Raw genomic sequence first — 57671 nt, 5'->3', positions numbered from 1 at the left:
TTAACTATTTTTTCATATTTCCATAACGAGCTTAAGAACTGTTTTTGACTCAGACTTAAGACCGAGTTACATTCAGCCTTTTGCAAACAAACATACATATAACCACCTCACCAAAATGATAAACACATATTTTCACAAAATAAAAAGCCGTTCAGAGAATATTCTCTGAACGGCTTCAGTTGCTAATAATAAAATTCATATTCGATTACGCTGTTTTATGATACTCTTTTTTCTTCGCTACCTTTGAAAATCTTGGAAATCCAATCAGAATCGAAATAATACCACATACCCCAACTAAAATTGGATAGAATGCATACGGTAACAATTCGACCGGAGATAACGCAGCAAATCCTGCTGCTGTTAACATTTGAGCACCATATGGGATTAACCCTTGTATACAGCAAGAGAAAAGATCCAGTACACTCGCTGATTTACGGGGATCAATTTCATACTGATCCGCAATATTTTTCGCAAGCGGACCTGTAAAAATGATAGAGATTGTATTGTTTGCTGTACACACATTCGTCATACTCACTAAGCCAGCAATACCAAACTCTGCTCCTTTTTTCGAACGAATGTTACGTGTTAATACATTCATTAAATATTGAATACCACCATTATACTGAATGAGTTCAACCATTCCACCGATCAAAATCGCTAATAATACTAATTCCATCATGCCACCAATTCCAGTCGTTACACTTTTAAAGAAACTCGCTAATGTATAACTTCCATCTATTAAGCCAATTACGCCAGATAGTACAGTTCCACCCGTTAATACGATCAGTACATTCCAGCCAAGTAACGCTGTAATAAGTACACCTGCGTACGGTAAAATTTTCACCCAATCAAACGTGTGAGCTTTAATTTCTGTATGATTTCCTAATGTAAGAACTACTAATAGTACAATTGTAATAATTGCAGCTGGCAATACAATTAAAAAATTCGTTTTAAACTTATCTTTCATTTCTGTTCCTTGCGAACGAACAGCTGCAATTGTCGTATCAGAAATAAATGATAAATTGTCACCAAACATCGCTCCACCAACAACAGTAGCCATCGTTAGTGCAATTGAGATATCAGTTTGTCCACTAATACCTACAGCAATTGGCGCTAATGCGGCAATTGTTCCCATTGAAGTACCCATCGCTAATGAAATAAATGCCCCTATAACAAAAATTCCAGCAACGATAAATCCTTGGGGTAAAATAGATAACGCTAAGTTAACTGTAGAATCAACCCCGCCCATCCCTTTTGCTGTTTCAGAAAACGCACCTGCAAGTACAAAGATTAATACCATAATCATAATATCTGGATTTCCTGCACCTTTTGCAAATCGTTCCACTTTCACATTAAAGCTTTCTTTACGATTCATCGCTAAAGCAATTCCTACAGCAATAATAATCGCTACGAGTATCGGCAATTTATAGAAATCACCTGTAATAATCCCTGAACCAATAAATAGCGCCAAAAATATTCCAAGTGGTAATAAAGCTAAACCATTTCCTCTCGTTTCTTTCAAAGTATCATCTCTCCCTAGTTTTAAACCTTTTCTAACGAACAACAAAAGACCTCTTCCGACGAGAAGAGGTCTTATACATCTATAAGAAACACTCTTCTCATTTTTCAAGCACACGCTTGCTGGATTTGGCACAGCACTCTGAAATCGAGTCCGCTGCCGAGGCATCGTAGGGCCAGTCCCTCCGCCTCTCTTTATAAGAAGGTTTCATATTTATTTTTTAATAATAATTTCTTTCCTAACTTTACTCGCTTACAAAACAAAAGTCAATTATTTTTTGTATAGATTTTTTTGGTAATTATACAAAAATATGAATAAACCAATCATTTTAACTTTTCGATTTCTTTATCTAATATTGAGATCCAATAAAATTTTCTATTTTTTATAGTCGCTTTAATCCATTTTGTTGTATTCCATGCTAACTCATATTCTTCTTTTGTAACATCACCAATTTTATAAGCATCTTCTAACTCGTCTTCATCCAGTACATAGATCTCACCATTCGGTAACAATACTACATCTAAATATAAATCATCAAAATAAGGTAAACCACGATCGTCTATTTTAAATTCTTTCGTCACATCGATATAATATTGCACTAATTGTTTTTGATTGTCTAACATAGCTGTAATTGCAAAGTTTTTCCCGTTTATAAAATATTGCATCCATGTATACCCATCACCTGCAATGCAAAGTTCTTTACTATTGTATTCTTTATAACTAGGCTCTCTCACCTTTTTTATATCCAATATTCCTAACATACCTGCTTCAGCTTGTTTTACTGTGTATGTCTTCTCTATTAATCGCTTCCACGTAGAACCATCACCGTACTTACGTTTCATAACTTTTTCTCTCCTCTTCTACATACAGAAAAGCTCTCACATAATATGTGAGAGCTTTACAAATCATAATTAAGCCGCTTGACCCTTTTCAGATATCTCTTTTAAATAGGCTTGTCCTTTTTCAGCGTCATATTGACCTTCCCACTTAGACATAACTACAGCCGCTAAAGAGTTACCTACTACGTTAACTGCTGTACGAGCCATATCTAGAATACGGTCAATACCTGCAATAAACGCTAAACCTTCAGCTGGAATACCTACTGTACCAAGTGTTGCTAATAATACAACGAATGATACGCCCGGTACACCCGCGATACCTTTTGATGTAACCATTAATACAAGTAATAATGTAATTTGTTCTGTAATGGATAAATCAATACCGTACATTTGTGCTAAGAAAATTGCCGCAATTGCTTGATATAAAGTTGATCCATCTAAGTTAAATGAATAACCTGTTGGAATAACGAAAGATGTAATCGCTTTCGGACAACCGAATTTTTCCATTTTCTCCATAATTTTCGGTAAAACTGTTTCTGAGCTTGCAGTAGAATACGCTAAAATAAGCTCGTCTTTTAAAATTTTAAAGAATTGGAAAATGTTAATACCGAATATTTTCGCTGTAAGTCCTAATACAACTACAACGAAGAAGATCATTGCTCCGTATACTACAATGAGTAATTTCCCTAATGGAATTAATGAAGATAAACCGAATGTAGAAACTGTAACACCAATTAATGCGAATACACCAAACGGTGCAAATTTCATAACTTGGTTAGTCACGTAAAACATTGCGTCAGCTACACCTTGGAAAAATTGAAGAACCGGTCTTCCTCTTTCACCAATCGCCGCAACTCCTAAACCAAATAGTACAGAGAAGAAGATAATCGCAAGCATATCACCCTCAGCTAATGATTTCATAATATTCGTTGGAACGATATTCACAAATGTATCTGCAAACGAATGACTTTGTACTTGAGCTGTTGTTTCTGCATATTTAGAAATATCAGTCTTCGTCAATTGATCCATATTCACGCCTTTTCCAGGTTGGAAAATGTTCGCTATTAATAGACCAACAACAATTGCAATCGTTGTAATAATTTCAAAGTAAAGAATTGTTTTTCCGCCTAGTCGGCCTAACTTCTTAACATCACCAACACCAGCAACACCAACAACGATACTTGCTACAACAATTGGTACAACGATCATCTTAATTAATCGGATGAAAATATCACCAATTGGTTTTAAATAATCAACCACTGCCGGATTGCCAAAGAAAATCGCTCCAACTGCAATACCAAGCGCAAGTCCTATTAAAATTTGCCATGCAAGTCCTATTCTTTTCATACTTGTGGTAACCCCCTCTTCGATGTGTCACTCTATCTCTCATTCTATCTCTATAAAACATGAAATTAAGAGTATTACATATTATTCGACAATTCACTACATTTTGTCCCTGTTAAAAATCATAAATCAAAATTTTAAATCTGACAACAAAATAAGTTTGCCCGAACGCAAATAATTTTCTTGACAAAAACAAAACTCATGTCAGAAAACCTCACATGAGAACGATTCCTCACTAGTGATTTATAGGTTTTTAAAGTAATGTTTCATCATGGAAAACTCCATCATTTCCCATGATTTTTTTAGAAAAAATCGAAATTGATACCTTTTTCTATACATTCAAGAATTTTAACTTTATGACAAACACTACGAAAAGATGCTAAATTCCGACAAAACTTAGCATTATTATAAAGTTTTCTTTACATTATGATTACAACAATAGACACCCTTCTTCTTCTTATGATATATACATTCATAGGGAAGGGAGTCAGACAACCATGAAGAAATTTGCAGCTTTCAGCGTTTTAGCCGCAGGAACTATTTTTGTTTCACCGTTGCTTTCACCAGTACACGCCGAAACAAGTCAAGATAAATTATCTACAATTGAATCAGAATTAGAGGGAAAACAAAACGACTTACAAAATAAATCAGCTGAGAAAGAACAAATAGAAAAAGAAATCCAGGAATTACAAAAGAAAATCGACGAATTAACTACTTCTATTAATAAAAACGAAGCTGAATTAAACGATACAAAAAAAGAAATTAGCAAAACGCAGCAAGCAATTACTGAAAAAAAGAAACATATAGAGCAATTACAAACGAACATAGATACACGGCAGGAAGTTATTAAACAACGACTACAATCTATGCAAGAAAAGCCTCGTACGAGTATCATTACAGAAGTACTAACAAGCTCTGCAAATATTGCCGATCTTGTTGATAATATGTACTCTGTAAGTTTAATTTTAAATAACGATACCGATATTGTGAAAAAGCAAACAGATGATCAACATGCTGTAACGACAGAAAAAGAGGCTGTTGAGAAAATAGAGCAACAACTGAAAGAATCTGAACAAAAATTAGAACAAAAACAACAAGAGTTACAAAGTAATCAACAACAGCAACAAACTCTTATTAAAGATCTACATACGAAAGTATCAAAAGTAGATTCCGAGATTGAAGGATTAGAAGAGTCACAAGGTATTTTAGAAAACCAGCGTCAAGCTGTTCAAAAAGCAATTGAAGAAGAAAAACGTGCGGAAGAAGCTCGGAAAGCTGAAGAGGCACGCAAGGCTGAGGAAGCAAAAAAACAAGCCGCAGCTTCTGCTAAAGAAGGCACACAATCCGCACCAACACCGCAAGATACGAACAAAGGTGGATTTATTAAACCAGCGGCTGGATCAAAAACTTCTGGATTCGGCGCACGTTCTTTAGATAACCATAAAGGAATCGATATCGCAGCTTCGGGAACAGTTCCAATTATTGCCGCTGCAGATGGCGTTGTTATCCGTTCAGAATTATCATCTAGTTACGGAAACGTTGTTTACTTATCTCACCGTGTTAACGGAAAAACATATACGACAGTGTATGCACATATGAGTAGCCGCTCTGTATCTAATGGACAAACTGTAAAACAAGGCGACCAACTTGGCTTTATGGGAAATACCGGTCAATCTTACGGACAACATTTACACTTCGAACTTCATATTGGAGAATGGAATGTTGGTAAGACAAACGCAGTTGATCCGTCTCCTTATATCGGATTATAAAAAACTCGGTGCATACCGAGTTTTTTTTACTACCATTTCACACTTTTTAGGCGTTTTACATAAACTACAACTAAATGCCTATATTTTGCGGGGTGGTAAATATGAATACACAATTGCAAGAAGAAATAGAAGAAGCTAGAGAAACATACATCGGCCGATTATTTACATTCGGCGGCTCAGCGTTATTTTTAATTGGATCATTTATCGCCGTTGTCACAGCTTATAAAACATATAATCGCTTATTAAATACTTCTACAACATAATAAAAAGACGGAGAAATCTCCGTCTTTTTATTATGCAAACATTTTAAATACGCCTATCGCATTTAAAAATACGATAATTACAGTTACCGGAATAACATAACGAAGTAAGAAGAACCAAATGTTAAATAATGTTTTCCCTTTCGTTTCCGTAACTTCTAATTCTTTCATTAATAGCTCTTTACTCATTTTATTTGGTACGAATAGCGAAATGGCTAGTACTCCGAGTGGCAGTAATACATTACTTACCGAAAAATCAACGAAATCAAAGAATGTCTTCCCAAATATTTTCACATCACTCATAATTCCAAACGATAACGCTGATGGAATTCCAACTGCAAAAATAAGAATACCAATTAATAACGAAGCTGACGGACGCTTCTTCTCATTATCTTTCGCAACAGATGCTACTACAATTTCAAGCATTGAAATCGCAGATGTTAAAGTCGCAAAGAAGAATAAAACTAAAAACATAATGAAGAAAAATTGTCCAAATGGAATTTTCGCAAAGACAGCAGGAAGAACGATAAACAGTAGTCCTGGTCCTTCTGTCGGTTTAACTCCTAATGCGAAAATCGCCGGGAAAATCGCTAATCCTGCAAGTACTGTAATAAATACAGTTAAACTTACAATAGATGTTGCTGATTTAGCTAAATGCTCTTCTTTCTTTAAATACGAACTATACGTTACCATTACCGAGGCACCTACCGTTAGTGAGAAGAAAGATTGTCCCATCGCATATAAAATCGTATCTGCTGTAAGCTTTGAAAAATCTGGTTTTAAGAAGAACTCTACCCCAGCCATAGCACCATCAAGTGTTAACGCACGAATAATGATAGCAATAAATAAAATGAATAATAGCGGCATCATGTACTTACTTGCTTTTTCTATGCCTTTTTCCACACCTTTACTAACAACAAAAATGGTACAAAGCATAAAGATGAATTGTGCTCCAATCGCACTTACTGGATTTGAAATTGTTTCACCAAACAATTGCCCATAATCGACTACACCGTTCCAGAAACTACCTGTGACACTATAGTATAAATAAAGTAAAATCCATCCGCCTACAACACTATAGAAAGATAGTACGCTAAAACAGGTAACAACTCCCATACGACCAATCCAAGGATATAACTTACTATTTGGCACTAATACTTTATATGCTGTAACAGCCTCTTTTTGGGTACTACGTCCGATAACAAATTCAGCTATAAGAAGAGGCATACCAATAAATACAGTTAATAGTAAGAATACAAGGAAGAATGCGCCTCCCCCGCCATTACCTGCAACATATGGAAATTTCCATATTGCACCAAGACCTACTGCGGCTCCGGCTGCTGCGAGTACAAAGCCAATTTTCGACGTCCATTGCTGTGTTTCTTTCATTATAATTTCTCCTTTTCTGAATATTTAAACTTTTACTAATTATACACTTTCATTTCATACTCGCACACCTCCTTTAGAAAATAAAAAAGTCCCCTACACGCAAATATGCATGTAGAGGACGATATATGTAATATAAATACCGTGGTACCACCTCAATTGGATTGATAAATCCCACTTGTTCAAGTACAGGAAAATTCCGATACTCTATCCTTTTAACGGCGGAACCCGGGTTGCCTACTGCAATGTTCAGCATACCTCTCGCAAGCCCATTCTGTATATTTTATCGTACCGGGCTCACACCTTATCCCAGCTCTCTGAACGCCTCAAATATACGTACTCTTCTTGCTCATCGATTTCATTTATTGAAGTTACTTGTGATTATAAATTATATTTTTATATTTGTAAAGCACAATTAACTCACTATCCTATATGAATTTCCCTTTCTAATTCTTGTAAAAAAAGCTCTCTTTTTTGTTCATTTTGAACATATATCGACTTTAATACTTCTTGCAACAATATATTTCTTTGCCTTTTCTCTACTTGTAATCCTTTCACTTTTATTCTAACTTCATATAAAAAATCAAGATACGATTCATACGTCTCATCATATTTATTTGCAATATCATCACGAATTTTTTTTGCAAGTTTTGGACTAGCCCCTCCAGTAGAAACAGCTACATTAAGCAATCCACGATGAATTGCCGCCGGAAAATGAACATTTCCACTTTCCGGATTCGTAATAACATTTACCAATTGATTTACCGAAGCATCTTCAGCAATTTGTTCATTTAGTGCCGAATCGCTAGTCGCTGCAACTACTAAAAAAGCATCGTCGATATCATTTTTCTCATACTCCCTTTGATACCAACGAATTTGCTTTTTTTCTACAAGTTTTACTAAATTCGCATCTAATTCTGTACTTATCACAATTATATCCGCACCTTGTTTTAGCAAGGGAACAATTTTAAAACCTGCTACTTTCCCTCCACCAATGACAACCACACGTTTCTTATCAACTCGCACTGTAAGTGGATACATATTGTTCTCCCTTCAATATTTCCTCTGTTTTCTGAATTAACATATCTTGAAACGCTTCATTCTTCCCTAAATATGGACTTATTTTTATCTCTTCCAACTCATACTGACGCACTTCTTTCTCAACATGTTTCATAAGTAAGCCTGTAAATAATAAATAAGGTAGTACAACAATGCTCTTTTCTTTTCGTTCTACAACTTCCCTCAACTTCTCCTCAAACTTCGGCTCCGCAGCTGCTAAATAACAAACTTCCATCTCTTTAATGTTCTCTTCTTTTTGAAATAAAGAAGAAATCCACTTTATGTCTTGTAAAGTTTCCGGATCACTACTCCCTCTTGCAACGAGCAAAAGTGTTACTTCTTCTTTAGAATCTTGAATGCCACTTCCGTTATATACCGCTTTTACAAGCACTTCTGATACACCAAATGGATTACCATACACTATTTTGATATTCGGATATTCCTCGTTTAATTTTCGCAATTCAAGCGGAATATCTTTCTTTACATGTCCTGCCGCTAATAAAAAAACAGGAATAGCGACAATCTCTGTAGCACCACGCTTCACACATGTACGAAATCCTTCTTCAATAGAAGGACTCGATAACTCTAAAAAACAAACTTCTTGAATATTTGCCTCTACACGGTTCATACATGACGTAATAAATGCAACTGCTTCTTCTTTTGCTGCTTTCAAACGACTTCCATGACATATATATAAGACAGCCTTCATTTTACAATACTCCGCTTACTGGATATGCATTTTCTGCTTGTTTCTCAAACCAGTGTATCTTTTCTCTAAAACGGACAACTTCTCCAATAACAATCATACTCGGATTTTGAATTTGTTCTTTTTTAGCAACATCTACAATTGTTCCTAACGTCGCTGTAACAGTACGCTGCATAGATGTCGTTCCCCACTCAATAATAGCGGCAGGTGTACTTTGATCTTTTCCATGTTTTATTAGTTGTTCACATATGTAAGGTAAATTACTAACCCCCATATAGACCGCTAATGTATCTACACCTTTCGCTAAACTTTCCCACTTCACTTCCTCTTTAGCCCCTTCTTTCCGGTGCCCTGTCACAACAGCAAAACTTGCACTTGCATCGCGATGCGTTACTGGAATTCCAGCATAAGCAGGAGCAGCTATACCAGCTGAAATACCAGGAATAATTTCAAATGGGATACTTTGCTTCGCTAACGCTTCAGCTTCTTCTCCACCTCTTCCAAATACAAATGGATCTCCGCCCTTAAGCCTCGTTACAACTTTTCCTTTTTTCGCATATTTAATAAGAAATGTGTTAATTGTCTCTTGCTTAATTGTGTGATAATTCGGAAGTTTCCCACAATAAATTAAATCTGCTTCTGGCTTTGCATAAGAAAGTAACTCTTTATTCACAAGACGGTCATACAAAATAACGTCCGACTTTTCGATACATTTCAACCCTTTAACAGTAATTAAATCTGGATCACCAGGACCCGCCCCAACGATATAAACCTTCCCCATCATCTCTCCTCATTTCTACTATAAAATGAAACTTCCACTCTTCATCACGAATGGAAGTTACTATTATTTCGTATTACACTACTCCTTACTCATGAATAACAAATGCCGCGCCTTTTCGAATCTTCTTTTTTTCATATAAAGAGAGTTCTTTCACTTCTGGTAGCGGTAAAAAGTATTTTTCAAGTTCTATCTCCGCAAGCTTAAATGCTTGTTCTTCACTTTGAGCAACAACGACTATTGGAACAACACTATTCGCTAATACAGCTTCAAATCGATATAAATCCATATTGTCCCTCCTAAGACGCTATTACTTCTTCTAATACATGATTTAGTACAATTTGTAATTCTTCCACTCCAACACGTCCTACGAAATCATAAAACGTTTCGGCTAGTAATTTATTCTTTTGGAAATAACTTAAAAAGGACACGAGAACATCCGGTAAGTCTTCTCCATCTATTTTTCCTTTTAATTTTTCGTTATATGCTCCTCCGTCTAATAGCGTTCCGCCCACATATATTTCAAACGCCTCAACGATTCCCTTTTCCTTCGTTTTCAGTTTTATCCCTTGCAAACCAATATCAGCAATTTGACGTTGACCACAGGAGTTCGGGCATCCTACCATATGAATTCGAATCGGAACATCAAGTGCAATTTGTGTATCTAAGTACTCTGCGATTTTGTGTAATCTTTCTTTCGTTTCTACTAACGCAAGATTGCAATACTCAATACCAGTACATGAAACCGCATGACCAATAAATGATTTCGGATTTGCAGAAATTACTTCAAACAACGGTTCACTTAATAATCCTGCAACATTTTCTGGCGGAACATTCGGAACGATGAAGTTTTGTGAGTTACAAGTACGAATTTGTCCGTTTCCATATTTCTTTGCAATTCTTGCAATCTCAAACATTTCCTCTGCATGTAAACGTCCTACCGGCACATTAAAACCGACATATTTTAATCCCTCTTGTTTTTGATCCTGGGCGCCATAAAAGTATCCTGCATTCCAGCCTTTGAGAGCACTTTCCCCTTTACTTTGCAATGGGCCTGTGTATTCTACTAGTTTCTCTTTAAATTTCTCAGCGCCCCAGTCAGCGACAAGAAATTTCAAACGTGCTAAGTGGCGTTTTTCACGATATCCAAAATCACGGAATATAGTAGCAATTGCAATCGATACTGCCTTCACTTCGTCTGGTAAAACGAATACATCTAATTCTTCTGCTAAGTATGGACGAGCTGATAAGCCTCCGCCTACTTTTATATGAAAACCAACTTTTTTCTCACCATCTATTTCTTTCGTAGCAGGTGTAAATGCCACACAGTTAATCTCTGCATTTGCTGAATTATAAATGTTAGAACTAATAGACATTTTAAATTTACGTGGTAGATTAGAAAACTCTTCATTATGTTGGAAGTAATCGTATATTTCTTTAACAATCGATGTTGTATCAAATAGTTCATTCGCATCAATTCCAGCAAGTGGATTACCTGTAATATTACGCGTAATATCACCACATGCCCCTGCTGAAGATAAACCAACTCTCGCTAATCTTTTAAAAATATCCGGAATTTGCCCAATTTCTAACCAATGAAACTGAATCGCCTGTCTTGTCGTAATATCTAACACATCACGCCCATAATCTTCAGCGATAGAAGCTAGCACCTCTGCCTGCGCATTTGTAATAATCCCAGAAGGAATATTGACACGCATCATAAAATAGCCCGCTTCTTTCGGTCGTTGCAAATACAATCCCGCCCATTTAAAGGCATCCCACTCTTCTTTCGGAATAGATTCAAATCCATTCTCCGCATAGTAAGGAATATCATTAAAGATTTCTAATCCGTCTTTCTCTAATTTCTTTTTCTCTGTTTGATTTAATTTTTCATTATTAGCCCACACTTTTTCATAACTCATCTTTTATCCCCCTATATGAAACTACGCTCTTGTAAGTACGTCACAATTTGTTCTGCACATTCTTCAATAGAATGCTTGTGCGTTTCTACAATTAATTCAACTCGTTCTGGTTCCTCATACGGTGAATCAATGCCCGTAAACTGTTTAATATCACCTTGTCTTGCCTTTTTATAAAGTCCTTTCGGATCACGTTTCTCACATTCTTCAATCGGACACTTCACAAAGACTTCAATAAATTCATTTGCTGCCAAAAGGTCTCTAACTTGTTTACGATCTACTCGATATGGTGAAATAAACGCTGTAAGGACAACTGTTCCTTCATCTACAAACAACTTCGCCACTTCACCAATGCGCCTTATATTTTCCATACGTTCACTTTCAGAAAAACCTAAATCCTTATTTAAACCGTGACGAATGTTATCCCCATCTAATACATAGTTTCCGATATTGCTTTCAAATAGTTTCCGAGCCACCGCATTTGCTACTGTTGATTTACCCGAAGCTGATAAGCCTGTAAACCAAATTACAAAACTATGATGACCATTCTTAACTCGTCTCTCACTCTTTGAAACAGACGCTGTATGCCAAGTAATATTCGTATCCATCTCGTTCTCTCCCTATTCTGTTACTACTTCTTTCTTCAAACCTTTAATTAACACTTCTACTACTTCTTTACGGCTAAATGTACTTGGTGGAATCTCTCCATTTCGTAACATTTCTCTTACTTTCGTACCTGACAAAATAACATGGTCCTCTTTCCCGTGCGGGCACGTTTTTGTCGAAGCCATCGCCTCACATTTAACGCAGTAAAAACTATGTTCAAAAAATAGCGGTGTAATTCCTAACTCTTCCACCGTAAAGTCAGTAAAGATTTCCTGCGCTTCATATGTTCCGTAATAATTTCCCACTCCAGCGTGATCCCGCCCTACAATAAAGTGTGTACAGCCGAAATTTTTTCTTACAAGCGCATGAAATATCGCTTCACGTGGTCCTGCATAACGCATCGCTGCGGGAAATACCCCTAAAAAAACGCGATTTGGCGGATAATAATTTTGCAGTAATACTTCATAACTTTCCATCCTTACATCAGCTGGAATATCATCTGATTTCGTTTCCCCAACGAGCGGGTTTAAAAAGAGACCATCTACAATTTCAAGTGCAGATTTTTGAATATATTCATGTGCACGATGTACAGGATTGCGTGTTTGGAAACCAACTACTGTTTTCCATCCCCGTTTTTTAAATTCTTCTCTTGTTTCGATCGGATCTAAATAATAAGAAGCAAACTGATTATTTTCAGAGCGTTGTATTAGAATAATAGCTCCTCCAACGTAAACATTCGGTCGATCGTACAATTTTTTCACACCTGGATGAGCCTCATCCGTCGTTTTATACACAAGTAGCGCTTCTTTTTCTTTATCCGGTACAAAAATATCTTCTATTTGAATAACACCATACACAATTCCACCGTTAACCAGTTTCACTTCTTCTCCAATTTTCAATCTATCCGCTTCTTCTTCTGTTACTGGTAATGCAATCGGTATACTCCAAACACTACCGTTTACTAAGCGAAGTGTTTCTACAACTGAGTCATAATCTCTCTTCCCTAAAAATCCTGTAAGTGGACTATATCCCCCTATCGCGAGAAGTTCTAAATCACTAAGCGCAATTTTGTCTAGCTCAATTTCTTTTACAATGTTCGATGTGTCATATGTTTCATCAATACGGTTTACTAATTTATTTGTTGTACTCATCTTTTTATATCCCTTCTTAGAGTTATTTCAAGATCTATCTTATTGAAAATGAAGTCCGCATTCTGTCTTCATTTTCCCAGCCCATCTTCCATCTCTTGAGTCGCCACCATCTCCTACAGGCAATGTACATTTTTCACACCCAATACTCGGATAGCCAACATCATGCAGCGGATTATACGGCAAACTATGTTTGTATACATATCGCCAAACTTCTTTCCAAGTCCAATGAATGAGCGGACAAATTTTAATAGACCGAAAACGATGATCTTGATTCACAAATTTTGTCTGCTTACGCGTTTCTGATTGTTCCCTTCTAAGGCCTGATATCCACGCTTTTTCGGCTGCTAATGATTTTTCTAGCGGCAAAATTTTTCTAATTTTACAACAGAGGTTCGGATTACTTTCCCATAATTTTTCTCCATGAAGCTTCGCCTGTTCTTCAAGTGTAAGTGCTGGCTGTTTTTCTATAATATTTAATGAAGGAAATCTCTCTCGTACCTTTTTAATTAATTCGTACGTTTCTTGAAAGTGAACATTTGTATCTAAAAATACAACTTTAGCAGATGGATTTACTTGGTTTATAAGATGCAATAAAACCATCCCTTCCACTCCAAAGCTACATGCATATACAATTTCACCTTTATATTCTTTATAAGCCCAACTTAATACTGATAGCGCGCCTTTCGTTTCATCTTCTTCTGAAAATGAAATACCATTTTCTTCCCACGTTTCATACGTCAACATGTTTTTTCCCCCTGTAAAAGCAAAAAGACGGTTTTAATCTATAAAATAGATTAAAACCGCCTCTAGTTTTTCTAGTCAGCGCTTTTTACTTTAAACGGACCTTTTCACTTTTCTCTAATTGAATCACTTTTCCATCTTGCACAACAATTGTAATTGAACCATATTTCATATCAGCAAGCATCGTTTGAATTTTTTCGGACACTTCATCAAAATGTTCCCGTACGCTCACGCAAACAGCCCCCCTTTTTATTCATAAAAAAAATCTTTCCCATTTCGAAAAGACTGTTCGGTAATATATTTTACCTTATCTTTCAAAATGGATTCCATTTTGCTGGATTTAGCACCTTGCTTTCTATAAGCAGGTTGCCGAGCTTCGTAGGGCCAGTTCCCTCAGCTTCTCTTGATAAGCTTTGTATTTGTATTTTATCACAATTCTGATTTTTTTCAATCCTAGTTTTCCGATATATTTAATTATTTTTCTTTTTTTAAAAGGAGTTGCCTTTACTAGACAACTCCTTCTTTCTCATTCACACCAGCTCTTTAATACGTATGCGATCGTTCCCAATGATATTTTCATATGTTTCACGTTCTACGACAACTTGTGACGTTCCGCCTTTTGCAAAGACTACAGCTGGTCTACGAATACGATTATAATTATTAGCCATCGAGTAACCATACGCACCCGTACAAGAAATCGCTAGTAAATCAGAAGAAGCAATTTTTGGGAGATTAATATCCCAAATAAGCATATCTCCACTTTCACAGCATTTTCCAGCAATCGAAACGAGTTCTTCATTTTCATCATTCCCTCGATTCGCCAACATCGCCTCATAACGGGCTCCATATAGAGCTGGTCTTAAATTATCTGTCATCCCACCATCGACTGAAACATATTTCCGAATACCAGGAATCTCTTTCACCGATCCGACTGTATAAAGTGTTGTTCCAGCATCACCTACGATACTACGACCTGGTTCAATCCATATTTCTGGAAGCGGATATTCACATAATGTAAATTGTTCTCTTATCGTACTTGTTACAGCGTGCACATACGTTTCAAGTGTTAACGGTGTATCTGACTCCGTATAACGTATACCGAAACCTCCGCCTACATTTAATACTTTCATCACATAATGTGTTTGCTCTCTCACTTCTTCTAAAAATTGGCGGAGTACTTCAATTGCTCGAACAAATCCAGCCGTTTCAAATATTTGTGATCCGATGTGCGAGTGAATTCCTAGCACATTATAATTTGATTTTTGCAAGGCAAGCTCAATTGCTTGCATCGCTTGACCATTTGAAACACCAAATCCAAATTTCGAATCTTCTTGCCCTGTTGTTATATATTCGTGTGTATGCGCCTCTACTCCAGGCGTTACACGGATTAATATGTTCACAAATTTCCCATGTTGCATTGCTAAGTCATGTAAGATTTCTAATTCTAAGAAATTATCTACTACAAAACAACCGATATTCGCCTGAAGAGCCATAATCATTTCTTCTTCTGTTTTATTATTTCCGTGAAAATGAATACGCGATGCCGGAAAACCAGCTTGGAGCGCAGTATATAATTCTCCTCCAGAAACAACATCTAAAGACATATTCTCTTCACGAGCTACTCGGCACATCTCCATGCACAAGAACGCCTTGCTTGCATATGCTACTTGATAAGAGAAACCACTCTCTTTAAAAGCACGATGAAATGCACGACATTTCCCTCGAATTGACTCTTCATCGTATACATAAAGTGGTGTTCCGTATTGTTTTGCTAGCTGCGTCGTATCGCACCCTCCAATTTCTAAGTGTCCTTGCCCATTGATTCGGCTTGTGCCGTGTAAATACATTTAAATTCCTCCCTTATTTCCTCTAAAACTCATAACCCCAATCTTCTATTCATTGCAGCACGCTTTTAGATAGACAAAAAACGCGCGGAACAATGTTCACACGCGTTTCTTATTAGGAAAAATATATATTGAAAAAATAAACAAGTTGTTATCTTCTCAAAATAAGAAACCGCATCAACATCTCCAAATAGCTCTCCATAAAATAATTCTTATGACAGTACTACATTTATTCAATGCAGTCCCAATATATGAATAACGTGGTCATTCTTATATTTCGGCAATAGTCCCTTTCAACCTATGATCACAGATTCCACTAAATCTCCCATAGCTTACTCTTTCCTATCGCGGCCTCTACCTTTGAGAGTAGATGAGGTAAGTCTATTTAATTTTCAAACATCTAATTGTTGCTATTAACAATACCAAAGGACCATTTTATTTGTCAAACAATTTTTTATATTGTTTTTTTACAGTTTAATTTCGTATCATTTGGTAAGCGCTTTATAGAAATTTTTGTAACAGTCCATTCTCCTTCTTCATTGTTAAATGTCATACTTATCTTCTCAAACGGCGGAAGTACTTTTCCACCTATTCCTGATTCATATTTCGTTATTTCAATTACTGCTTGAAATAAATATGTACCGCTATAAAGTTTTTTTAGACTAATAATTTTAGGACAATCAAACGGTTTTAATTTTCCATATTGTTTCTCAATCGCTTCATTCATTTTTGGAAATAACACAGAATAAAGAGCATCTTCCATGAGCGGTGCATCATATTGTGCTACTGATACACTCGGTGAAACAAAAAGCATAAAACTAATGCATACTATAAAATATAATAATTTCCGCATCATAACCTCCGTATCATTACGCAATACTTTCCATGTTTAACGAATGATAATAATCATACATAGAAATTCCATTTTATTGTCTCCCACTTCGCTTTTTCTACTCAATTGTTGCAAAAAAAGCCCACAACTCTCCTTTATTTTCGTATAATGATACTCATAGTATAATAATCATAATAATAAAGGACTGTTCGTATATATATAGTGAGACGATTTTCAAACAAACTCACAGGAACTGTCATGCTTTTAAGAGAGGAGTATATTATGCTACAACGTCTGTTTCCAAAATTACGATTTGCACTCGTTGCAGTCGTTTTATTATGGATTAAAACATATATTGTGTACAAGCTAGCATTTGATATTAAAATTGATAATTTATTTGAAGAATTTATGCTTTTTATTAATCCACTAGCTTCATTACTTTTATTTTTCGGTTTAGCTTTACTTGCATCTAAGTACCGAAACCGAATTATTATTGGAATTAGTTTTATACTGTCATTTATTTTATTTGGAAATGCAATGTTTTACGGGTTCTATAACGATTTTGTTACTTTTCCTGTTTTATTCCAAACAAATAATATGGCTGACTTAGGAACGAGTATTAAAGAGCTCTTTACGTACAAGACATTACTTTTATTTGCAGATGCAATTATTTTAATGTTTATTTCACGTAAATTCCCATCATTTTGTGACAGGACGCCACTTTCTCGTTCTGAGAAGCGGACTTTCTTTAGTGGTGTAACAGTGCTATTGGCACTGCAAATTACTGTTTCAGTTATTTATAAACCACAAATGTTCTCACGCTCATTTGATCGTCAAACTGTCGTGAAAAATTTAGGTTTATACACATATCATCTATTTGATATTACACTTCAATCTAAATCTTCGGCTGAACGTGTATTTGCAAGTGGCGATGGATTCTCCGAAATTAAAAATTATACTGACGCAAAAGATAAGCAAGTTGATAAAAACTTATTTGGAGCTGCAAAAGGTAAAAATGTAATTTTAATTTCAATGGAGTCTACACAAAGTTTTGTTATTAATAAAAAAATAAATGGAAAAGAGATTACTCCATTTTTAAATCAATTTATAAAAGATAGTTTTTACTTTGATAACTTCTATCATCAAACAGGACAAGGTAAAACTTCCGATGCTGAATTTATCGTTGAAAACTCACTTTATCCGTTAGACCGTGGTTCTGTATTCTTTACTCATGCAACAAATGAATATACTGCCACACCAGAACAGTTAAAGAAATACGGATATTCTTCCGCTGTCTTCCATTCAAACGATAAAACATTTTGGAATCGTGATGTAATGTATCCTGCACTTGGATATGATCGTTATTTTAATTTAAATGATTACGTAGGCACTGAACAAATGTCTGTCGGTTGGGGATTAAAAGATAAAGAGTTCTTTGAACAATCTATTCCAAAGTTAAAATCTTTACCGCAACCGTTCTATACGAAATTTATTACTTTAACAAATCATTTTCCGTTTCTCTTAAGTCCAGAAGATCAATATGTTGATGAGTTTAATTCGGAAAGCGGTGTTCTAAACCGCTATTTCCCAACGGTCCGCTACACAGATGAAGCTCTCAAATTATTCATTAACCAATTGAAAGAAGAAGGATTATACGATAATTCCGTTATTGTCATTTATGGTGATCATTATGGTATTTCTGAAAACCATAATGCAGCTATGGCTCAGTTCCTTGGGAAAGACGCTATTACACCATTTGATTCTATGCAATTACAACGCGTACCTCTCATTATTCATGTGCCAGGTCAAGAAGGAAAAGTCATTTCTAAAGTATCAGGACAAATTGATATTAAACCAACGCTACTTCATTTACTTGGTATTAAAACAAATCAATCAGTTGAATTTGGAACTGACTTATTTATAAAAGAAAAAGATCCTCTTATGGTAATGCGCGATGGTAGTTTTGTAACAGAGGATTATGTGTACACCAAAAATATGTGCTACAAAAAAAGCTCCGGTGAAGAGGCAGATGTAGCGCTATGTCAGCCGTATATTGAAAAAGCAAAAACAGATTTAAAACTCTCCGACAAACTGATTTATGGAGATTTATTACGATTCGATCCTAACAATCGATATAAAACTGGAACGATGATAACGAAATTTGAATAATGCAGGAAGCAACTTTGCGAAAAGTTGCTTCTTTTTTACTTACACTTCAAATCTTTCACAAATTGGGAATTTCTTTCGTATGAGAAAGAAATTTATGGTATGATAAAATAAGTAAACTTTCGTACACTAATTAAGAATTTATAACAGAAAGCAAGGGATCAGATTTTGTATAGAGCAGCTATTCCAAACTTATTTACGCTCGGAAATTTATATAGCGGATTCTTGTCAATCGGCTATGCATCTTTAGGATATTATAAATCAGCTGCTATTTTAGTACTTATCGGGATGATGTTAGATAGTCTTGATGGTCGTGTTGCTCGTTTATTACGCGTTGATTCACAAATGGGAAAAGAGCTTGATTCACTCGCAGATGTTGTAACATTTGGCGCAGCACCTGCTGTTTTAATGTATTACACATCTTTTTCCAACTACGGAATCATTGGACTATACATAGCGGGATTATTCCCACTGTTCGGAGCATATCGCTTAGCACGATTTAATGTAACACCATCTTCTACTTCTATGAAATATTTCACTGGAGTTCCGATTACTGCAGCAGGAGGGCTTGTCGCTTTCCTAACATTATTTTCAAATACCATTCCAAAAATCGTTCTTATTACAGTATTTGTAACGTTCGCATTTTTAATGGTGAGCCGCATTCGTATCCCAAGTTTAAAAGATGTACCAATTCCACGATATAGCATAATTATTACACTATTTTTAGTTGGAAGTATTATCACAATGTACCAAACAGGTTTTGGTAATTTTTCTGTTTTCTTATTCATTGCCATTCCACTATATATTTTGTATATGCTATCTCAATTCCTTAGACAAAGACCTTCTAAAAAAGCAAATAAAGAAAAATAAAAGAAACCTTCCGAAATTGGAAGGTTTCTTTTTATCTCGCTATTTACGCGTAGCCCGGTTGGCGAGGGCTACTAATCAGTAGAGGATGCCCCTCCACTGATTAAAGTTTCACTTTATTTTGCAGCTAATACTTTTTGATTTACAGGTGTTACAGGTTCTTCACCATTTAATACAGCTAGAATATTTCTAACTGCCATTTCAGCCATTGCATCACGCGTTTCGAATGTTGCATTTCCTACGTGAGGAGCAAGCACAACATTCTTCAACCCTTTTAGCTCTTCTGTAATTTTTGGTTCAAATTCAAATACGTCAAGAGCAGCTCCTTCAATTTCATTCGTTTTTAATGCATGAGCGAGTGCCGCTTCATTCATAATTGGTCCACGTGAAGCATTTACAATATATGCTGTTTTCTTCATCATTTCAAACTGTTCTTCATCGATCATATGATGTAATTTCGGATAATAAGCACAGTTAATTGTAATAAAGTCGGCTGTTTGTAATAATTCTTCCAATGTTACATATGTTGCTCCCAGTTCATTTTCAGATTCAGGCTTACGATTTGGACCTGTATATAAAATATCCATTCCAAATGCTTTCGCACGCTTTGCAACTGCCTTCCCAATTTCTCCAAGGCCAATAATTCCAATTGTCTTACCGTGTACTTCGCGGCCCAAGAAAAATAATGGTGCCCATCCGTTAAATCCAGTTGTACGACATAACGTATCCCCTTCAGGAATTCTACGTGCCGCTGCTAAAAGAAGTGCAAATGTTAATTCTGCTGTCGCTTCAGTTGATACTTTTGGTGTATTCGATACTGCAATTCCTTTTTCTCCTGCATACGTGAAATCAATATTGTCGTAACCAGCACCGTAGTTTGCAACAATCTTTAAATGAGGTGCCGCATCAATAACTTCTTTCGTCACCTTTGTAGAAAGTAAGCTTAACAATGCATCTTTATCTTTCACACGCTCTGTTAATTCATCTAAAGAAATTAACTCTTCTTTATCGTACATTTCTACATCATGATCCTTTAATAGTTCTAATCCAATTTCTGGGATTTTTCCTGCAACTAATATTTTCGCCACTACTAACACCTCTTCTATACAAAATAAGATATCTCTTATATTTCATTGTAAGAAATCCACATATAAAAACCAAGGAATTTGATTATAGTTTTGAAAATCGACACTTTTTACCCATAAGAAAAGAGGAGATTCATCTCTCCCCTCTTCTTACGCTTTCTCTTGCGATTCTTGCCCAAGCTTTGCATCGATTGTTCCTTCTGCAACTGTGTCGCTAATTTGTTCCTCGATAACTGAGTTAGCTGTATTATTCGTTTCAGAAGTATAAGCCTGATCTGCCGCTTGTACCTTTTGTTTATTTTGTTGTTTCGCCATTTTCCACCCTCCTTTTCATTCTTTCTTATTTTGAGCAAAAAGGGTGGTTTTCATCAAAAAATCGTGTTTTATTTTGAAATTGTTACTTCTTCTTCAAGCAATCTCATCGTTCTTACTCGTTTCGTAAATGTAGCTATGTGAGAAATATCATGATTGCGTAATGTCTTTATATTTTCTTCCACATATTTTCCTAAATCATTCGGATAATGAGCATCTGAGGAGAGAGTAATCGGAACTCCATACTTAGCTAATACTTGTAAATAAAGCGGACTTGGACACATTTCGCGCACAGGATAGCGATAGTACAATCCCGCATTTATTTCTGTTGCGGTATTTGTTTCCACTAACGCGCGCGCAATTTCCTTATAATAAGAAAGCTGTTCATTCTCATCTAATCGATAATTAAATACTTTTATGTTATCAAGATGAGCTATTATATCAAAGAGCTCAGAACGAACAGCACTTTCAACTGTAGCGAAAAACGTATGATATAAAGTATGTAACTCATGCGTATCAAAATACTCTTTCGTATCTGGATTATCAAATCCCCATCCATCTATAAAATGGACCGAACCGATTACATAATCAAAGTCTCCTAAAGCTAGTAAGCCTTTTAACTCTTGTTCACCGCCAATAAAATAATCCGCTTCAATTCCAAGTTTAAGTGTGACGCCTCTTTTACTCCATCGTTCTTTCGCCTCTTCAATTGCCTTTGTAAAATCATATATTGAAGTTACTCTTACTTGGTCTAACCACTCCTTCTGTATACGACCAAGCTGTGAATCACTAATATCTACATATTTTTCATAATATCCTTTCGCCTCATGAAAACGATATAAATGATCAACAATTCCCACTTCTTTTATTCCTTTTCGTAAAGCTTCTTCTAAATATAAATCAATCCACTGCTGTGTAAACGGCCCTTCCTTTACACGTTTTTGCAAACGTCCTTGTGTTTTCATAAGCCATTCCATAGAATGTTTTTTTTCTTTAAGCGGTTCATAATATTGTAGTGCATCATTTATTTTAGCAAGCCAGCCTATTGAATAAGGCCCTTCTTCTAAATGAAGGTGATAGTCCACTTTCATCCATATTCCCTCCTTATAATGTATCTATTTCTTTTCGATCTCCTACTCTCGAAAGCTTTCCATTTCTTTCTTTCACTTCTTGCATGACATCTTCTAATGAAATATTTTTTTCAGCTAATAGAACAAAACAGTGATAGAACACATCAACCATTTCTTTTACTAGTTCTTCTTTATCATTATTTTTAGACGCGATAATTACTTCGGTGCACTCCTCACCAATTTTCTTTAAAATTTTATCTTCACCTTTTGAAAATAAATAATTCGTATATGATTCAGAGAGTGGATTTTTCTTTCGTTCTTCAATTGTTTCAAATAATAACTTAAGAATATCTTCCATATGTATCCCCCTATATAATTTTATAGTGAAAACACGTTTTTTCTCCCGTATGACAAGCAGGCCCTATTTGCTTTACGACAACAACGATTGAATCTTGATCACAGTCTAAATAAAGTGACTGAACATATTGGACATTACCTGATGTTTCTCCTTTATTCCATAACGATTGTCTCGAGCGGGAATAAAACCATGTTCTTTTCGTTTCCAACGTCTTTTCATACGCTTCTTTATTCATATAAGCTAGCATTAAAACTTCTTTCGTATCTTTCTCGATAACAACAGCTGGTATCAACCCTTTTGAAAAATTAGGTTTCATAACCGCACCTCAACGTTTGCTTCTCTTAATTTCCTCTTCACACCCTGTACAGTTGCCTCGCCATAATGAAAGATTGATGCTGCTAACGCTGCGTCAACAGTTGTCTTTTGAAAGACTTCTATAATGTGATCCGCATGACCACATCCTCCAGATGCGATGACTGGGACGGAAACACTTTTTGAAATTGCTTCTGTTAACCGAAGATCATATCCATTTTTTGTTCCATCTGCATCCATACTCGTCAGTAAAATTTCTCCTGCCCCTAGCTGGGCAACGCGCTTCGCCCATTCGATTGCATCCATCCCTGTATCGACTCTTCCGCCGTTCACGTATACATTCCATTTATCTTCCTCTACTTTTCTAGCATCAATTGCTACAACAATACATTGTGAGCCAAAATGTTCTGCACCTTCCTCGATTAACTTTGGATTTCTTACTGCCGCTGAATTTATTGAAACTTTATCTGCTCCAGCTCTTAGTAAATTGTACATATCTCTCACACTTGAAATCCCCCCGCCAACTGTAAGAGGAATAAATACTTTTGAAGCTGTTTTTTCTACAACATCTATAATCGTTTTTCGCCCTTCATGTGTCGCAGTAATGTCTAAAAATACAATTTCATCTGCTCCCGCATCATTATATAAAGCAGCTATTTCAACAGGATCACCGACGTCTTGTAACCCTATAAAATTCACACCCTTTACTACCCGCCCTTCTTTCACATCTAGACATGGAATAATTCGTTTCGCTAACATAGTTTTGTTACCTGTAACACTTCTTCTAAATCAATTGTTTTCTCGTAAAGTGCCTTTCCAATTATGACACCATATATATTCATATCGTTTAATCTTTCCACATCTTGAATAGATGCGACACCTCCAGATGCAATCACACGAATGCCCACGCTTTTTTGCAGTAACTCTAATTGCTCAAAATTTGGTCCTGCAAGTGTCCCATCTTTTGAAATGTCCGTAAACACAATCGTTTGAACACCTAAACTTTCCATTTGCTTCGCTAAATCGATGTACGAAATTTCAGATACATCTAACCAGCCCCTTGTTGCTACGAAACCATTTTTCGCATCAATTCCAACTATGATTTTCTCCTTATATAGACGAACCGCGTCTTCTAAAAATGATTTATCGTAAAGAGCAGCCGTTCCTAATATCACTTTTTCTACACCTACTGACAACAACTTCTCCACTGCCGCGAGTGACCGAACTCCTCCTCCAACTTGCACCGGAATACGTACCGCCTTGCATATTTTTTCAATGACAGGTAAATTTACTGACTCCCCAGCAATTGCTCCATCTAAATCAACAACGTGTAGTATTTTCGATCCAATTTTTTCAAATATGATTGCTTGTGCGACTGGGTCTTCATTCATCACCGTTTCTTTACTAAACTCTCCTTGATACAGCCTTACGCATCGCCCTTCTTTTACATCGATAGCTGGGAAGATTTCCATGCTTCTACCACCCCTTTGAAATTTTTTAACATTTGCATTCCAATTTCACCACTTTTTTCAGGATGAAACTGTGCGCCAAATATATTTCCTTTTGCTACAAAACCAGGTACTTTCACTCCATATTCACTTGACCCATACACAATTTCATTCGGACAATCTGCATAATAAGAGTGGACATAATATACGAAAGAACCGTCCTCTACTCCATTCCAAAGCAATATTTCTCCTTCTTTTTTTAATTCATTCCACCCCATATGTGGAATTTTATAAGGAACTTTTAACTTTCGAATGACACCTGGCAATAAATTTAATCCGTTACAATTTTGTAGTTCCTCACTTTTTTCAAATAAAAGCTGCATTCCTAAGCAAATGCCTAGAAGCGGTTTTCCTGAGCTCCCAACTTCTTTTAGCACACATACTAAATTTTTTTCTTCTAAAACGTCCATCGCTTTCGGAAATGTGCCTACTCCTGGTAAAATAATCCCATCACTTCTCAATATTTCCTCTTTATGATCCGTTATGATGTACTCTGCTCCAATATATTTTAATGCCTGTTCCACACTGCGAATATTTCCCATTCCATAATCTATAATTGCAATCAATTACAACATCCCTTTCGTTGAATTTACACCATTAATGTTGGCATTTTTATCGACTGCCTCTCTAAGCGCTCGACCGAACGCTTTAAATAAAGCTTCAATTTTGTGATGTGTATTGCTTCCGTATAGAATGCGAGCATGTAATGTAATATTTGCAGCATGAGCAACTGCTCTAAAAAATTCTTCCGTTAATTCTGTGTCAAAATCTCCAAGCTTCGGATTTGTTAATTCACCTTGAAACACAATATATGAGCGCCCGCTTATATCAATTGCGACAAATCCTAAAGACTCATCCATTGGTACATATGCCGATCCATACCTATTAATACCCTCTTTATTTTGCAATGCTTCTTTCAAACAATTTCCGAGTACAATTCCAACATCTTCAACCGTGTGATGTGCATCAACGAATACATCACCTTCAGCTTCAACTTGCAAACCGAATCTTCCATGCCTAGCAAATAAAGTTAGCATATGATCAAAGAAACCAACTCCCGTTTGCACAGAAACATTCGTATTTTCATCAAGTTGCAAACTTAATTTAATTTTTGTTTCTGTCGTCTCACGTATTTGACTGGATTCACGCATTATTTTTCCTCCTCAAATCTCATTTGGATTGCTCTCGCGTGCGCATGTAAACCTTCTTTATTTGCAAGTTCTACAATATGATGTTGTACATTTTTTAACGCTTCCTCCGTATAAGAAATAAAGCTTGATTTTTTCACAAAATCATCGACTGACAGCGGGGAGAAAAATCTTGCCGTTCCACTTGTCGGTAATACGTGATTCGGTCCTGCCAAATAATCACCGAGCGGTTCAGGTGCATATGCCCCAAGAAAGATAGATCCTGCATGTTTCACATAAGCTAGAGCATTCATTGGATCTTTTATATGTAACTCTAAATGTTCTGGAGCGATTTCGTTTGATAAGTGAAACGCCTCTTCTAAAGAAGGAACAATAAAAATTGCTCCATTTCTTTTTATTGACTCACGAGCGATTTCACTTCTCGGTAATGCCTCTAACTGTCTTTCTATCTCTCTTTCTACTTCTTTTGCTAGCTCTATATTCGTTGTAATGCAAATTGCAGTCGCTCTTACGTCATGCTCTGCTTGTGATAATAAATCAGCAGCGATATATTTTGCATTACCTGTTTCATCTGCGATAACTACAATTTCTGATGGTCCAGCAATCATATCGATATTTACTATCCCATATACTTCTCGCTTCGCTAGAGCGACATACAAATTTCCAGGTCCAACTACTTTATCTACTTTAGGAATCGATTCCGTTCCATATGCTAAAGCAGCAATTGCTTGAGCACCACCCGCCATATAAATTTCATCTACACCTGCAAGACTTGCAGCAGCTAAAATATGCGGATCAATTCCTCCTTGCCTCGGCGGTGTTACCATTACAATTTTTTTCACTCCTGCGAGTTTTGCTGGCAATACATTCATCAATACTGATGAAGGATACGAAGCTGTCCCGCCCGGCACATATACACCTACATTTTCTAACGGCCGAATGAGCTGTCCTCTAATTACCCCTTCACTCACGCAATCGAACATAGATTGTCTTGTTTGCTTTTCGTGATACGAGACAATGTTTTTCTTTGCCTCTTCTAACGCTTCTAAAAAAGCTTGTTCTACAAACTTACTTGCTTGTTTTATTTCTTCTGCACTTACACGAAAATCTTTTATCTCTACACCATCAAACTTTTTTGTATAGAACGATACAGCTTCATCTTTACTCTCCCTTACGTTTTGAACAATTTCGCTTACACTTCTTTGAACAGTTTCTTCTATTATATTAGCGCTTTCTCGTAGCAATTTTATTTTCGATAAAGCCTCTTGGAAATCTTCAAAAACTATCTCCATTTAAAGTCCCCCTATTTCCCTGACAAAATTTCTTGTTCCATCATATTTATAATACCGAATATTTCGTCTTTTTTAGTTTTCAATGCAGCCTTATTCACAATCATTCGAGCTGATATAGAGCACATTTCCTCAAATACAATTAATCCGTTTTCTTGTAATGTTTTTCCTGTTTCAACAATATCCACAATTGCATCTGCCAACCCTAGAAGTGGAGCAATCTCTACAGATCCTTCTATTTTAATAATTTCTACATCCTCCCCTTTATCATGAAAATATGTAGAAGTAATGTGCGGATATTTCGTAGCAATTCGTTTTTTTCGATAACTCTTCGGATTATACGTAGGAATAGAAGCGACACAAAATTTACAAACGCCTACTCCTAAATCCACCATCTCATATATATCTTTCTCACATTCCATTAATATATCTTTTCCAACGACTCCAATATCAGCTACGCCATGTTCTACATAAGTAGCAACATCTACCGCTTTCACTAAAATAAATGAAATGTTTGTGTTTTTACTTTTAAACACAAGTTTTCTTCCTTTATCTTTGAGCTCTGAACAATCAATCCCAATTTTCTCAAACAGTGGAATAACATGCTTTTCTAATCTTCCTTTCGTTAACGCAATTTGAATGTTACGCATGAAGCCTCCCCTTCTTTCTGGATGATCCATTTCTCTCTCCATACATATTCCACTAGTGACTCACTCTTCGCCTCAACCACTGTCATTATTTTATTCTTGTTTGCAAATTGAAAAGTATCGTTTAAATTAGAGAATAAAGATAACTGGGCATTCTTCCCGTCCTTTTGAAGTAAATTTCGTAACCTTTCCGCTTCTGCTAATCTATTTAACTCATAATGAATCATAATATCTATTCTCTTTCGTTTATATGGTTCTTGCTGCTCTTGAAGTGCCTTAACTATTTGATTTACTTGCACCGCGAGCCCAACTGCTGGCATCATCTCTCCAAAATTTCCAATTAACTCATCATACCTTCCGCCACTAACAATCTCTTCTCCAATTTCATATATATACCCTTTGAAAATAACACCCGTATAATAATCCAAATGTTGAACCATACCTAAATCAATTGATATGTAAGAGCCATATCCTAACTGTTCAATTGTTTCATATATTTCTTTCACTCTTGCAATGGCCATTTTCATTTCATTACTTGAAGCGAGTTTTTCTGCTTCCTCAATAACATCTAAACTCCCGAATAACCTTGGTAGTTTCTCAAGTAATCTTACTGTTTCATCACACCGATCTAATCTTTTTTCTTCGATAAAATTTGAGAGACCGGCATAATTTTTACTCTCAATATATGTTCTAAGTAACTTCTCTTCTTCATCATGAATGGAGAGTTTTTTTACAATACATTTATATAACTGTACTTGCCCAATCTCAATTGTAAAAGATTGTACCTTCAATTTTTGAAGTGCTTGAATTACGCTTATGACACACTCAATTTCCGCTCTTACATTATCAATCCCGATAATTTCAATACCACTTTGTACCATTTCATTATATTTTCCAGAAAGCGACTCATTTGCCCGAAATACATTTCCACTATATGTCACTTTAAGAGGAGTGTCCCATCTCTGCGTTCCAATTACTCTCGCTAAAGGAATTGTCATATCTGGGCGTAAAACGATAATCCGCCCTTTTTCATCAAAAAATTTATACATCTTTTCTTCATCTATCGGCCTATTTTGAAATGCAAAAACATCGTAAAATTCAATTGTAGGTGTCCTTATTTCTTCATAACCTCTACCTAAAAAGGTCCGTCTTAATTTTTGTTCCACTTCTTCAATTAACGTACATTCTTCGAATAAGTAATCTCTCGTTCCATTCGGATTTGCACGCTTCCACTTTGCCATCTCATTTCACACACCTTTCCCTCTCTAATGTATGCTCATTCCATTCACCTAAACCGAAAATAAAAAGAACCTTGTAGAAAAAATACCTACAAGGCTCTTTAGTAGAGTGTAGGTACAACGGGAATAACCCTTGTGCCTACACGTTTTCACGTTAGGTTCAAGGGTTTCATGTATGATGATGTAGTTGTGTAAGCATTTTAATAGATTGCATTGTTTTCATAATACTTACTCCCTTTCTCCTCTGATTTTCACATAGTATATAACAGTTAATTCTGAATGTAAATAGATTTTCAATATTCCGTTATTTCTTAATATAAGGCTATCTCTCTTTCATACTCTCCAATTTCTCGTTCGTATTGCATCGTAATGCTAATTTCATCTAGACCATTTAATAATTTCTCTTTCCACATTTTCTCGATTGTAAAATGAAACCTATGCGTATTCGTTGTAATTACCTCATTCTCTAAATCTACTTCTATTTGTTCTCTCGCATCCGTTTTAGCAAGTTGTTCACGCATTTCTTTATCCATTACAATCGGTAACATACCATTTTTCATGCAATTCATATAAAAAATATCCGCAAATCCCCCAGCGATAATAACGCGGAAACCATAATCAGCAAGCGCCCATGGAGCATGTTCTCTTGAAGAACCGCACCCAAAATTATCACCCGTAATTAATATACTTGCTCCTTTTCGTTCTTGCGCATTAAGAGGGAAATTAGGATTTTCATGGCGCTCATTATCGTAACGCCACTCATCAAATAAATATTTTCCAAATCCCGTCCTTTCAATTCTCTTTAAATATTGCTTCGGAATAATTTGATCGGTATCAATGTTATCATTCATAAGTACTGCGGCAGTACCTTTATGAATACGAAATGGCTCCATCATAATTCTCCTTTCTAATATCAACAAAATGACCATATAGCGCAGCCGCTGCTGCCATAGCTGGGCTTACTAAATGTGTTCGTGCTCCTTTCCCTTGCCTTCCTTCAAAATTACGATTTGAAGTAGATGCACAATGTTCCCCTTCCGGCACTTGATCTGGATTCATTCCAAGACACATTGAGCATCCAGGCTCTCTCCATTCAAATCCCGCTTCTTCAAATATGTGATGCAATCCTTTTTGCATCGCTGCTTCTCTTATTCTTTTAGAACCAGGCACAACAAGGGCTCGCACACCGTCTTTCACTTTTTTCCCTTTTACAACAGATGCTGCAATTTCTAAATCAGATAATCGAGAATTTGTACAAGACCCAATGAAAACATGCTGAACTGGAATTTCAAAAGTATTTTGTCCAGGACTCAATCCCATATACGAATATGCTCTTTCATCATTTTCATCATGTTTTTCTGGTAATTTTTCATCAATTCGAACACCCATACTAGGATTTGTTCCCCAAGTGACATACGGTGCTAAATCCGTAACATTTACCGAAATATGTAGATCATAAATTGCATCTGAATCTGTATAAAGCTCCGACCATTTTCCTTTAAACGTTTCATAGTCTTTCGGTGCATATTCACGCCCTTTTACATAAGAAAATGTTTTCTCATCTGGTGCAATGATGCCAGCTTTCGCTCCCCCTTCAATTGCCATATTGCAAAGTGTCATCCTCTCTTCCATTTCCATAGCATGAATCGTCTCACCGTAAAATTCCATTACATATCCCGTTCCAACTGCTACACCATACTTTGAAAGGAGATGCAAAATAATATCTTTTGCATAAACACCTTTCTGTAATTTTCCTTTTAACTCAATACCCATCGCTTTCGGTTTTCGTTGCCACAACGTTTGCGTCGCTAATACATGTTCCACTTCGCTCGTACCAATACCAAATGCTAACGCGCCGAAAGCACCATGTGTTGCTGTATGACTATCACCACAAACAATCGTTTTCCCTGGTTGCGTGAGTCCAAGTTCTGGTCCTATAACGTGAACGATTCCTTGCTCTTCATCACCGATATCAGCTAACGGCACCTGAAATTGTTTACAGTTCTCACGAAGTGTATCCAATTGCTGCTTCGCAATACGATCGGTAATATTCCAAACATCTTTCGTTGGAATATTATGATCCATAGTTGCAAACGTTAATTCCGTTCTGCGGACAGTTCGATTTGCCAGCCGCAAGCCTTCAAAGGCTTGCGGTGACGTTACTTCATGAACGAGATGAAGATCGATATATAATAAATCCAATCCATTTTCATTCGTTGCAACTACATGTCTTTCCCAAAGCTTATCTAGTAATCTTTTGCCCATTATCGTCCTCTCCCTACTAGCGCTTGCTCTTCCATTTCTTGAATAACCGCTTTTGTAAATGAAGTTGTCGTCGCATCTCCCCCAATATCAGCTGTACCTTTTCCAGATTTAAGAACTGCAGAAATTGCGGATTCAATTGCATACCCTTCTCTCGTTAATCCAAATGATTGTCCGAGCATCATCGCAACTGAACGCATCATCGCAATTGGATTCGCTTTATTTTCCCCTGCAATATCTGGTGCTGATCCGTGAATAGGCTCATATAAAGACGGCCCGTTTTCCGCATGACTCGCTGATGGAAGCATTCCTAATGACCCTGCTAATACAGAAGCCTCGTCACTTAAAATGTCCCCGAATAAATTTTCGGTTACAATTACATCAAAACGTCCTGGATTCCGAATTAACTCCATAGCAGCTGCATCTACTAAAATGTGCTCTAATTCAACATCAGGATAACGAAGAGCTACTTCTTCCGTAACAGCTCTCCACAATTTACTAGATTCTAAAACATTCGCTTTATCAATAGAGGTTACTTTTTTCTCTCTCTTACTCGCTAATTGAAAAGCATACGACACGATACGTTCAATTTCATGACGATGGTACGTAAGTGTATCAGTTGCCGATTCTTCCGTTCTTTCTTTTGGATAAGAGAAATAAATACCACCTGTTAGTTCACGAACGACAACGAAGTCAATTTCATCTACGTTTTTTAATGGCGATAAATGTGCAGTTGCGCTTTCTACTGTTACAGGGCGAACGTTCGCAAATACACCAAGTCCTTTTCTTAAAGCTAATAATCCTTTCTCTGGCCTTTCTTTCGCATCATCCCACCGTGGTCCACCAACCGCTCCAAGTAAAACCGCATCACTCGCTAAACAAGCGGCAAGTGTTCGCTGTGGTAATGGTTGCCCAGTTAAATCGATAGCCGCTCCGCCAAAGTACTCATCTTGTAAATGAAAATGATGTCCATATAGCCTCTCTACCATATGCAATACTTCCTTCGCGCTTTCCATAATTTCCGGACCAACACCATCACCCGCTAAACAAACGATACGTTTTTCCAATTAAAACACTCCTTTTTATCTGAATTTTCAGAAATATATTTTGATAAGTAAGGGACGATCCCCTCACTTATCAAACAGTTACTTCACAAGCGTAATAAAAGATTTTAATTTTCCAGCCGCATGAACATACGCTCTCGCCGATGCTTCTAATACGTCTTGCGCAACACCAAAACCTGATACTTGATGAGTTCCTTCTTTTAATTCAACATGAACATGTGCAAGTGCATCTTGACCTTGCGTTATAGATTGTATGCGATAATCCGCTAAGTCACATTCTAATCCTAAAATTCTTTGAATTGCATTATAGATCGCTTCAATACTTCCAGAACCAGTTGCTGCATCTTCGTACATATTTCCTTCCTCATCTTTTAGTACAACCGTTGCACACTGTGTACTATTTGATACGAAGTGTACTTGCAATTGCGTAATGCTATATTGTTGTGCCGAAAATGCTGCTTCACCAAGCATAAGCGCACGTAAATCCTCTTCTGTAATTTCCTTTTTTCGATCAGCTAATTTTTTAAATGCTTCAAACACCGCATCTCGTTCTTCGTTTGTAAATTCGTAGCCTAATTCTTTCATTTTTTCTGTAAATGCATGACGTCCAGAATGTTTTCCAAGTACAAATAGATTTTGAGATTCACCTATAAGCGCCGGTTCAATAATTTCATATGTCGTTACTTCTTTTAAAACACCATCTTGATGAATACCTGATTCATGAGCGAATGCATTTGCTCCAACAATCGCTTTATTTTTTGGTACAATCATACCTGTTAAACGACTTACTAATGTACTTGTCGCTTTAATTTCTTTTAATGTCATAGAGGATTCTGCTTCATAGAAATCTTTTCTAATATGGAGAGCAACTGCGACTTCTTCTAAGGCTGCATTTCCTGCTCTTTCTCCAATCCCATTAATCGTTCCTTCTACTTGTAACGCTCCGCCTTCAACTGCAGCTAACGAATTCGCTACTGCCATCCCAAGATCATCGTGACAGTGACAAGAGAAAATTGCTTTTTCATACGAAGGAACGGATTCTTGTAAGTATTTAAAAAGAGAATAATATTCTTCTGGATTCGTATATCCAACTGTATCAGGAATATTGATTACATTCGCTCCTGCACGAATTGCTACTTCTACTGCTTCAGCTAAAAACGCTCTCGATGTTCTTGTCGCATCTTCTGCTGAAAATTGCACTGTTGGAAATAATGATTTTCCAAGTGTAACCGAGCGATGAATACTATCTAATACATCTTCTTTCGACATACAAAGCTTATATTTCATATGAATATCACTCGTAGCTAAAAATACGTGTAATCGAGGAGAGACAGCACCTTTCACTGCGTCATATGCTCTTCGAATATCACTTTCCTTTGCTCTAGCTAAACTCATAACAGTAGCATTTTGAATGGTATTTGCGATACTTTTTACCGATTGAAAATCACCTTCAGAAGCCGCTGCGAATCCAGCTTCCATTACATTAATACCAAGTCTCTCTAGTTGCCTCGCAATCTGTAATTTCTCTTGTTCATTTAAATTAACTCCTGGTGATTGTTCGCCATCACGAAGCGTCGTATCCATGAACAAAATTTGCTTCATATTATTTAATCCCTACCTTTACTCGGGGCTGTACAAAGGGCATCATTTCACGTAATTTACGTCCAACTACTTCGATTTCATGTTCATTTTCTTTCTCATTTGTCGCCTGGAAATTTGGTCTTCCTGCTTTATGCTCTGCAATCCAACCTCTTGCAAATGTACCATCTTGAATTTCTGCTAGTACTGCACCCATCGCTTTCTTCGTATCTTCAGTAACAACGCGTGGCCCTGATACGAAGTCCCCCCACTGCGCTGTATCTGAAACTGAATATCTCATATTTTCAAGTCCACCTTCATACATAAGGTCAACAATTAGTTTCAGTTCATGTAAACATTCAAAATATGCAAGTTCAGGTTGATAACCAGCTTCAACTAACGTTTCAAATCCCGCTTTTACAAGTGCAGTCACTCCGCCGCAAAGTACAGCTTGCTCTCCAAATAAATCTGTTTCTGTTTCTTCTTTAAACGTTGTTTCTAATACACCTGCTCTCGTCGCCCCAATTCCATCTGCATATGAAAGTGCCTTTTCAGTCGCAACTCCTGTTGCATCTTGATATACTGCAAATAATGCAGGAACAGCTCCTCCTTCCGCAAATGTACGACGTACTAGATGTCCTGGACCTTTCGGTGCTACTAGAAATACATCTACATTAGCTGGCGGTTTTACTTGATCAAAGTGAACATTAAAGCCATGTGCGAACACAAGAGAATTCCCGCCTTGTAAGTTTGGTGCAATTTCAGCTTCATATACTTCCGGCTGCAGTTCATCAGGTAGTAGAATCATTACTACATCCGCTTTTTCTGCTGCTTCCGCTACTGTATATACAGAAAATCCATCTTCTTTCGCCTTATCCCATGACTTCCCTTTCCTCAGTCCAACTACTACATCAAATCCGTTATCACGTAAGTTTTGCGCATGCGCATGGCCTTGCGAACCATATCCGATGATCGCTACTTTCTTTTCCTTTAATACATTTACCGTTACGTCTTTTTCATAATAAACTTTTGCCATTTTCATTTCCCCCTATTTTTTAAATAATTATTGAATTAACATAACTTGTTTATCTTGTTTTTTCATACTACGTGTAAATGCTGTTACACCTGTTCTAGCAATTTCTTTCAAACCGTATGGACGAAGTAATTCAATTAACGCTTCTACTTTTTCCTGGGTACCTGTTACTTGCACCACTATGGAATCCTTCCCAACATCTATTACAGCGGCTCGGAACGGTTCAATTAAACTATATAATTCTGCTCTTGCTACAGACGTTGCTACTTTAATAAGTGCAAGTTCTCTAGCAATCATCGCTTCTTCTGTAATATCTGATACTTTCAGAACATCAATTTGCTTATGAAGTTGTTTAATTAACTGCTCAACTTGCTGTTCATTTTCAACGTGTACAACAATCGTCATTCTTGAAATATCCGATGATTCCGTATGACCTACTGAAATACTTTCAATATTAAAATGTCTACGTGTCATAACACCTGTAATTCGATTTAACACACCGCTTTGATTTCGGACTGTCGCTGTTACAATTCTCTTCACCTTTTTTCCACTCCCTCCATTTGGTGAACCCCTTTCCCTGGGGCAACCATCGGCATAACCTTTTCAGATTGAAGTACACGGCAATCAATTACGACTGGCTCTTGTAATTCAATCGCATGCTGTATTTGCTTCTTTGCAAGAAGTGGGTCTTCAATACGAATACCTTTTATGCCATATGCATTGGCAAGCGCGACAAAATCTGGTTGGCATGAAAGTAAGGAGTGCGAATATCGCTTATTATAAAATTCCTCTTGCCATTGTCTTACCATCCCTAAAGCTTCATTATTTAAAATAAAAACTTTAACTGGTAAAGAATGCTCTTTTAACACACTAAGTTCTTGCAAAGTCATTTGAAATCCAGCATCACCGACAATTGCAATAACTAGTTCTTCAGGCTTTGCAATTTGTGCACCAATTGCTGCCGGAAATCCGAATCCCATCGTTCCTAACCCTCCAGAAGTTACCCATTTATCTGGATTTTTCAGCGGATAATATTGTGCTGCCCACATTTGATGTTGGCCAACGTCTGTTGTTACAATCGCTTCTCCTTTCGTAATTTCGTATAGCATATCAATTGCATATTGAGGTTTAATACGTTCTGCATGTTCTTTGTAAGAAAGAGGGTATTTTTCTTTTCTACTATTCAATAACGAAAGCCAATCATTGTGATTTACTTCCCCTTCTTTAAAAGTGAGTAGAGCTTCTAATGCTTGCTTTGCACTCGCAACAATAGGGATTTCAGTCGACACATTTTTCCCAATTTCCGCTGGATCAATATCTATATGTGCGACAATCGCCTCTTTAGCAAAATAAGCTAAATTCCCAGTAAGACGATCATCAAATCTTGCACCTATATTAATAAGTAAGTCACATTCATATAACGCCATATTTGCGGTGTATGAGCCGTGCATTCCTCCCATCCCTAGAAATAGTTCATCATCTGGCGAAAACCCACCAAGACCAAGTAATGTATGAACAACTGGAATATGATATTTGCGAGCAAAACTTGTTAATTCTTTCGATGCTTTCGCATGTAATACACCTGCTCCAGCTAAAATTAACGGCTTTTTTGAAGTCTCAATCGCTTGTAATAATTTGTTTATTTGTAGTAGATTCGGTTCGTAATTAGGCTGGTATCCTGGTAAATCCATTTGTACGTCGCTACATCGCTCGCCTTGCTCTACTACCATATCTTTCGGAAGGTCAATTACGACTGGGCCCGGTCTTCCTGTTCTAGCGATATGAAATGCTTCTTTAATAATTCGGGGTAAATCCGATGCTTTTCGCACTTGATAATTATGTTTTGTCACCGGCATCGTAAGTCCCATAATATCTGCTTCTTGAAAAGCATCACTTCCGATTAATGTTGTTGCTACTTGCCCTGTAAATACAACAAGTGGCAATGAATCAATCATCGCGTCAGCTAGACCAGTAATAACATTTGTAGCACCCGGTCCACTTGTTGCAATTACCACTCCTGGATTTCCTGTAATTCTTGCATATCCTTCAGCAGCATGAATTGCACCTTGCTCATGCCTCGTTAAAATATGCGGAATTTCACAATCATAAAGCGCATCATATAGAGGTAAAACCGCACCACCTGGATAACCAAAAATCACCTCTACTTCTTCCTTTTCTAGCGCTTCTAACAATAGCTGTGCACCAGTTGCCAGTTTCTCTTCCGTTTTTGAAGACATTTTTCTTATAAGCCCCCTTTTTTAAAACATTTATAAAATAAAAAAATCCTACGTCCACACTCCAGCTATGTGCTGAAGGGACGAAAGATTTCGCGGTACCACCCTTCTTTGCAAGATTACTCTTGCCTCAGTGACTCGGGATATGAGTCTAGCTAATAACGGAGCTACCGTCTAAGCCTAAACAAACGCTTCAGCTTAGCACTCAAGGGTGATGTTCGTCGACGTGAACCATCGGTTTCCAGCAACCACCGACTCTCTGTGAGGCTTCACAGTCAACTACTCCTCCCTATCAACGCTTTATCATGTCATAAAGAGCTATTATCCAACTTTATTTTCTTCGTAAATTTTCTCTCCATCTTCTACAACCAATTTACGGAATTCTTCTAATAAACGATTCGTATGTGGCCCCGTTCGACCTAAACCAATCGTTCTTCCATCTACTGTCGTAACAGCAATTACTTCAGCAGCTGTTCCTGTTAAAAACACTTCATCAGCTACATATACATCGTGCCTTGTAAATAATTCTTCTCTTACGTCATATCCAAGTTTTTCGCCGATTTCTAAAATCGCGTTTCGTGTAATACCTTCTAACGCTCCAGCAGAACTTGGTGGTGTAATTAATTTATTTCCCTTCACAATAAATACGTTATCTCCAGAGCCTTCAGCTACGTATCCTTGGTCATTTAACATAAGTGCTTCTTGTACTCCAGCTAGTTTCGCCTCAATGCGAACTAAAATATTATTTAAGTAATTTAAAGATTTTACTTGAGGTGACAAAACATCTGGGCGATTGCGACGCGTTGCAACTGTTATAATCGGAATCCCTTTTTCATAATATTCTTGTGGGAATAAAGATAATTGCTCTGCAATTACTACTACATTGGGTTTCGTACAAGAATCGGGATCTAATCCCAAATTCCCAGGTCCTCTTGATACAACGAGGCGGATATATCCATTAGATAGTTTGTTTTGTCGAATCGTTTCAACAACGATTTTCGTTGCTTCTTCTAACGTATATGGAATTTCTAACATGATGGATTTCGCTGATTCATATAACCGGACAAGATGCTCTCTCAAACGGAAAACATTACCGCTATATACCCTAATTCCTTCGAACACTCCATCGCCATATAAATAGCCATGATCATATACTGAAACCTTTGCTTCGTCTTTTGGAACAAATTCTCCATTTAAGAAAATCCACTGCTCGTTCACTTGAAAGCGCCCCCTATGTTCTATGAGTTTTTTATTGTTTCCTAGTTTACTCTCCTTTTCAAATAAAGCAAGTAATTTTTTAGAAAATTTTTAATTTTTAATCGTACGTACATCTTTGATTATATTGATTTAATAACATTGTTAACGTTTACAAAAAGTCAAAAAATTTTTTTCGCCAAATTCTACTAAAAAAATATTTGTTTAAAAGAAGGGTTTTCGCCAATTGATACGAATCTATTGTATTCAATAAACGGACGTCCGATTTTATAAATTCGGGAATATACAACGACTTTGGGTGAAAAAGGGGGAAAATAACAAAAATAACGCTGTCTAAAAATAACATTCATATTTTTCATTTAGTAATCATAATCCTATTTTTAAAAAACAATTTGTCAAATTGAAGGAGGAAATAACAATGGCGTGTGTACAAATTAAAGGAACGAGACAAGAGGTAGTAGAAATGCTTCAACTATTTGATCTAATGGATACGAAAGGTTTTTGTAAATTCGATAATTATGTAGAGGTAGAACCAAATAATAAAGAACATAATAATTTTATTGCTTCAATCGACATTCATTCAAATACTTCTTCCGCCCAAGATACTTTAAACGATCAATTCGTAAGTCAAATGCTTACTGGTGTATATAACGACTAAACAAATATTCTCTTCCTACCATCTTTTCATAAATATATGGTAAAAACTTGAGCATACTAACGACTAGATGGTAGGAGGTGAGAATTATGGCTAGAATTGGCGTTGAAAACTCGTTAACAGATGTTCAACAAGCTCTTCAGCAACATGGACATGAAGTCGTTACACTTAACTCAGAACACGATGCACAGGGGTGCGATTGTTGTGTTGTAACTGGGCAAGATTCTAATATGATGGGTATTGCAGATACATCAATAAAAGGATCGGTAATTACAGCTCATGGTTTAACAACAGATGAAATTTGTCAGCAGGTTGAAAGTCGCATTTAAATTTTTACAAATCACAATACACAAAAGAAAGAGGGCTCCTTTTCAAAAGGAGCCCTCTTTTTTATATTCACCTAACGGGAAAGTAACATATACTGGATGAAAGCCCTACCTCTCTCTCATCATTACGGTTCCACTGACCGCTCCTTGATTCACTAGTATACATATAAAGCTTACATATACAATTTATAGGGTTTGTTCACAAAAGTTGTTGGTAAGACTACCCGATCTTTCGCAAACTTTTCGTATTATATTCATAAGATTTATTTACTTTACACTAGCTTTAACCGAGACACGAATTAAAATTTTAACACCAATACAATAACTTGTCAACATTTTTTACAAATTAAAAACAGACATTAACGGTTTGTCTGTTTTAGAATGGAGCTTTTTCTTTTATTACATATACAACAAATCCGCTTACTAGCATACATAAGCCGACTACCAAATTTTTGATATTAATCATAAATTCCTCTCCCTTATTTCGCACATCATATATATTTACATTTCAATTATTTCAATCGTCCTTAAGCGCACTTTTTCTAATATATCACAATTCCTAAAAAATGCAAGTTCACCTTTAGCGACCGTTCACAAATTTATCTACAGTGCTTGGTACAGCATTTAAAGCTTTTTCAATTAAATGAGTGCTACTATTTAAATGTAATACTTGCACTCCATTAGAACCTACAACTAAAAAAGCCACCGGACTAATGGAAACCCCAGCCCCACTCCCGCCTCCAAATGGATGCACTTGCTTGTTCTCTTTATGCTGCCCTTGTCCGCCATTATGTTTTTCAGAAATAAAATCCCCTTTAAAATCACTTCCACCAGCTCCAAAACCAAAAGCCACTTGAGACACTGTTAATACTACATTTCCATCAGCTGTTGAAACCGGACTTCCAACAATCGTATTTACATCTACCATCTCTTTTAAATTTGTCATTGCTGTTTTCATTAAATTTTCAATTGGATGTTCCATTATGTACTACACCCTTTCCTCATTATTCTTTTTTATACTTTCCAAAATAGAGGAAGTCATACTAAGTTTTCCTATTTTGAAAAAACATTTTTCACTTTCCAATTGGATATTACTCCCTGTACAGGTTCGGATAAAAACAGTAAAGAGAAACATACTACTATTGAACCTTGTTATGAAAGGAGTCCTTACTTTGACTGAGAAATTTGATGAATATAAAGAAAGAGATCGAATAGATAGTGATTATAAAGAAGAATACGCAGCTGAAGTTGCACCACAGCGTATTGATTATGATGATAAAGATAACGATGATGTAAGATCATCTGCAGCTGGATCGACTGCTGGTTTTATTGCTCTTGCTTTAGCAATATTATCACTATTCACATTCCCAACACTATTTGGTCTTGTATCTGTTTTACTCGGCATTTACGCTTATAATCGCGGGGCTACTGTAACCGGTGGTATCGCTGCGATTGTGGGTGGTATCGCTGCACTCATTGCGATTTTATTCCGAGTGGCGCTTATTGGTTTATTGTTCTCTCTTTTTTAAAAAGAAAAGGTATCTCGCTTTATGCGGGATACCTTATCCTGTAAATACATCTTCTGATGGATATTTAATTTTTTGTTTCGCTGGTCGTGCCAAAGAAAACACAAGTGTTAACGGTCCGATTAATCCACAAAACATAACAAACATAATAATACATTTTCCAAACGCCGATAGCTTCGCAGTAATCCCCATCGTTAACCCTACTGTTCCAAACGCTGAAATTGTCTCAAATAATAACTGAATAAAACTGAAATCTTCTGTAAGCATTAATACAAATACCGCTGTAAAAATAAGTATTTGACTAGCAACGACAATTGCTAACGCTCTCGTTACTGTCGACATTTTAATCGTACGCTGAAATAAAACAAAATCCTCTTTCTTTCTAAAGAAAGAAAGAACTGATGTAATTAAAATAACGAATGTTGTTAACTTTATTCCACCGCCTGTCGACACACTTCCCGCACCAATAAACATTAATACCATCGTAAATAGTATCGATGACTCTTCCATCCCCCCATAATCTACCGTGTTAAAACCGGCTGTACGAGGTGTAATTCCTTGGAAGAACGAAGCCCATAACTTTTCATTTAAAGATAAGTTTCCCAAAGTCTTCACATTATTATATTCCAATACAAAAATCACAATCATCGCAATAATATTAAGTGCTATCGTTCCAATAATCATGATTTTGGAGTGAAGCGATAATTTTCGGAAACTACGGCTATACCATATATCAATTAATACCGTAAACCCTAACCCTCCTATTACAATTAAAGAACAAATCCCAATATTAATAATAGGATCTCCTACATATCTTGTTAAATTATCTGGCCAAAGCGCAAAGCCGGCATTATTATATGACGCAATAACGTGAAAAATACTATAGTATAAACCTTTTCCAAAACCAAACTCTGGAATAAAGCGAATCGATAAAAAGATAACTCCAATTAGCTCAATACAAATAGAAAAAATAAAAACACGTTTTACTAATTTCACAAGACCACCAATATTTGTTTGATTAAATGCTTCTCCAATTAATAATCGGTGACGTAAACCAATTTTTTTCCCTAATACCCAAACAATTAAAATGGCTATCGTCATAAGGCCGAGACCACCCGTTTGAATTAAAAACATAATAACAATTTCACCAAACATCGTAAACGTACTCGCAGTATCTACAACGCCTAAACCCGTTACAGTCGCTGCCGACGTAGCTGTAAAGAAAGCATCTACCCAACTAATATGTACTTTCGTTGCAAACGGTAACTTTAATAACAATCCTCCGACCACAATTAAACAAAAAAACCCTAATGCTAAAATTTGTGGTGGATTTAATCGTATAAAGCGATTATACAACCCTTGTTTTTTTACTACTTCCATATCACTAACTCCCTTTATCAAGTGAAGCTTTTATCCCCTCATAAATAAAGACTCTTTAAGAGCCTACAAGTAGCGGAATAAACCTTATATTCTTATAATATAGTTGAGCATAATCCTTTTTTTCATAGATTTCAACTTTTTTTTATATTCAGACTCCTATCGTTTTACAAAAGAATATTTTCTATTATATCTCCACTTATACTATAACTCTTACACCAACTATTTTATCCCTTTTCAAATTCCCAAATCTTTCACTCCAAGTTCACACGAGGGTCACATCTACCTTTTATAGTATACGTATCGGAGCTGTTCCTCCCTAATTTATAAGACATTCCCCAGTGTCTTGAACAGCTTTCCATCCCTAATTAAATTGACATAAATTATCCCCTTCCTTGACCATCCTACATGTGATGGTCTTATTTTTTTACTCTCTCTTTCTTCTTATTTAAAACTCCCGCTCTCTTTCACTCTATGTTCACAGCTAAGTCACATCTATCTTTTATAGTATATGTATCGAAGCTGTTCCTCCCTAATTTATAAGACATTCCCCAGTGTCTTTGAATAGCTTCCATCCCTAATTAAATTGACATAAATTGTCCCCTTCCCTTGACCATCATGTGATGGTCTTATTTTTTTGTTCTTTCTATCTTTTATTTAAAACTCCCTCTCTCTTTCACTCTATGTTCACAGCTAAGTCACATCTATCTTTTATAGTATATGTATCGGAGCTGTTCCTCCCTAATTTATAAGACATTCCCCAGTGTCTTTGAATAGCTTCCATCCCTAATTAAATTGACATAAATTGTCCCCTTCCCTTGACCATCCTATGTGATGGTCTATTTTGTTTTCCACATACATAATTTAACTCTCTTCCTTATTACCACAATTAGCTATGGTCGTATTAACTGCTGTACTAGCTAGTATTGGCACTGCTGGTGTACCAGGTATTGGACTTGTAATGCTTACGATGGTTTTAAATCAAGTAAACCTACCAGTAGAAGGTATTGCTTTAATTATCGGTATTGACCGCATTCTAGATATGTCTAGAACAGCTGTAAATATTTCTGGCGATGCAATTTGCGCAATGATTGTTTCAAAATCAGAAGAAAAATATAATACTGATCAATCTGAGGCATCTTAAATCAAAAAGGAGTGAATTATTTCACTCCTTTTTTGATTTACTTCCTTTTTTCGAACGATATTCTTTTCCTTTGTTATCATTACCTGTTTCAAATTCAGTACTAAACTCTTGCTGAAATTGCCCTGATTTTGGTGAACCTTGATTTCCACTTCCTTGACTACCATTACGATTCGTCATATTTCCGCCTCCTTCCTTTACTAGTAGTATGGTACATATTTTCTTTTTTATAATCTTTTACATACAAAAGAAGGCCTTCCCCATATAAGGAAGGCCTTTACCGTCATTACGTAAGCGTTTTCTTACTTGTAATTACTTAAATAAGTTTTTTAGAAATAGATATCATTATATTCATTTCATCTTCTGAAAGTGCGGAAAATCTTTCTTGTAAATATTTCTTTTTCTCACCTTCCATTTTCGCCACTAAATCTTTCCCTTGTTCTGTAATTTCTAAATATACAACTCTGCGATCTGACGTAGAACGTGAACGGGTTACAAAGCCTTTATTAATTAATTTTTCTGTAACGGCTGTAATATGACTATTCGACACATTTAACTCATTCGCTACACGTGATACCATTTCTTTATTCGTGCGATTCAATATTCTAAGGACGATGAACTCATTCCACGGTATGTAACCACCAAATATTTTTCCAATATCATTACGCAACGTGCGAAACATAGCAAAAACATTTGTCGATAGTTCTTCCATTAATTGCTCTCGATTTTGAGACAACTTTGACAGCCCCTTTTATTTCATTTAGTTAAATAAAAACCTTATTAATAATTTTACATGAAATCTTACTTTTTGTCACCTTATTTTCCCATAATTCGTACTTTTTTAATATATATTTCATGTTACAATGAAGTTAATTTTACAGAAAAAGGAGTTGAAATAGTGAGTGAAGAAGACAAATTTTCTAATCTCAGTCTAAAAGATAAGACTATTATTATTAGTGTTGTTATTCTTATTCTCATTATATTCTTTGCATTTATATTCTTTGTATATGTAGGAATCTTTCAAATTACAGGTATAGAATATTCATCAAGAACAGCTCTCCTACTCTTTTTTTTACTTATTCTTTTATTAGATGGTATTACATATTTTATATTCATTTTCTTTAAAGTGCTCCTACATCCAATGATGACAAGTATGCCCAATTGGCTCTCAATTGCTCTGCTCTCTATAATTGAAATTACGTTAGATTGGTTTGTCATACATACTGCCGATGACTGGATAGAGAGTGTAAAAATGTCCAACATAGCTGAATTATGTGTCGCACTATTCCTTTACACACTAAATAAATTATTTAGTGATAAGAAAGAGTAAGAATACAAGCTTTTCTATATAAAAATTGGTACAATAAAAATAAATCATACTAAAGAGGTGTTACTTATGAACTTACTACAATGGGCTGATAAAGGCATGTCCTTTGATACATATGTGAATGAAATGAAAGTAAACCAATACGAGCTACTACACATTTACAATAACTTTTTAATTCCAAATGAATTACTGCCAGTTTTAGAAGAACGTCAAAATGATGGCTGGCGCGTTATCGTATTAACAGCTGACTGGTGCGGCGACGCTCTTTTATGTGTACCTGTTATGAAACGAATTTCTGAAGTTGCAAATATTGATATGACATTATTAATTCGTGATGAAAACTTAGAATTAATGGATCAATATTTAACAAATGGAACAGCACGTGCCATTCCAATCTTTATCTTCATTGATAAAGACGGAAATGAACAAGCCGTCTTTGGACCACGCGCTCCAAAAGTACAAGAATTAGTAACTTCAATGCGCGCTACACTGCCTGAAAAAGAAGATCCAACATTCGAGGAAAAACAAAAAGAAATGTACGCTAATTTCCGTGCTACATTAGCTGATGATACTTCTCTTTGGGAGCATGTAATGGAAAGCATGATTGAAAAAGTAGTAAAATAAAAAACATGCCGAATTCGGCATGTTTTTTATTTTACAAAATTATAATCCTTTTTTCTGAGAATATACAGCATCTACGCACTCTGCTAAACGTTCCATTTCACCCATGTATATTCCACGTGTCATCCACCCAGTCAACTTGTACATAATCTTATATAAAAAATTCTTCGGTTCAAATTCTAATATTAAGGTAAGCGATGTACCTTCTTCATCTTCTTCCAACATATAAGTTACGGCTGTATAGCCTTGCTTCATGTCACATCCAATTGACACGATATAAGGTGCTTCACACTCTAAAATTTCTGCCTCAAACTCATATATTTTCTTACCCATCTTTTGCACAGATATATATTTATCACCTTCACGAGGATTGTTTACATCTACGTTTGGAGGATACCTATTTTCTACCATAAAGGTACTCCATTCCATTATTTTCTCGTCATTATTTACATAATCAAACACAACATCAATTGGTGCCGGAATTACTATTTCTATTGCAAAACTCACTAAACTGCTCCTCTCAAATACCCTATCGATTTCCTTAAAATTATTATAACGAAATCATTATGGCATATTTCACATGGTGAAATACAAGTAATTGAAGGTAAAAGTTTTATTTTTCTCTCGCTATAAAAAAATCCCCTATAGAATAGACTTTTTTTCAAATGTCTATTCTATAGGGGATTGCTGACAATTTATTCTTACATAATGAAGAAATAGAATACCGCAGCTAAAATGAAACGGTAATAAGCGAACGGTGTTAGTTTTACACGACCTAATAATTTTAAGAATGAAACAATTGCAAGCATCGCAACAACGAATGCTGTAATAAATCCAGTTGCAAATAACGGTATATCAGCTGCGCTTAATATATCCCAGCTCTTGATTAAATCTAAGCCACTTGCAGCTACCATCATTGGCACCGCTAAAATAAACGTATATTCAGCTGCCGCTGTATGCGAAACGCGAGCTAATAAACCACCACTTATTGTAGACCCCGAACGAGAAAATCCTGGCCAAAGTGCTAAACATTGGAACATTCCGATTGTAAATGCTTGCTTATATGTGATTTCATCTAAAGTTCTTGCTGTACTTGGTTTTGAAAACTTCTCAGCAACAATCATTAAAATACCACCAGCTACTAAGCTAATAACAACCGGTCCTGGACCGAATAAAACTTCTTTAATTGCGCTATGGAACAGTACGCCGAGTATGCCCGCAGGAATCATCCCGATAATAATATGTAATAAATTTAAAGATGGTCCATCAGTTACTTTCCCTATTCCAACTAATGACCATAAACGTTTCCAAAATATAACAACAACTGCTAAAATCGATCCCAACTGAATAACAACTTCGAAAACTTTCGCTCTATCGTCTTCAAATCCAATTAAGTGTCCTGTTAAAATCATATGTCCTGTTGATGATACTGGTAAAAACTCTGTTAAACCTTCAACAGCACCCATGATTAATCCAATTAACCAATCAGCCACAAGTAGTGCCTCCTTAATAACGAATATGTAATTTTTTCACACCTTATCATAATACCTTATCCCTTTTCAAAGTGCATCCTTTTTTTATTGATTTCATTTGTTGTATACGCTTATTTCTTTTCTATTTTTTGATTAAATTGTATGATAATAAGAGTTTGTTTTTTACGTTGAAAGGGGATTTTATGAAAGAAACTACTTCATTCTCACAAAAGTTAAAGCAATTTTTATTACTCTTTTTCCCGATTTTTGTAACGCAAATGTCATTATTTGCGATGAGCTTTTTTGATACGACGATGTCAGGACATGCAAGTCCTACTGATTTAGCAGGTGTTGCTATCGGAACGAGTATATGGCTTCCAGTTAGTACGGGATTAACAGGAATTTTAATGGCTACTACTCCTATTGTTGCACAACTCATTGGATCAAAGAAAAAAGAGGATGTTCCCCACGTTGTTATACAAGCAGTTTATTTAGCAATTTGTGCTAGTTTCGTTGTTATCCTTATCGGATTCTTCGTTGTTTCACCTATTTTAAATGGCATGCAATTAGAAGAACCTGTGGAACGTATTGCAGCACAATTTTTAAGTATTATCGCGATTGGAATTATCCCTTTATTTACTTACACCGTCTTACGTGGATTTATTGATGCATTAGGAAAAACTCGAACAACGATGATTATTACATTACTATCATTACCAATTAACGTAGTATTAAATTACTTATTAATTTTTGGTCACTTTGGCTTTCCAAAACTCGGTGGTGTTGGTGCGGCAATCGCTTCTGCAGCAACATATTGGTGTATTTTAATTATTACCGTCATTATTATTCGTACGAAAGAGCCTTTCGCTTCTTTCAATATCTTTAAACAGTTATACCGCCCTTCCTTTACGAGCTGGAAGGAATTCCTGAAACTTGGCGTCCCTATCGGATTTGCTATCTTTTTTGAGACGAGTATTTTTGCTGCGGTAACACTTATGATGAGTAATTTTAGTACGACAACGATAGCAGCACATCAAGCAGCTATGAACTTTGCTTCCTTGTTATATATGACTCCTTTAAGTTTAGCAATGGCAATGACGATAGCCGTTGGATTTGAAGTTGGAGCAAAACGATACAATAATGCGAAACAATATGGATTTATTGGAATTGGATTAGCCCTTGCTTTCGCTCTTTTATATTCAATCCTTCTCTATTTCTTTGATGATGAAATTGCTTCTATTTATACGACAAATGCAAATGTCCATCATTTAGCAAAAGAATTTCTTATATTCGCGATTTTATTTCAAATTTCAGATGCGATTGCAACTCCAGTACAAGGAGCACTTCGTGGTTATAAAGACGTAAATGTTGCCTTAATTATGACATTAATAGCTTATTGGGTAATAGGTCTACCTCTTGGCTACATATTAGCAACTTATACTGACTGGGCAGCGAAAGGGTATTGGATCGGTCTTATTATCGGTCTAGCATTTGGAGCAATCTTCCTGCTTATCCGTCTCTTTCAAGTACAAAGAAAATATACAACGCAAAGCAGCCGCTAATGATATAGCGGCTGTTTTCTTCATGCATATTTTTTCTTGTAACGTGTAACATAATGAAAAAGAAAGGTGGATACATATGGACGAAAAACAAAAGAAACAATCATTCGATGAAGAATTCGCCCCTGAAATTTCACCTGGATATCGGCAAGATGTACATAAGCCACCTAAATATAAAAACACTTCTTTTTTAATGGGCATTACCATTTTCGCAGCCGTATTACTCGTACTCATCATTTTCGTTTATTTTTAAGGAAAGGTGACATATTATATGAAGAAACAAGATTCAAATCGTTCAAAAAGAACTGTGAAAACAGAAAAAGGATATGCAGGCGATTCTGTTCATACACTTAAACAAGTCGAACAAGGAAACTTATACATTGCTCAAAAAGAAATTGGTCAGCAAAATGAAAATCTTTAAAGTCCCTCTACTTCTAGAGGGACTTTTTTATCCCGCTATTTGCGGACAGTGAGACCCCCCTCCTTCAGAATGATAGTTACACCCTAACGTACAGATGGAAAATTCTGATATTATAAGATAGAATAACCTAACTCTAACTTAGAAATGAGGAACGATTATGGACTCTTATAAACAATATATAAAACAAGCTTTACCTAATCTTTCTATACATTCATATAAACAAAATGAAGAAGGTTGGGATAATATAGCGGTTATTATAAATGATGACCTACTGTTTCGTTTCCCGCGAAAACTTGAATATGCAAAGCGAATTCCGTTAGAAAAAGAACTGTGCACTATTCTTTTTCATTCATTACAAGAAATCGAGATTCCCAAGTATAATCTATTGTATAAAAATGATTGTGATACTGCCCCATTTTGTAGCTATTATCCTCTCATTCACGGTGAACCGTTAACAACTAAAGTAGTTGCAAAGCTAGAAAAAAAAGAACTTGAAACAATTATTAAACAGCTGGCTACTTTCCTTGCGGCTCTACATAGTATTCCTTTAAAACATGTTAAAGCGTTAGGATTCTCTATCGAAAAAACACTTACCTACTGGAAAGAACTACAAACAAAATTAAATCAATATCTTACTAACAGTCTTACTTCATTACAGAAATCGGCCTTAAATAGTTTATTCGAAAATTTCTTTGCCTATATAGCTAAATCTACCTTTCAAAATACAATCATTCATGCTGACTTTACACATCATCACATTTTATTTAACAACCAAAGCAAAACCATTTCAGGTGTTATCGATTTTGGAGATGCCCAGATTGGCGATCCCGCTTTTGATTTTGCTGGGCTATATTATGATTTCGGTCATGAGTTTACTACATCTGTATATGAACAATACAGTGCAGTTATTTCTCACCGCGATCCATTACTCATTCACCGCATCACTACCTTTTATCAATACAGCCCTTTACTACATAACCTTATTTATAACATTGAAACAAGCAACGAAATAACATTAAAGAAGAATGAAGAACAGCTTAAAGCAATACTACAGGGACGAGATTAAATTCTCTCCCTATACTCTCTCTCCTCATACATCATTAACTTTTTATCCATTTCAACAATAACTTTATACAATTGAAACGCCTGTAAAATTTGCAGTTGAATTCCAAAAGGAGCCTTCTGTTCTTTTAACCATTGAAATACTTTCGTTTCATCTTTCATTGATTATTCCTCCTCTTATAAAGTGAAACTTTAATCAGTGGGGGGGATCATCCCCACTGATTATTAGCCCGCACCAATCGGGCGTCTACGGACAGCCCGACTCCCACCTAACTTCTTTGCTCCAGCTAAATCTTGAGGTGGGAGTCTTACTGCCCGTAAATAGCGGATTAACAATCTGCTACTCATATACCGTAAATGATGAAAAGCTTTTCATGTCAATAATAAAAAGGATGCAAAATTGCATCCTTTAATGTACGATATTTTTCTTCTGCAACGTTTCCTCTTTTGCCTCTTCCACTTGGCACTCACCACGAAAAGCACAACTCATGCACTCAGACCGAAAATGACGCTCTGTGTAGTGCTCAGGTTGCTGTAACATTTCTTTCATTCTAAATAAATCATCCATTCCAGTTATAATATCTTCCTGTTTCGGAATGTACTCATACTTAGTTCCTTCTATTAAATTAATAACTTCAATTTTTCCTGGAAGAATACCGAAAGCTTTATAACTGAATACTGTCATTAGCTTCTGACAAAGAGCTAGCATTTCCTCATCCGCATCGACAACATACTTTTTAATTACAAACGACTCAGTACTCCACTCACCAACTTCAAATGTCAATGACATGTGGACACCTAACTCTTCCATATATGTTTGAAACTTCTCATATAAAAATAACGGCGGCGCCTGACTATCATCCCTTTCAACAAACTGTAATAAATGATCAGTTAGCTTCGCTAAAACAATATAGTACTCCGTCTTCGAAGCAAACATATTAATCCTTACTTTTTTCCAATACTTTTCTATTAATATTAAAAGTACAATTTTCGTTTGTTGGCCCGCAGGTAGCGTGTAATATTCATTAATAATTTGATTCACAATCATTTGTGCTATTTGTTGCCATTCAAATGAAGAAGGTTCTCTTCTTTTTATATGACGGAAATAAAATTTATGTGGACAACGCATAAAATCATACAAATGGTAATCTGTCATCGTTTTGATTGAGATTTTTTCATGCAATTGCTCTTCATCTCCCTTCTGCCATTAAGAAAGGTGTTTTACGAATTCAGCTCCAAACTGTAAACATTTTTCTACATCTTCATCTTCTGGCGTTAATTCTACTTTCAATCCTTCTAACACAACTTCTGCCCCGCGCTCCTGCAGCTTTTCTATTAAAATATCAACCGCTACCCCGTATTTCGGATAAGCCGAATCACAAGAACCGAATGCTGCTGCTTTTTTACCAGTTAAGTTAATAGAATCCATTGCATCATAAAAATCTAAAAAATCATCAGGAAGATCACCATCTCCCCAAGTATACGCACCTAAAATAATACCGTCATATTGCTCTAATATAGAAGCTTCTGGTGTATCCATAATATCAATTACTTCAATCTCATTTTCCGTTTCACGAATCTCACCCGCAATATGATCAGCCATTTCCTCTGTATTCCCACTCATACTCGCATAAATCATTACTAACTTACTCAACTGAATCTCTCCCTTTACTATGTATCGCTTTTTCTATTTGAATTGTTTTCTTCTCATCTACATATTCAGAACGAATTACATTTCGTTGCCATTCAATATGCTTATCAACATCTTTATTTTTTAATCCCCTTCGTAAAAGGTGAAATGTTTTTCTCCTTAAGGTTCCTCATCTATTTCATTGATAATAATTATCAATTTCAATTATACCATTAGATTAATTGAAATTGATTATCAAAGTCAATAACTATTTTTAAAAAAATAGTTAAAATGTACAAGCTTGTCCGTTAGCTATTCATATACTATAAATGAGCATAGTTCTTTCTCAGCCCTCTCTGACGGAAGAAATAGAAGCAACTGCGATAGAGCGCAGTTGCCTTTTTTTATGCTTTATCAGTTTCTAGTAGTCTTATAATTGTCTCTAAAAATAGTTCCACTCCATTAATTAAAGCCGATTCATCCACATCAAATTTCGGATGATGATGTGGATAACAAGTATCAATATTTTTATTCCCTGTTCCTAATTTAATGAAACAGCCAGGTGCTTTTCTTAAATACGCTGAAAAATCTTCTCCTCCCATAGAAGGTTCAAGATACACAATACGCTGATTTCCGAACAATTTTATCGCACTTTTTTCTACTATTTTCGTAATGTACTCATTATTAACAACTGGATCATATCCGTAACGATACGTATATGTATAATCCCCTCCATGTGCTTCTGTAATTCCTTTCACAATTTGCTCAATTTTCTCTTTTGCTTCCTCTCTTAATGTTTGATTAAAAGATCGAACAGTTCCCATTAAAGCTGCTGTATTTGGAATGATATTATCGGCCATCCCCCCATGAAATTGTGTAACTGACACTACTCTATGCATAAAAGCACTTGTATTTCTTGATACGATATGTTGTAAATTTGTAATAATTTGTGCTCCGATAGCAATAGGATCTATCGTTTCTTCTGGTCGTGCCGCATGACCGCCCTTTCCTAAAATTTCAATTGTAAATACGTCTGGTGCTGCCATCATAGGACCATATACAATTCCTATTTTCCCGCTCTCCAATCCAGACATAACGTGCAAACCTATTACATAATCGACGCCGTCCATAACACCGGCCTCCACCATTTCTTGTCCGCCACCGGGATACACTTCCTCTGCGTGTTGAAAGAACAGACGGATTTCGCCTGCAAAATCTTCCTTCATATTTGATAGCGCTTCTGCTGTACTTAACAAAATAGCTGCATGAGCATCATGCCCACATGCATGCATCATCCCTTTATTCACAGACGCATAAGATTCCCTTGTCTCCTCTTGAATTGGTAAAGCATCTATATCCGCTCGAATCGCAACTACTTTCCCTTGTTCCGTTCCTCTTTTAATTGCTAGTACACTGTACTTCGTTGGTCTCGTTACTTCAAAAGAAGAAAATGAGCATAATGTATCATATATAAATTGCGAAGTTTCTTTTTCATGAAACGATAATTCCGGATACTTATGGAAATGCCGTCTCCATTTCATAATATTTTCTTCTGAAATAAGACTCTTCCACACTCTATTCATGATAATTTCCTCCTTTTAAAAGGCTCTATACCTTGAAAATGTACTAAGTACCCAGTGATTATTAGCCCACTCCAATTCAGGAATAACAAAAACAAATATTATATTTTCACGTATTCTTATAGTCCACTTTTATGTATTCACACAATCTACTTTCTATTTACATGTCAAACCCATTACAAATTCATGCTGAATGTAATATAATTGCTAAGTTAGGGATTTTCTTTTTTAGTATTTAGTGCTAATATCAGAAAAGAGCCTTTTGACTTATTTTTACCTAAAATGTGGGATTTTGTTTTTTTCACAATAATGTAGGACATGATACCTACAAAGAGCTATTATTTCATTAAGCGAGGGAAAGACATGGAAAGATTAAAAGAGATATGGTCTCAACCACTCACACAATGGGTTGCAAAGACGGTTTATTACCTTGCAATTTTATTTGCATTGCTTTGGTTGTATGGATTCCATGATACAAACACAAGTACATTTATTTACAACGAATTTTAGGGTGGGAACGTTATGAAGTTATTAGAACTAATTGAAAAGTGGGCTGCAGAAACGCCTGATCAAACCGCTTTTGTTTGGCGAGATGCGAAAATTACGTACAAACAATTAAAGGAAGATTCTGATGCGTTAGCACATTGGATTTCTTCTGAGTATCCGAATGATCGTTCACCAATTATGGTTTATGGCCATATGCAACCTGAAATGATCATTAACTTTTTAGGGTGTGTAAAAGCTGGACATGCTTACATTCCTGTAGATTTATCTATCCCAGCTGATCGTGTACAACGTATCGCTGAAAATTCTGGTGCGAAATTACTTTTATCAGGAACAGAAGTAACTGTAACTGATTTACCAGTTCGCACTGTAAGTGAAGACAACTTAAAAGATATTTTCTTTACTCATAAAGGGAACATTCCAAATCCTGAACATGCGGTAAAAGGTGATGAGAACTTCTACATTATTTACACATCAGGAAGTACAGGTAATCCGAAAGGGGTTCAGATTACTTATAACTGTCTTGTTAGCTTTACAAAATGGGCTGTAGAAGATTTTAACTTACAAACAGGGCAAGTATTCTTAAACCAAGCACCTTTCTCATTCGATTTATCTGTAATGGATATTTACCCATCATTAGTAACAGGTGGTACACTTTGGGCAATCGATAAAGATATGATTGCACGTCCAAAAGACTTGTTTGCTTCTTTAGAGCAATCGGATATTCAAGTATGGACTTCAACACCATCTTTCGCTGAAATGTGTTTAATGGAAGCATCTTTCTCTGAGAGTATGCTACCAAACATGAAAACATTCTTATTCTGCGGTGAGGTGTTACCAAATGAAGTGGCTAGAAAATTAATTGAGCGTTTCCCGAAAGCTACAATTATGAATACGTACGGTCCAACAGAAGCTACTGTCGCTGTAACAGGTATTCATGTTACAGCGGAAGTGCTTGATCAATACAAATCACTTCCAGTCGGCTACTGTAAATCAGACTGTCGCCTTCTTATTATGAAAGAAGACGGCACACTTGCACCTGATGGTGAAAAGGGTGAAATCGTAATTGTTGGTCCAAGCGTAAGCGTTGGATATTTAGGAAGCCCTGAATTAACAGAAAAAGCATTTACCATGATTGACGGCGAGCGCGCCTATAAAACAGGCGATGCTGGCTATGTTGAAAATGGTCTTCTATTCTATAATGGTCGTCTTGATTTCCAAATTAAGCTTCATGGTTATCGAATGGAATTAGAAGAAATTGAGCATCACCTACGTGCGTGTTCTTACGTAGAAGGAGCAGTTATTGTTCCAATTAAAAAAGGTGAAAAATACGATTATTTATTAGCGGTTGTTGTTCCTGGTGAACATTCATTTGAAAAAGAATTCAAATTAACATCTGCAATCAAAAAAGAACTCAATGAGCGTTTACCAAACTACATGATTCCACGTAAATTCATGTATCAATCTTCTATTCCAATGACACCAAATGGAAAGGTAGATCGCAAAAAATTATTGAGTGAGGTTACAGCATGACCGCGTATGGATCATTTTATTTTTTCGCTATAGTGGGCATTTTATTAATACCTACTATCATAGCTGGATTAAAAGGTAAAATGTTGCGTAAATATAATGCCTTTTTAACATTATTAATGCTTGTTATTATCTTCTCTGATAAACCAAAGCAAGCAATAATGTTAGCCGCATTTATTATTTGGCAATATGCCCTTATTAAAGGCTATTTAATTTTAAGAAAACAAAATAATAGTACATTTACATTTTGTATAGCTGTTATTTTATCAATTTTGCCTCTTATTTTGGCAAAAATCGCACCATTTGTACCTGAATTGCATTTTATTGTTTTCGCAGGTATGTCTTACGTAACATTTAGAGCTGTACAAATGGTCTTTGAAGTTCGTGATAATTTAATTAAAGAACTTTCCTTCTTTAATTTCTGGGAGTTTGTTTTATTCTTCCCTGCGATTTCAAGTGGACCTATCGATCGTTACCGTAGATTCCAAAAAGATATCCAAAAGCCACCTAGTGCTGAGGAATATCAAAAGTTACTATATACAGGGCTTAACCGTATTTTCCAAGGTTTTCTGTATAAATTTATAATCGCGCACTTGATAACAACATATCTTGTAAAGGCAGTATTCGCCAATCAAGATACACTTTTATCTAATGCGATTTTTATGTACGCTACTAGCATGCAATTATTCTTTGACTTTGCAGGTTATAGTGCGTTCGTAATTGGTATCAGTTACATGATGGGAATTAAAACTCCAGAAAACTTTAATAAGCCATTCCTTAGTCGTAATATTAAAGACTTCTGGAACCGCTGGCACATGAGTTTATCATTCTGGTTCCGTGATTTTATTTACATGCGTTTCGTCTTTTTTGCAACGAAGAAAAAGTTAATTAAAAACCGATACACTATTTCGTATATCGGGGCATTTTTAAACTTCTTCATTATGGGAATTTGGCACATCCAAGGAAGCGCTGTTGCGCAGTATGTTATTTATGGTCTATATCATGCCGCACTGTTTATTTTATTCGATATTTTCGAACGAAAAAACAAGAAGCATAAGTTTTGGCCAAATAATAAGTTTACGCATGTCCTTGCGATTGTAATTACGTTCCACGTTGTATGTTTCGGTTTCCTAATCTTCTCTGGACACCTTAACAGATACTTTTAATGCACCCTTCTTATTCTATTAAGAAGTTGCACATATAATATATTCGGATATAAAGGAGATTTTAAAAATGGCAGAATTCAAAGAGCAAGTATTAGATATTTTAGAAGAAGTATGTGAAAACGATATTGTGAAAGAAAACTTAGATGTTCAATTATTTGAAGAAGGTATTCTTGATTCTTTCGCTGTAGTATCTTTATTAGTTGAATTCCAAGAGCGTTTAGATATTGAAGTTTCTATTTCTGATTTTGACCGTGATGAGTGGGCTACACCAAATATGGTTATTAAAAAGTTGGAAGAAATCCGATGAACAAAGCAAAATTTGGTCCGATGCTTTTAGCATTGGCCCTTTTTGCTGTATTCTTACTTATTCCAACGCGCTTCCTACTTCCACTTTTAAGTGATGAGAAAGTAGAACAAGCTGCGACTTCTTTAAAAGAAGAAAAGATTCAAAGTATGATTTTACAGCAAAAGATGTTAGCAGACCCGAAATATCTTCCGATGTACGGTTCATCGGAATTCGCACGTATGGATGCTTTCCATCCATCGAATTATTTCAAAGTAAAGCCTGAAGGATTCACACCATTCCTGCTTGGACGCGGCGGAACACAAGACCTTGTACATGTATTAAACTTCGCATCTACAATGGATCAATTGAAAGATAAGAAAATGATATTCGTTCTTTCTCCGCAATGGTTTGTACCACAAGGTATTGATGAGACACACTTTGCACCTAACTTTTCAAAACAACAAGGTTACCACTTCATTTTCAACGATGATTTAAAACCTGAAATGAAAAAACAAATTGCGAAGCGTTTATTAAACTTTGAGATTGTAAAAAAAGAAACTTTATTAAAAATTTCGCTTGAAGGTATCGCCTACGATGATACAAAGTATAAAGTAAAAGCACTTGCTGCTAAACCTTTCGCTTATATTTATCGTAACATTCTAGATCGTAAAGATTTATTTACAGCTATGTTTAATATTAAGCCGCATAAAGAAAAGCTTGACCCATCATTGAAACAAATGGACTGGGAAGAAGCTCGTAAACATGCTGATCAAACAGGTGCAGTAGAATCAGGCTCTAACGAATACGGTATCGAAGATGATTACTTCAATAGCAAAATTAAGAAGAAATTAAAGCAACGTGAAGGCTACTTAAAAAATGATGCTTATGACCAATCACCAGAGTATGAAGATTTACAAATTGTACTTGATTTATTAAAACAATCTGGTGCAAAACCACTCTTCATTTCTGTTCCTGTAAAAGGTCCTTGGTATGATTACGCTGGCTTCCCGAAAGAAAAACGCGAATTATACTACAATAAGGTTCATGAGCAGATTAAGAAAGCTGGCTATCCAATTGCTGACTTCTCAAATCATGAATATGATAAGTACTTCTTAAAAGATCATATGCACTTAGGTTGGAAAGGCTGGGTTTACATCGACGAAGCTATCCAACAATTTTATAAAGCAAACTAATGAAAAGACCGCTTGAATTATTCAATGGTCTTATCCCTGTCAAGTAGACAATATTAAAAAGACTAAGCAGCCATCGAGATTCGATATTCTATCGGAGCTCGGTGGTTGAGTCGTTTTTGGAACCGTTTATAGTTATAAAAATAAATATACTCTTAT

65 protein-coding genes, 1 pseudogene, 3 riboswitches and 2 other annotated features are annotated in these 57671 nt (G+C 36.0%); of the genes and pseudogenes, 19 read left to right on the top strand and 47 right to left on the bottom strand.

Annotated features, from left to right (window positions below):
• Positions 1–205 precede the first annotated feature (205 nt).
• The 3 genes from BWGOE10_RS07065 to gltP all read right to left on the bottom strand — a co-directional run bounded on the left by BWGOE10_RS07065 (position 206) and on the right by gltP (position 3705).
• A complete protein-coding gene (locus BWGOE10_RS07065) occupies positions 206–1522 on the bottom strand; it encodes a Na+/H+ antiporter NhaC family protein (RefSeq protein WP_070141599.1) in 1317 nt (438 codons plus the stop codon).
• 94 nt (positions 1523–1616) lie between these two features.
• A riboswitch (SAM riboswitch) is annotated at positions 1617–1722 on the bottom strand.
• A 120-nt stretch (positions 1723–1842) separates the two neighbouring features.
• Positions 1843–2361 (bottom strand): DUF402 domain-containing protein, encoded by a 519-nt coding sequence (locus tag BWGOE10_RS07060; protein ID WP_070141474.1) that lies wholly within the window; start codon positions 2359–2361, stop codon positions 1843–1845.
• A gap of 69 nt (positions 2362–2430) precedes the next feature.
• The gene (gene gltP, locus BWGOE10_RS07055) at positions 2431–3705 is read right to left on the bottom strand and encodes a glutamate/aspartate:proton symporter GltP (RefSeq protein WP_002201184.1); all 1275 of its coding nucleotides are present in this window, start codon (positions 3703–3705) and stop codon (positions 2431–2433) included.
• A 494-nt stretch (positions 3706–4199) separates the two neighbouring features.
• Between gltP and BWGOE10_RS07050 the strand changes: the two genes are divergently transcribed.
• Entirely contained in the window at positions 4200–5471 is a 1272-nt protein-coding gene (locus BWGOE10_RS07050) for a murein hydrolase activator EnvC family protein (RefSeq protein WP_070141473.1), read from the top strand.
• Between the two features lie 101 nt (positions 5472–5572).
• On the top strand, positions 5573–5734 hold the full coding sequence (locus BWGOE10_RS32795) for a hypothetical protein (protein WP_171903101.1): 162 nt from the start codon (positions 5573–5575) through the stop codon (positions 5732–5734).
• 30 nt (positions 5735–5764) lie between these two features.
• On the opposite strand, the gene BWGOE10_RS07045 is transcribed toward BWGOE10_RS32795, so the two are convergent.
• The 12 genes from BWGOE10_RS07045 to BWGOE10_RS06990 form a co-directional block, all read right to left on the bottom strand.
• Complete coding sequence (locus BWGOE10_RS07045) at positions 5765–7120, bottom strand: sodium-dependent transporter (protein WP_070141472.1); 1356 nt, start codon at positions 7118–7120, stop codon at positions 5765–5767.
• A 111-nt stretch (positions 7121–7231) separates the two neighbouring features.
• Positions 7232–7479, bottom strand: a binding site (T-box leader).
• A gap of 61 nt (positions 7480–7540) precedes the next feature.
• The gene (locus BWGOE10_RS07040) at positions 7541–8158 is read right to left on the bottom strand and encodes an NAD(P)-binding protein (RefSeq protein ID WP_070141471.1); all 618 of its coding nucleotides are present in this window, start codon (positions 8156–8158) and stop codon (positions 7541–7543) included.
• Complete coding sequence (locus tag BWGOE10_RS07035) at positions 8133–8885, bottom strand: sirohydrochlorin chelatase (RefSeq protein WP_070141470.1); 753 nt, start codon at positions 8883–8885, stop codon at positions 8133–8135. The genes BWGOE10_RS07040 and BWGOE10_RS07035 overlap by 26 nt, the downstream gene beginning before the upstream one ends.
• Position 8886: 1 nt before the next feature.
• Entirely contained in the window at positions 8887–9663 is a 777-nt protein-coding gene (gene cobA / locus BWGOE10_RS07030; RefSeq protein WP_070141469.1) for a uroporphyrinogen-III C-methyltransferase, read from the bottom strand.
• An 85-nt stretch (positions 9664–9748) separates the two neighbouring features.
• Positions 9749–9949, bottom strand: a complete 201-nt coding sequence (locus BWGOE10_RS07025; protein ID WP_070141468.1) for a DUF3906 family protein — start codon at positions 9947–9949, stop codon at positions 9749–9751.
• Between the two features lie 10 nt (positions 9950–9959).
• A complete protein-coding gene (locus tag BWGOE10_RS07020) occupies positions 9960–11582 on the bottom strand; it encodes a nitrite/sulfite reductase (RefSeq protein ID WP_070141467.1) in 1623 nt (540 codons plus the stop codon).
• Between the two features lie 11 nt (positions 11583–11593).
• Entirely contained in the window at positions 11594–12187 is a 594-nt protein-coding gene (gene cysC, locus BWGOE10_RS07015; RefSeq protein WP_070141466.1) for an adenylyl-sulfate kinase, read from the bottom strand.
• 12 nt (positions 12188–12199) lie between these two features.
• Positions 12200–13336 carry a sulfate adenylyltransferase gene (sat, locus tag BWGOE10_RS07010; RefSeq protein WP_070141465.1) on the bottom strand — a complete coding sequence of 379 codons (1137 nt, stop codon included), beginning with the start codon at positions 13334–13336 and terminating at the stop codon, positions 12200–12202.
• Between the two features lie 39 nt (positions 13337–13375).
• Positions 13376–14080, bottom strand: coding sequence for a phosphoadenylyl-sulfate reductase (locus tag BWGOE10_RS07005; RefSeq protein ID WP_070141464.1), 705 nt, complete (start codon positions 14078–14080; stop codon positions 13376–13378).
• Between the two features lie 85 nt (positions 14081–14165).
• Positions 14166–14309, bottom strand: a complete 144-nt coding sequence (locus BWGOE10_RS07000) for a YezD family protein (RefSeq protein ID WP_002149491.1) — start codon at positions 14307–14309, stop codon at positions 14166–14168.
• A 72-nt stretch (positions 14310–14381) separates the two neighbouring features.
• A riboswitch (SAM riboswitch) is annotated at positions 14382–14490 on the bottom strand.
• A 117-nt stretch (positions 14491–14607) separates the two neighbouring features.
• A complete protein-coding gene (lysA, locus tag BWGOE10_RS06995; RefSeq protein WP_070141463.1) occupies positions 14608–15924 on the bottom strand; it encodes a diaminopimelate decarboxylase in 1317 nt (438 codons plus the stop codon).
• Between the two features lie 180 nt (positions 15925–16104).
• Positions 16105–16286: riboswitch (Lysine riboswitch) on the bottom strand.
• Between the two features lie 89 nt (positions 16287–16375).
• Positions 16376–16774 (bottom strand): DUF3888 domain-containing protein, encoded by a 399-nt coding sequence (locus BWGOE10_RS06990; RefSeq protein WP_002158658.1) that lies wholly within the window; start codon positions 16772–16774, stop codon positions 16376–16378.
• Between the two features lie 261 nt (positions 16775–17035).
• Here BWGOE10_RS06990 and BWGOE10_RS06985 point away from each other — a divergent pair, with 261 nt between their 5' ends.
• Together BWGOE10_RS06985 and pssA are read left to right on the top strand one after the other, a co-directional pair.
• Positions 17036–18922 carry an LTA synthase family protein gene (locus BWGOE10_RS06985; RefSeq protein ID WP_070141462.1) on the top strand — a complete coding sequence of 629 codons (1887 nt, stop codon included), beginning with the start codon at positions 17036–17038 and terminating at the stop codon, positions 18920–18922.
• Positions 18923–19087: 165 nt separating this feature from the next.
• Positions 19088–19789: a CDP-diacylglycerol--serine O-phosphatidyltransferase gene (gene pssA / locus BWGOE10_RS06980; RefSeq protein WP_002158661.1), complete on the top strand. Its 702-nt coding sequence runs from the start codon at positions 19088–19090 to the stop codon at positions 19787–19789.
• 113 nt (positions 19790–19902) lie between these two features.
• Here the strand turns inward: pssA and BWGOE10_RS06975 are convergent, their stop codons facing one another.
• The 20 genes from BWGOE10_RS06975 to ilvE all read right to left on the bottom strand — a co-directional run bounded on the left by BWGOE10_RS06975 (position 19903) and on the right by ilvE (position 38142).
• Positions 19903–20874, bottom strand: coding sequence for an NAD(P)-dependent oxidoreductase (locus BWGOE10_RS06975; protein ID WP_070141461.1), 972 nt, complete (start codon positions 20872–20874; stop codon positions 19903–19905).
• A gap of 147 nt (positions 20875–21021) precedes the next feature.
• Positions 21022–21186: a YozQ family protein gene (locus BWGOE10_RS06970; protein WP_002149501.1), complete on the bottom strand. Its 165-nt coding sequence runs from the start codon at positions 21184–21186 to the stop codon at positions 21022–21024.
• 68 nt (positions 21187–21254) lie between these two features.
• Entirely contained in the window at positions 21255–22274 is a 1020-nt protein-coding gene (locus BWGOE10_RS06965; RefSeq protein WP_070141460.1) for a histidinol phosphate phosphatase domain-containing protein, read from the bottom strand.
• Between the two features lie 13 nt (positions 22275–22287).
• Positions 22288–22611, bottom strand: a complete 324-nt coding sequence (gene hisE / locus BWGOE10_RS06960; protein ID WP_000389488.1) for a phosphoribosyl-ATP diphosphatase — start codon at positions 22609–22611, stop codon at positions 22288–22290.
• 10 nt (positions 22612–22621) lie between these two features.
• Positions 22622–22927: a phosphoribosyl-AMP cyclohydrolase gene (gene hisI / locus BWGOE10_RS06955; protein ID WP_070141459.1), complete on the bottom strand. Its 306-nt coding sequence runs from the start codon at positions 22925–22927 to the stop codon at positions 22622–22624.
• Positions 22924–23682, bottom strand: coding sequence for an imidazoleglycerol phosphate synthase cyclase subunit (gene hisF, locus BWGOE10_RS06950; RefSeq protein WP_070141458.1), 759 nt, complete (start codon positions 23680–23682; stop codon positions 22924–22926). The genes hisI and hisF overlap by 4 nt, the downstream gene beginning before the upstream one ends.
• A complete protein-coding gene (hisA, locus tag BWGOE10_RS06945) occupies positions 23676–24395 on the bottom strand; it encodes a 1-(5-phosphoribosyl)-5-[(5-phosphoribosylamino)methylideneamino]imidazole-4-carboxamide isomerase (RefSeq protein ID WP_070141457.1) in 720 nt (239 codons plus the stop codon). The genes hisF and hisA overlap by 7 nt, the downstream gene beginning before the upstream one ends.
• Complete coding sequence (hisH, locus tag BWGOE10_RS06940; RefSeq protein WP_070141456.1) at positions 24368–24997, bottom strand: imidazole glycerol phosphate synthase subunit HisH; 630 nt, start codon at positions 24995–24997, stop codon at positions 24368–24370. Before hisH ends, hisA begins: the two co-directional genes overlap by 28 nt.
• Positions 24998–25582 carry an imidazoleglycerol-phosphate dehydratase HisB gene (gene hisB, locus BWGOE10_RS06935; RefSeq protein ID WP_070141455.1) on the bottom strand — a complete coding sequence of 195 codons (585 nt, stop codon included), beginning with the start codon at positions 25580–25582 and terminating at the stop codon, positions 24998–25000.
• Complete coding sequence (gene hisD / locus BWGOE10_RS06930; protein WP_070141454.1) at positions 25582–26871, bottom strand: histidinol dehydrogenase; 1290 nt, start codon at positions 26869–26871, stop codon at positions 25582–25584. Before hisD ends, hisB begins: the two co-directional genes overlap by 1 nt.
• 11 nt (positions 26872–26882) lie before the next feature.
• Positions 26883–27518: an ATP phosphoribosyltransferase gene (gene hisG / locus BWGOE10_RS06925; RefSeq protein ID WP_002202661.1), complete on the bottom strand. Its 636-nt coding sequence runs from the start codon at positions 27516–27518 to the stop codon at positions 26883–26885.
• Complete coding sequence (locus BWGOE10_RS06920) at positions 27494–28756, bottom strand: ATP phosphoribosyltransferase regulatory subunit (RefSeq protein ID WP_070141453.1); 1263 nt, start codon at positions 28754–28756, stop codon at positions 27494–27496. Before BWGOE10_RS06920 ends, hisG begins: the two co-directional genes overlap by 25 nt.
• A gap of 308 nt (positions 28757–29064) precedes the next feature.
• Complete coding sequence (leuD, locus tag BWGOE10_RS06915) at positions 29065–29646, bottom strand: 3-isopropylmalate dehydratase small subunit (RefSeq protein WP_002158674.1); 582 nt, start codon at positions 29644–29646, stop codon at positions 29065–29067.
• Positions 29624–31018 (bottom strand): 3-isopropylmalate dehydratase large subunit, encoded by a 1395-nt coding sequence (gene leuC / locus BWGOE10_RS06910; protein WP_070141452.1) that lies wholly within the window; start codon positions 31016–31018, stop codon positions 29624–29626. Before leuC ends, leuD begins: the two co-directional genes overlap by 23 nt.
• Positions 31018–32082, bottom strand: a complete 1065-nt coding sequence (gene leuB / locus BWGOE10_RS06905; RefSeq protein ID WP_070141451.1) for a 3-isopropylmalate dehydrogenase — start codon at positions 32080–32082, stop codon at positions 31018–31020. Before leuB ends, leuC begins: the two co-directional genes overlap by 1 nt.
• A 78-nt stretch (positions 32083–32160) precedes the next feature.
• Positions 32161–33681, bottom strand: coding sequence for a 2-isopropylmalate synthase (gene leuA, locus BWGOE10_RS06900; protein ID WP_070141450.1), 1521 nt, complete (start codon positions 33679–33681; stop codon positions 32161–32163).
• Position 33682: 1 nt separating this feature from the next.
• Entirely contained in the window at positions 33683–34693 is a 1011-nt protein-coding gene (gene ilvC / locus BWGOE10_RS06895; protein WP_002126277.1) for a ketol-acid reductoisomerase, read from the bottom strand.
• A gap of 27 nt (positions 34694–34720) precedes the next feature.
• Entirely contained in the window at positions 34721–35230 is a 510-nt protein-coding gene (ilvN, locus tag BWGOE10_RS06890) for an acetolactate synthase small subunit (protein ID WP_000822948.1), read from the bottom strand.
• The gene (ilvB, locus tag BWGOE10_RS06885; RefSeq protein ID WP_070141449.1) at positions 35227–36927 is read right to left on the bottom strand and encodes an acetolactate synthase large subunit; all 1701 of its coding nucleotides are present in this window, start codon (positions 36925–36927) and stop codon (positions 35227–35229) included. Before ilvB ends, ilvN begins: the two co-directional genes overlap by 4 nt.
• A gap of 73 nt (positions 36928–37000) precedes the next feature.
• Positions 37001–37229, bottom strand: a binding site (T-box leader).
• Positions 37230–37245: 16 nt separating this feature from the next.
• Positions 37246–38142 (bottom strand): branched-chain-amino-acid transaminase, encoded by an 897-nt coding sequence (ilvE, locus tag BWGOE10_RS06880; RefSeq protein WP_002011723.1) that lies wholly within the window; start codon positions 38140–38142, stop codon positions 37246–37248.
• Between the two features lie 415 nt (positions 38143–38557).
• Between ilvE and BWGOE10_RS06875 the strand changes: the two genes are divergently transcribed.
• Entirely contained in the window at positions 38558–38797 is a 240-nt protein-coding gene (locus BWGOE10_RS06875; RefSeq protein ID WP_000752504.1) for a DUF3911 family protein, read from the top strand.
• Between the two features lie 86 nt (positions 38798–38883).
• Entirely contained in the window at positions 38884–39123 is a 240-nt protein-coding gene (locus BWGOE10_RS06870; RefSeq protein ID WP_002149532.1) for a YkuS family protein, read from the top strand.
• Between the two features lie 373 nt (positions 39124–39496).
• Here BWGOE10_RS06870 and BWGOE10_RS06865 read toward each other — a convergent pair whose 3' ends face one another.
• Together BWGOE10_RS06865 and ytfJ are read right to left on the bottom strand one after the other, a co-directional pair.
• Positions 39497–39586 (bottom strand): hypothetical protein, encoded by a 90-nt coding sequence (locus BWGOE10_RS06865; RefSeq protein WP_000608225.1) that lies wholly within the window; start codon positions 39584–39586, stop codon positions 39497–39499.
• A 114-nt stretch (positions 39587–39700) separates the two neighbouring features.
• On the bottom strand, positions 39701–40102 hold the full coding sequence (gene ytfJ, locus BWGOE10_RS06860; RefSeq protein ID WP_002149533.1) for a GerW family sporulation protein: 402 nt from the start codon (positions 40100–40102) through the stop codon (positions 39701–39703).
• A gap of 172 nt (positions 40103–40274) precedes the next feature.
• On the opposite strand from ytfJ, the gene BWGOE10_RS06855 reads away from it, so the two are divergent.
• The gene (locus BWGOE10_RS06855; protein ID WP_081338088.1) at positions 40275–40649 is read left to right on the top strand and encodes an imidazole glycerol phosphate synthase; all 375 of its coding nucleotides are present in this window, start codon (positions 40275–40277) and stop codon (positions 40647–40649) included.
• Between the two features lie 33 nt (positions 40650–40682).
• On the opposite strand, the gene BWGOE10_RS06850 is transcribed toward BWGOE10_RS06855, so the two are convergent.
• The gene (locus BWGOE10_RS06850; RefSeq protein WP_070141447.1) at positions 40683–42026 is read right to left on the bottom strand and encodes a TrkH family potassium uptake protein; all 1344 of its coding nucleotides are present in this window, start codon (positions 42024–42026) and stop codon (positions 40683–40685) included.
• 883 nt (positions 42027–42909) lie between these two features.
• Between BWGOE10_RS06850 and BWGOE10_RS06845 the strand changes: the two are divergent.
• Positions 42910–43167, top strand: a pseudogene (locus tag BWGOE10_RS06845) (dicarboxylate/amino acid:cation symporter); the annotation flags it as partial.
• A 21-nt stretch (positions 43168–43188) separates the two neighbouring features.
• On the opposite strand, the gene BWGOE10_RS06840 reads toward BWGOE10_RS06845, so the two are convergent.
• Both BWGOE10_RS06840 and BWGOE10_RS06835 read right to left on the bottom strand, forming a co-directional pair.
• Positions 43189–43344 (bottom strand): hypothetical protein, encoded by a 156-nt coding sequence (locus BWGOE10_RS06840; RefSeq protein ID WP_002011733.1) that lies wholly within the window; start codon positions 43342–43344, stop codon positions 43189–43191.
• A gap of 136 nt (positions 43345–43480) precedes the next feature.
• Positions 43481–43900, bottom strand: a complete 420-nt coding sequence (locus tag BWGOE10_RS06835; protein WP_070141445.1) for a MarR family winged helix-turn-helix transcriptional regulator — start codon at positions 43898–43900, stop codon at positions 43481–43483.
• A 162-nt stretch (positions 43901–44062) separates the two neighbouring features.
• On the opposite strand from BWGOE10_RS06835, the gene BWGOE10_RS06830 reads away from it, so the two are divergent.
• Together BWGOE10_RS06830 and BWGOE10_RS06825 are read left to right on the top strand one after the other, a co-directional pair.
• Positions 44063–44494 carry a regulatory YrvL family protein gene (locus BWGOE10_RS06830; RefSeq protein ID WP_070141444.1) on the top strand — a complete coding sequence of 144 codons (432 nt, stop codon included), beginning with the start codon at positions 44063–44065 and terminating at the stop codon, positions 44492–44494.
• Positions 44495–44527: 33 nt separating this feature from the next.
• The gene (locus BWGOE10_RS06825; RefSeq protein WP_070141443.1) at positions 44528–45115 is read left to right on the top strand and encodes a thioredoxin family protein; all 588 of its coding nucleotides are present in this window, start codon (positions 44528–44530) and stop codon (positions 45113–45115) included.
• 39 nt (positions 45116–45154) lie between these two features.
• Here the strand turns inward: BWGOE10_RS06825 and BWGOE10_RS06820 are convergent, their stop codons facing one another.
• Both BWGOE10_RS06820 and uppP read right to left on the bottom strand, forming a co-directional pair.
• Entirely contained in the window at positions 45155–45619 is a 465-nt protein-coding gene (locus tag BWGOE10_RS06820) for an SRPBCC family protein (RefSeq protein ID WP_070141442.1), read from the bottom strand.
• A 194-nt stretch (positions 45620–45813) separates the two neighbouring features.
• Positions 45814–46605, bottom strand: a complete 792-nt coding sequence (gene uppP / locus BWGOE10_RS06815; RefSeq protein WP_070141441.1) for a bacitracin resistance undecaprenyl-diphosphatase — start codon at positions 46603–46605, stop codon at positions 45814–45816.
• Between the two features lie 182 nt (positions 46606–46787).
• On the opposite strand from uppP, the gene BWGOE10_RS06810 reads away from it, so the two are divergent.
• The 4 genes from BWGOE10_RS06810 (at position 46788) to BWGOE10_RS06800 (ending at position 49630) form a co-directional block, all read left to right on the top strand.
• Positions 46788–48146, top strand: a complete 1359-nt coding sequence (locus tag BWGOE10_RS06810) for an MATE family efflux transporter (RefSeq protein ID WP_070141440.1) — start codon at positions 46788–46790, stop codon at positions 48144–48146.
• Between the two features lie 76 nt (positions 48147–48222).
• On the top strand, positions 48223–48396 hold the full coding sequence (locus tag BWGOE10_RS06805; protein ID WP_000343684.1) for a hypothetical protein: 174 nt from the start codon (positions 48223–48225) through the stop codon (positions 48394–48396).
• Positions 48397–48414: 18 nt separating this feature from the next.
• Positions 48415–48564: a hypothetical protein gene (locus tag BWGOE10_RS32790; RefSeq protein ID WP_098786243.1), complete on the top strand. Its 150-nt coding sequence runs from the start codon at positions 48415–48417 to the stop codon at positions 48562–48564.
• A 157-nt stretch (positions 48565–48721) separates the two neighbouring features.
• Entirely contained in the window at positions 48722–49630 is a 909-nt protein-coding gene (locus BWGOE10_RS06800) for an aminoglycoside phosphotransferase family protein (protein ID WP_070141439.1), read from the top strand.
• On the opposite strand, the gene BWGOE10_RS32785 is transcribed toward BWGOE10_RS06800, so the two are convergent.
• The 4 genes from BWGOE10_RS32785 to BWGOE10_RS06785 form a co-directional block, all read right to left on the bottom strand.
• On the bottom strand, positions 49627–49788 hold the full coding sequence (locus tag BWGOE10_RS32785; RefSeq protein WP_098786242.1) for a hypothetical protein: 162 nt from the start codon (positions 49786–49788) through the stop codon (positions 49627–49629). The two genes, BWGOE10_RS06800 and BWGOE10_RS32785, sit on opposite strands and share 4 nt — an antisense overlap.
• Before the next feature lie 247 nt (positions 49789–50035).
• Positions 50036–50809: a hypothetical protein gene (locus tag BWGOE10_RS06795; protein WP_070141438.1), complete on the bottom strand. Its 774-nt coding sequence runs from the start codon at positions 50807–50809 to the stop codon at positions 50036–50038.
• A 24-nt stretch (positions 50810–50833) separates the two neighbouring features.
• Positions 50834–51280: a flavodoxin gene (locus BWGOE10_RS06790; protein WP_070141437.1), complete on the bottom strand. Its 447-nt coding sequence runs from the start codon at positions 51278–51280 to the stop codon at positions 50834–50836.
• 380 nt (positions 51281–51660) lie between these two features.
• Complete coding sequence (locus BWGOE10_RS06785) at positions 51661–52839, bottom strand: amidohydrolase (protein WP_070141436.1); 1179 nt, start codon at positions 52837–52839, stop codon at positions 51661–51663.
• A 360-nt stretch (positions 52840–53199) separates the two neighbouring features.
• On the opposite strand from BWGOE10_RS06785, the gene BWGOE10_RS06780 reads away from it, so the two are divergent.
• The 5 genes from BWGOE10_RS06780 to dltD all read left to right on the top strand — a co-directional run bounded on the left by BWGOE10_RS06780 (position 53200) and on the right by dltD (position 57515).
• The gene (locus BWGOE10_RS06780) at positions 53200–53346 is read left to right on the top strand and encodes a teichoic acid D-Ala incorporation-associated protein DltX (RefSeq protein ID WP_002011626.1); all 147 of its coding nucleotides are present in this window, start codon (positions 53200–53202) and stop codon (positions 53344–53346) included.
• A 12-nt stretch (positions 53347–53358) separates the two neighbouring features.
• Positions 53359–54873, top strand: coding sequence for a D-alanine--poly(phosphoribitol) ligase subunit DltA (gene dltA, locus BWGOE10_RS06775; RefSeq protein WP_070141435.1), 1515 nt, complete (start codon positions 53359–53361; stop codon positions 54871–54873).
• The gene (gene dltB, locus BWGOE10_RS06770; protein WP_070141434.1) at positions 54870–56036 is read left to right on the top strand and encodes a D-alanyl-lipoteichoic acid biosynthesis protein DltB; all 1167 of its coding nucleotides are present in this window, start codon (positions 54870–54872) and stop codon (positions 56034–56036) included. Before dltA ends, dltB begins: the two co-directional genes overlap by 4 nt.
• A 67-nt stretch (positions 56037–56103) precedes the next feature.
• Positions 56104–56343: a D-alanine--poly(phosphoribitol) ligase subunit DltC gene (gene dltC / locus BWGOE10_RS06765; RefSeq protein WP_000807310.1), complete on the top strand. Its 240-nt coding sequence runs from the start codon at positions 56104–56106 to the stop codon at positions 56341–56343.
• Entirely contained in the window at positions 56340–57515 is a 1176-nt protein-coding gene (gene dltD / locus BWGOE10_RS06760; RefSeq protein WP_070141433.1) for a D-alanyl-lipoteichoic acid biosynthesis protein DltD, read from the top strand. The genes dltC and dltD overlap by 4 nt, the downstream gene beginning before the upstream one ends.
• A gap of 62 nt (positions 57516–57577) precedes the next feature.
• Here dltD and BWGOE10_RS33925 read toward each other — a convergent pair whose 3' ends face one another.
• Positions 57578–57661 (bottom strand): hypothetical protein, encoded by an 84-nt coding sequence (locus BWGOE10_RS33925; protein WP_354267861.1) that lies wholly within the window; start codon positions 57659–57661, stop codon positions 57578–57580.
• Between the last annotated feature and the right edge of the window lie 10 nt (positions 57662–57671).

This window comes from Bacillus mycoides, from assembly GCF_001757995.1.
Taxonomy (GTDB): Bacteria; Bacillota; Bacilli; order Bacillales; family Bacillaceae_G; genus Bacillus_A; species Bacillus_A mycoides_B.
This window is presented reverse-complemented; position numbering and strand designations above follow the sequence as displayed.

Bases quoted from the DNA above. Each gene is read 5' to 3' on its own strand.
- BWGOE10_RS07060 (WP_070141474.1), bottom strand. From the start codon at position 2,361: ATGAAACGTAAGTACGGTGATGGTTCTACGTGGAAGCGATTAATAGAG.
- gltP (WP_002201184.1), bottom strand. From the start codon at position 3,705: ATGAAAAGAATAGGACTTGCATGGCAAATTTTAATAGGACTTGCGCTT.
- BWGOE10_RS07050 (WP_070141473.1), top strand. From the start codon at position 4,200: ATGAAGAAATTTGCAGCTTTCAGCGTTTTAGCCGCAGGAACTATTTTT.
- BWGOE10_RS32795 (WP_171903101.1), top strand. From the start codon at position 5,573: ATGAATACACAATTGCAAGAAGAAATAGAAGAAGCTAGAGAAACATAC.
- BWGOE10_RS07045 (WP_070141472.1), bottom strand. From the start codon at position 7,120: ATGAAAGAAACACAGCAATGGACGTCGAAAATTGGCTTTGTACTCGCA.
- BWGOE10_RS07040 (WP_070141471.1), bottom strand. From the start codon at position 8,158: ATGTATCCACTTACAGTGCGAGTTGATAAGAAACGTGTGGTTGTCATT.
- BWGOE10_RS07035 (WP_070141470.1), bottom strand. From the start codon at position 8,885: ATGAAGGCTGTCTTATATATATGTCATGGAAGTCGTTTGAAAGCAGCA.
- cobA (WP_070141469.1), bottom strand. From the start codon at position 9,663: ATGGGGAAGGTTTATATCGTTGGGGCGGGTCCTGGTGATCCAGATTTA.
- BWGOE10_RS07025 (WP_070141468.1), bottom strand. From the start codon at position 9,949: ATGGATTTATATCGATTTGAAGCTGTATTAGCGAATAGTGTTGTTCCA.
- BWGOE10_RS07020 (WP_070141467.1), bottom strand. From the start codon at position 11,582: ATGAGTTATGAAAAAGTGTGGGCTAATAATGAAAAATTAAATCAAACA.
- cysC (WP_070141466.1), bottom strand. From the start codon at position 12,187: ATGGATACGAATATTACTTGGCATACAGCGTCTGTTTCAAAGAGTGAG.
- sat (WP_070141465.1), bottom strand. From the start codon at position 13,336: ATGAGTACAACAAATAAATTAGTAAACCGTATTGATGAAACATATGAC.
- BWGOE10_RS07005 (WP_070141464.1), bottom strand. From the start codon at position 14,080: ATGTTGACGTATGAAACGTGGGAAGAAAATGGTATTTCATTTTCAGAA.
- lysA (WP_070141463.1), bottom strand. From the start codon at position 15,924: ATGTATTTACACGGCACAAGCCGAATCAATGGGCAAGGACACTTAGAA.
- BWGOE10_RS06990 (WP_002158658.1), bottom strand. From the start codon at position 16,774: ATGCGGAAATTATTATATTTTATAGTATGCATTAGTTTTATGCTTTTT.
- BWGOE10_RS06985 (WP_070141462.1), top strand. From the start codon at position 17,036: ATGCTACAACGTCTGTTTCCAAAATTACGATTTGCACTCGTTGCAGTC.
- BWGOE10_RS06970 (WP_002149501.1), bottom strand. From the start codon at position 21,186: ATGGCGAAACAACAAAATAAACAAAAGGTACAAGCGGCAGATCAGGCT.
- BWGOE10_RS06965 (WP_070141460.1), bottom strand. From the start codon at position 22,274: ATGAAAGTGGACTATCACCTTCATTTAGAAGAAGGGCCTTATTCAATA.
- hisE (WP_000389488.1), bottom strand. From the start codon at position 22,611: ATGGAAGATATTCTTAAGTTATTATTTGAAACAATTGAAGAACGAAAG.
- hisI (WP_070141459.1), bottom strand. From the start codon at position 22,927: ATGAAACCTAATTTTTCAAAAGGGTTGATACCAGCTGTTGTTATCGAG.
- hisF (WP_070141458.1), bottom strand. From the start codon at position 23,682: ATGTTAGCGAAACGAATTATTCCATGTCTAGATGTGAAAGAAGGGCGG.
- hisA (WP_070141457.1), bottom strand. From the start codon at position 24,395: ATGGAAATCTTCCCAGCTATCGATGTAAAAGAAGGGCGATGCGTAAGG.
- hisB (WP_070141455.1), bottom strand. From the start codon at position 25,582: ATGCGTGAATCCAGTCAAATACGTGAGACGACAGAAACAAAAATTAAA.
- hisD (WP_070141454.1), bottom strand. From the start codon at position 26,871: ATGGAGATAGTTTTTGAAGATTTCCAAGAGGCTTTATCGAAAATAAAA.
- hisG (WP_002202661.1), bottom strand. From the start codon at position 27,518: ATGCGTAACATTCAAATTGCGTTAACGAAAGGAAGATTAGAAAAGCAT.
- BWGOE10_RS06920 (WP_070141453.1), bottom strand. From the start codon at position 28,756: ATGGCAAAGTGGAAGCGTGCAAATCCGAATGGAACGAGAGATTACTTA.
- leuD (WP_002158674.1), bottom strand. From the start codon at position 29,646: ATGGAGCCATTTCGTATTCATAAAGGTACTGCCGCAGTACTTATGAAT.
- leuC (WP_070141452.1), bottom strand. From the start codon at position 31,018: ATGGGCAAAAGATTACTAGATAAGCTTTGGGAAAGACATGTAGTTGCA.
- leuA (WP_070141450.1), bottom strand. From the start codon at position 33,681: ATGAAGCAAATTTTGTTCATGGATACGACGCTTCGTGATGGCGAACAA.
- ilvC (WP_002126277.1), bottom strand. From the start codon at position 34,693: ATGGCAAAAGTTTATTATGAAAAAGACGTAACGGTAAATGTATTAAAG.
- ilvB (WP_070141449.1), bottom strand. From the start codon at position 36,927: ATGTCTTCAAAAACGGAAGAGAAACTGGCAACTGGTGCACAGCTATTG.
- BWGOE10_RS06875 (WP_000752504.1), top strand. From the start codon at position 38,558: ATGGCGTGTGTACAAATTAAAGGAACGAGACAAGAGGTAGTAGAAATG.
- BWGOE10_RS06870 (WP_002149532.1), top strand. From the start codon at position 38,884: ATGGCTAGAATTGGCGTTGAAAACTCGTTAACAGATGTTCAACAAGCT.
- BWGOE10_RS06865 (WP_000608225.1), bottom strand. From the start codon at position 39,586: ATGATTAATATCAAAAATTTGGTAGTCGGCTTATGTATGCTAGTAAGC.
- ytfJ (WP_002149533.1), bottom strand. From the start codon at position 40,102: ATGGAACATCCAATTGAAAATTTAATGAAAACAGCAATGACAAATTTA.
- BWGOE10_RS06855 (WP_081338088.1), top strand. From the start codon at position 40,275: ATGAAAGGAGTCCTTACTTTGACTGAGAAATTTGATGAATATAAAGAA.
- BWGOE10_RS06850 (WP_070141447.1), bottom strand. From the start codon at position 42,026: ATGGAAGTAGTAAAAAAACAAGGGTTGTATAATCGCTTTATACGATTA.
- BWGOE10_RS06840 (WP_002011733.1), bottom strand. From the start codon at position 43,344: ATGACGAATCGTAATGGTAGTCAAGGAAGTGGAAATCAAGGTTCACCA.
- BWGOE10_RS06810 (WP_070141440.1), top strand. From the start codon at position 46,788: ATGAAAGAAACTACTTCATTCTCACAAAAGTTAAAGCAATTTTTATTA.
- BWGOE10_RS06805 (WP_000343684.1), top strand. From the start codon at position 48,223: ATGGACGAAAAACAAAAGAAACAATCATTCGATGAAGAATTCGCCCCT.
- BWGOE10_RS32790 (WP_098786243.1), top strand. From the start codon at position 48,415: ATGAAGAAACAAGATTCAAATCGTTCAAAAAGAACTGTGAAAACAGAA.
- BWGOE10_RS06800 (WP_070141439.1), top strand. From the start codon at position 48,722: ATGGACTCTTATAAACAATATATAAAACAAGCTTTACCTAATCTTTCT.
- BWGOE10_RS32785 (WP_098786242.1), bottom strand. From the start codon at position 49,788: ATGAAAGATGAAACGAAAGTATTTCAATGGTTAAAAGAACAGAAGGCT.
- BWGOE10_RS06785 (WP_070141436.1), bottom strand. From the start codon at position 52,839: ATGAATAGAGTGTGGAAGAGTCTTATTTCAGAAGAAAATATTATGAAA.
- BWGOE10_RS06780 (WP_002011626.1), top strand. From the start codon at position 53,200: ATGGAAAGATTAAAAGAGATATGGTCTCAACCACTCACACAATGGGTT.
- dltA (WP_070141435.1), top strand. From the start codon at position 53,359: ATGAAGTTATTAGAACTAATTGAAAAGTGGGCTGCAGAAACGCCTGAT.
- dltB (WP_070141434.1), top strand. From the start codon at position 54,870: ATGACCGCGTATGGATCATTTTATTTTTTCGCTATAGTGGGCATTTTA.
- dltC (WP_000807310.1), top strand. From the start codon at position 56,104: ATGGCAGAATTCAAAGAGCAAGTATTAGATATTTTAGAAGAAGTATGT.
- dltD (WP_070141433.1), top strand. From the start codon at position 56,340: ATGAACAAAGCAAAATTTGGTCCGATGCTTTTAGCATTGGCCCTTTTT.